The 57671-nt window shown below is 75.4% G+C and carries 39 protein-coding genes and 3 pseudogenes (1 of these 42 running past the window's edge); 14 read left to right on the top strand and 28 right to left on the bottom strand.

Going from position 1 to position 57671, the window contains the following annotated elements; all coding sequences use genetic code 11:
- On the bottom strand, positions 1 to 820 hold the start of the coding sequence (locus ACZ45Q_RS30890) for a class I adenylate-forming enzyme family protein (protein WP_468267393.1). Its footprint begins 887 nt before the window's first position; the window shows 820 of its 1707 coding nt (coding positions 1–820); the start codon lies at positions 818 to 820; the stop codon falls past the left edge of the window.
- 456 nt (positions 821 to 1276) lie between these two features.
- Here ACZ45Q_RS30890 and ACZ45Q_RS30885 point away from each other — a divergent pair, with 456 nt between their 5' ends.
- Together ACZ45Q_RS30885 and ACZ45Q_RS30880 are read left to right on the top strand one after the other, a co-directional pair.
- Positions 1277 to 2353 carry a serine hydrolase domain-containing protein gene (locus tag ACZ45Q_RS30885; RefSeq protein ID WP_468267391.1) on the top strand — a complete coding sequence of 359 codons (1077 nt, stop codon included), beginning with the start codon at positions 1277 to 1279 and terminating at the stop codon, positions 2351 to 2353.
- 10 nt (positions 2354 to 2363) lie between these two features.
- Positions 2364 to 3155: an SDR family NAD(P)-dependent oxidoreductase gene (locus tag ACZ45Q_RS30880; RefSeq protein WP_468267389.1), complete on the top strand. Its 792-nt coding sequence runs from the start codon at positions 2364 to 2366 to the stop codon at positions 3153 to 3155.
- 95 nt (positions 3156 to 3250) lie between these two features.
- Here ACZ45Q_RS30880 and ACZ45Q_RS30875 read toward each other — a convergent pair whose 3' ends face one another.
- Positions 3251 to 4192 carry a class I SAM-dependent methyltransferase gene (locus tag ACZ45Q_RS30875; protein ID WP_468267387.1) on the bottom strand — a complete coding sequence of 314 codons (942 nt, stop codon included), beginning with the start codon at positions 4190 to 4192 and terminating at the stop codon, positions 3251 to 3253.
- A 148-nt stretch (positions 4193 to 4340) separates the two neighbouring features.
- On the opposite strand from ACZ45Q_RS30875, the gene ACZ45Q_RS30870 reads away from it, so the two are divergent.
- Genes ACZ45Q_RS30870 through ACZ45Q_RS30860 form a run of 3 tightly spaced genes read left to right on the top strand, consistent with a single transcriptional unit; the run spans position 4341 to position 6530 of the window.
- On the top strand, positions 4341 to 4775 hold the full coding sequence (locus tag ACZ45Q_RS30870) for a SnoaL/DnrD family polyketide biosynthesis methyl ester cyclase (protein ID WP_468267385.1): 435 nt from the start codon (positions 4341 to 4343) through the stop codon (positions 4773 to 4775).
- Entirely contained in the window at positions 4745 to 5617 is an 873-nt protein-coding gene (locus ACZ45Q_RS30865; protein ID WP_468267383.1) for an NAD(P)H-binding protein, read from the top strand. Before ACZ45Q_RS30870 ends, ACZ45Q_RS30865 begins: the two co-directional genes overlap by 31 nt.
- A 19-nt stretch (positions 5618 to 5636) precedes the next feature.
- On the top strand, positions 5637 to 6530 hold the full coding sequence (locus ACZ45Q_RS30860) for an NmrA/HSCARG family protein (protein ID WP_468267381.1): 894 nt from the start codon (positions 5637 to 5639) through the stop codon (positions 6528 to 6530).
- Positions 6531 to 6609: 79 nt separating this feature from the next.
- On the opposite strand, the gene ACZ45Q_RS30855 is transcribed toward ACZ45Q_RS30860, so the two are convergent.
- The 8 genes from ACZ45Q_RS30855 to ACZ45Q_RS30820 all read right to left on the bottom strand — a co-directional run bounded on the left by ACZ45Q_RS30855 (position 6610) and on the right by ACZ45Q_RS30820 (position 16025).
- Positions 6610 to 7059 (bottom strand): ester cyclase, encoded by a 450-nt coding sequence (locus tag ACZ45Q_RS30855; RefSeq protein WP_468267379.1) that lies wholly within the window; start codon positions 7057 to 7059, stop codon positions 6610 to 6612.
- Between the two features lie 16 nt (positions 7060 to 7075).
- Entirely contained in the window at positions 7076 to 8122 is a 1047-nt protein-coding gene (locus tag ACZ45Q_RS30850) for a zinc-binding dehydrogenase (protein ID WP_468267377.1), read from the bottom strand.
- Entirely contained in the window at positions 8119 to 8982 is an 864-nt protein-coding gene (locus tag ACZ45Q_RS30845; RefSeq protein WP_468267375.1) for an NAD(P)H-binding protein, read from the bottom strand. Before ACZ45Q_RS30845 ends, ACZ45Q_RS30850 begins: the two co-directional genes overlap by 4 nt.
- Positions 8983 to 9123: 141 nt before the next feature.
- Positions 9124 to 9498 carry an ectoine synthase gene (locus ACZ45Q_RS30840; protein WP_468267373.1) on the bottom strand — a complete coding sequence of 125 codons (375 nt, stop codon included), beginning with the start codon at positions 9496 to 9498 and terminating at the stop codon, positions 9124 to 9126.
- 59 nt (positions 9499 to 9557) lie between these two features.
- The gene (locus tag ACZ45Q_RS30835) at positions 9558 to 10583 is read right to left on the bottom strand and encodes an anthranilate phosphoribosyltransferase (protein ID WP_468267371.1); all 1026 of its coding nucleotides are present in this window, start codon (positions 10581 to 10583) and stop codon (positions 9558 to 9560) included.
- A 2-nt stretch (positions 10584 to 10585) separates the two neighbouring features.
- The gene (locus ACZ45Q_RS30830; RefSeq protein ID WP_468267369.1) at positions 10586 to 10849 is read right to left on the bottom strand and encodes a phosphopantetheine-binding protein; all 264 of its coding nucleotides are present in this window, start codon (positions 10847 to 10849) and stop codon (positions 10586 to 10588) included.
- Between the two features lie 767 nt (positions 10850 to 11616).
- Positions 11617 to 12972 (bottom strand): SWIM zinc finger family protein, encoded by a 1356-nt coding sequence (locus tag ACZ45Q_RS30825; RefSeq protein ID WP_468267367.1) that lies wholly within the window; start codon positions 12970 to 12972, stop codon positions 11617 to 11619.
- Positions 12969 to 16025 carry a DEAD/DEAH box helicase gene (locus tag ACZ45Q_RS30820; protein ID WP_468267365.1) on the bottom strand — a complete coding sequence of 1019 codons (3057 nt, stop codon included), beginning with the start codon at positions 16023 to 16025 and terminating at the stop codon, positions 12969 to 12971. Before ACZ45Q_RS30820 ends, ACZ45Q_RS30825 begins: the two co-directional genes overlap by 4 nt.
- 359 nt (positions 16026 to 16384) lie before the next feature.
- Here ACZ45Q_RS30820 and rfbB point away from each other — a divergent pair, with 359 nt between their 5' ends.
- On the top strand, positions 16385 to 17374 hold the full coding sequence (rfbB, locus tag ACZ45Q_RS30815) for a dTDP-glucose 4,6-dehydratase (RefSeq protein WP_468267362.1): 990 nt from the start codon (positions 16385 to 16387) through the stop codon (positions 17372 to 17374).
- On the opposite strand, the gene ACZ45Q_RS30810 is transcribed toward rfbB, so the two are convergent.
- On the bottom strand, positions 17266 to 18372 hold the full coding sequence (locus ACZ45Q_RS30810) for a Gfo/Idh/MocA family protein (RefSeq protein ID WP_468267360.1): 1107 nt from the start codon (positions 18370 to 18372) through the stop codon (positions 17266 to 17268). The two genes, rfbB and ACZ45Q_RS30810, sit on opposite strands and share 109 nt — an antisense overlap.
- Before the next feature lie 225 nt (positions 18373 to 18597).
- On the opposite strand from ACZ45Q_RS30810, the gene ACZ45Q_RS30805 reads away from it, so the two are divergent.
- Positions 18598 to 20001, top strand: a complete 1404-nt coding sequence (locus ACZ45Q_RS30805) for an NDP-hexose 2,3-dehydratase family protein (RefSeq protein ID WP_468267358.1) — start codon at positions 18598 to 18600, stop codon at positions 19999 to 20001.
- A 75-nt stretch (positions 20002 to 20076) separates the two neighbouring features.
- Here ACZ45Q_RS30805 and ACZ45Q_RS30800 read toward each other — a convergent pair whose 3' ends face one another.
- Together ACZ45Q_RS30800 and ACZ45Q_RS30795 are read right to left on the bottom strand one after the other, a co-directional pair.
- Positions 20077 to 20736: a dTDP-4-dehydrorhamnose 3,5-epimerase family protein gene (locus ACZ45Q_RS30800; RefSeq protein WP_468267356.1), complete on the bottom strand. Its 660-nt coding sequence runs from the start codon at positions 20734 to 20736 to the stop codon at positions 20077 to 20079.
- A gap of 20 nt (positions 20737 to 20756) precedes the next feature.
- Positions 20757 to 21824 (bottom strand): glucose-1-phosphate thymidylyltransferase, encoded by a 1068-nt coding sequence (locus tag ACZ45Q_RS30795; protein WP_468267354.1) that lies wholly within the window; start codon positions 21822 to 21824, stop codon positions 20757 to 20759.
- A gap of 181 nt (positions 21825 to 22005) precedes the next feature.
- Between ACZ45Q_RS30795 and ACZ45Q_RS30790 the strand changes: the two genes are divergently transcribed.
- Positions 22006 to 22797, top strand: coding sequence for an SDR family NAD(P)-dependent oxidoreductase (locus ACZ45Q_RS30790; protein ID WP_468267352.1), 792 nt, complete (start codon positions 22006 to 22008; stop codon positions 22795 to 22797).
- Between the two features lie 67 nt (positions 22798 to 22864).
- Here ACZ45Q_RS30790 and rsgA read toward each other — a convergent pair whose 3' ends face one another.
- Genes rsgA through ACZ45Q_RS30775 form a run of 3 tightly spaced genes read right to left on the bottom strand, consistent with a single transcriptional unit; the run spans position 22865 to position 26108 of the window.
- Positions 22865 to 23941, bottom strand: a complete 1077-nt coding sequence (rsgA, locus tag ACZ45Q_RS30785; RefSeq protein WP_468267350.1) for a ribosome small subunit-dependent GTPase A — start codon at positions 23939 to 23941, stop codon at positions 22865 to 22867.
- The gene (locus tag ACZ45Q_RS30780) at positions 23938 to 24273 is read right to left on the bottom strand and encodes a hypothetical protein (protein WP_468267348.1); all 336 of its coding nucleotides are present in this window, start codon (positions 24271 to 24273) and stop codon (positions 23938 to 23940) included. The genes rsgA and ACZ45Q_RS30780 overlap by 4 nt, the downstream gene beginning before the upstream one ends.
- Complete coding sequence (locus ACZ45Q_RS30775) at positions 24270 to 26108, bottom strand: S9 family peptidase (RefSeq protein WP_468267346.1); 1839 nt, start codon at positions 26106 to 26108, stop codon at positions 24270 to 24272. The genes ACZ45Q_RS30780 and ACZ45Q_RS30775 overlap by 4 nt, the downstream gene beginning before the upstream one ends.
- A 150-nt stretch (positions 26109 to 26258) precedes the next feature.
- Between ACZ45Q_RS30775 and ACZ45Q_RS30770 the strand changes: the two genes are divergently transcribed.
- Positions 26259 to 27851, top strand: a complete 1593-nt coding sequence (locus ACZ45Q_RS30770; protein WP_468267344.1) for an NAD(P)-binding domain-containing protein — start codon at positions 26259 to 26261, stop codon at positions 27849 to 27851.
- A gap of 39 nt (positions 27852 to 27890) precedes the next feature.
- Positions 27891 to 28631 (top strand): 2OG-Fe dioxygenase family protein, encoded by a 741-nt coding sequence (locus ACZ45Q_RS30765; protein WP_468267342.1) that lies wholly within the window; start codon positions 27891 to 27893, stop codon positions 28629 to 28631.
- Here ACZ45Q_RS30765 and ACZ45Q_RS30760 read toward each other — a convergent pair.
- From ACZ45Q_RS30760 to ACZ45Q_RS30705, 12 genes and pseudogenes are all read right to left on the bottom strand, one after another.
- On the bottom strand, positions 28613 to 30031 hold the full coding sequence (locus ACZ45Q_RS30760) for a cation:proton antiporter (RefSeq protein ID WP_468267340.1): 1419 nt from the start codon (positions 30029 to 30031) through the stop codon (positions 28613 to 28615). The two genes, ACZ45Q_RS30765 and ACZ45Q_RS30760, sit on opposite strands and share 19 nt — an antisense overlap.
- Position 30032: 1 nt before the next feature.
- A complete protein-coding gene (locus ACZ45Q_RS30755; protein ID WP_468267338.1) occupies positions 30033 to 33191 on the bottom strand; it encodes an amino acid adenylation domain-containing protein in 3159 nt (1052 codons plus the stop codon).
- Positions 33188 to 39562 (bottom strand): amino acid adenylation domain-containing protein, encoded by a 6375-nt coding sequence (locus tag ACZ45Q_RS30750; protein WP_468267336.1) that lies wholly within the window; start codon positions 39560 to 39562, stop codon positions 33188 to 33190. The genes ACZ45Q_RS30755 and ACZ45Q_RS30750 overlap by 4 nt, the downstream gene beginning before the upstream one ends.
- Positions 39559 to 41415 (bottom strand): annotated as a pseudogene (locus ACZ45Q_RS30745) (condensation domain-containing protein); the annotation flags it as partial. The gene ACZ45Q_RS30750 and the pseudogene ACZ45Q_RS30745, both read right to left, overlap by 4 nt.
- Before the next feature lie 21 nt (positions 41416 to 41436).
- Positions 41437 to 42573, bottom strand: a pseudogene (locus ACZ45Q_RS30740) (amino acid adenylation domain-containing protein); the annotation flags it as partial.
- Between the two features lie 132 nt (positions 42574 to 42705).
- Positions 42706 to 46395: pseudogene (locus tag ACZ45Q_RS30735) on the bottom strand (amino acid adenylation domain-containing protein); the annotation flags it as partial.
- Positions 46396 to 46624: 229 nt separating this feature from the next.
- Positions 46625 to 47713, bottom strand: coding sequence for a hypothetical protein (locus tag ACZ45Q_RS30730; protein WP_468267334.1), 1089 nt, complete (start codon positions 47711 to 47713; stop codon positions 46625 to 46627).
- 76 nt (positions 47714 to 47789) lie between these two features.
- Entirely contained in the window at positions 47790 to 47927 is a 138-nt protein-coding gene (locus ACZ45Q_RS30725; protein WP_468267332.1) for a hypothetical protein, read from the bottom strand.
- 138 nt (positions 47928 to 48065) lie between these two features.
- Positions 48066 to 48272, bottom strand: a complete 207-nt coding sequence (locus ACZ45Q_RS30720; protein WP_468267330.1) for a hypothetical protein — start codon at positions 48270 to 48272, stop codon at positions 48066 to 48068.
- Positions 48269 to 49063: a hypothetical protein gene (locus ACZ45Q_RS30715; protein ID WP_468267328.1), complete on the bottom strand. Its 795-nt coding sequence runs from the start codon at positions 49061 to 49063 to the stop codon at positions 48269 to 48271. Before ACZ45Q_RS30715 ends, ACZ45Q_RS30720 begins: the two co-directional genes overlap by 4 nt.
- Positions 49060 to 50670 (bottom strand): amino acid adenylation domain-containing protein, encoded by a 1611-nt coding sequence (locus ACZ45Q_RS30710; RefSeq protein WP_468267326.1) that lies wholly within the window; start codon positions 50668 to 50670, stop codon positions 49060 to 49062. Before ACZ45Q_RS30710 ends, ACZ45Q_RS30715 begins: the two co-directional genes overlap by 4 nt.
- Positions 50667 to 52538 (bottom strand): B12-binding domain-containing radical SAM protein, encoded by a 1872-nt coding sequence (locus ACZ45Q_RS30705; protein ID WP_468267324.1) that lies wholly within the window; start codon positions 52536 to 52538, stop codon positions 50667 to 50669. The genes ACZ45Q_RS30710 and ACZ45Q_RS30705 overlap by 4 nt, the downstream gene beginning before the upstream one ends.
- Positions 52539 to 52793: 255 nt before the next feature.
- On the opposite strand from ACZ45Q_RS30705, the gene gntD reads away from it, so the two are divergent.
- The 4 genes from gntD (at position 52794) to ACZ45Q_RS30685 (ending at position 57490) form a co-directional block, all read left to right on the top strand.
- Complete coding sequence (gene gntD, locus ACZ45Q_RS30700; RefSeq protein ID WP_468267322.1) at positions 52794 to 53879, top strand: guanitoxin biosynthesis L-enduracididine beta-hydroxylase GntD; 1086 nt, start codon at positions 52794 to 52796, stop codon at positions 53877 to 53879.
- 65 nt (positions 53880 to 53944) lie between these two features.
- Positions 53945 to 55264: an MFS transporter gene (locus ACZ45Q_RS30695; protein ID WP_468267320.1), complete on the top strand. Its 1320-nt coding sequence runs from the start codon at positions 53945 to 53947 to the stop codon at positions 55262 to 55264.
- Positions 55261 to 56928 (top strand): MBL fold metallo-hydrolase, encoded by a 1668-nt coding sequence (locus ACZ45Q_RS30690; protein WP_468267318.1) that lies wholly within the window; start codon positions 55261 to 55263, stop codon positions 56926 to 56928. Before ACZ45Q_RS30695 ends, ACZ45Q_RS30690 begins: the two co-directional genes overlap by 4 nt.
- Positions 56929 to 57031: 103 nt before the next feature.
- The gene (locus ACZ45Q_RS30685; protein WP_468267316.1) at positions 57032 to 57490 is read left to right on the top strand and encodes a nuclear transport factor 2 family protein; all 459 of its coding nucleotides are present in this window, start codon (positions 57032 to 57034) and stop codon (positions 57488 to 57490) included.
- Positions 57491 to 57671 lie beyond the last annotated feature (181 nt).

The raw sequence follows: 57671 nt of genomic DNA, 5'->3' as shown, positions 1-57671 counted from the left end.
GGCAGAGCACCTGGTGGGCTCCGGCGTACACCGCCGAGTTGAGGTGCATGGTGTGGAACAGCGGCAGGTGGTTGAGGGTGACGGCGTCGGGGCCGAGCCGGTGCGCGTGGGCGATCTGGGCGGCGTTGGCGACGAGGTTGCGGTGGGTGAGGCGGACGCCCTTGGGCCGGCCGGTGGTACCGGTGGTGAACTGGAGGCAGACCACGGCGTCGACGTCGGCGGGTCCGTCGCCGAGCCCGAACGGCTCCTCGGGCACCGACCGCAGTGCGGCGCCGAGCGGCACGGCGTCGGCGGGGACCACGCCGTCGTCGGCGTCGGTGACGACGACGGTGCGCAGGGCCGGCAGCCGGTCGCTCAGCTTCGTCAGGCGCTCGGCGAGCGCGGTGGGCACCAGGGCGGCCTCGACGCGGGCGGCGGTGAACACGTGGTGCAGCGCGGCCTCGGACAGCAGGGGGTTGACCAGGGCGACGGTGCAGCCGGCCCGGGCGGTGCCGTAGTAGGCGGCCGGGAAGACGGCGTCGAGGGCGCCGGCCACGGCGACGGTGGCACCGCGTCCCACGGTGCGCCGCAGGTGGTGGGCGATGCGGTCGGCGTCGGCGTCGAGTCCGGCGAAGGTGACGGTGCGCGTGGGGGTGGCGGTGGCGGTGGCTGCGGCGGTGCCGGCGGCTGCGGCGGTCACGGTGCCGGCTGCGGTGGCGGCGGTGACGGTGCCGGCGGCGGCAGGGCCGGCTGTGGTGACGGCGTGGCCGTCGGGGTCGCGGGCGGCGGCGGCGCGCAGCAGTCCGTCCAGGGGCAGTTCCGGATACGTGAAGCCCGGCACGGCGTCCTCCTCCTCGGAACCGACCGTCCCCTCCGTCGGGATCGGCGAACACCCCTCACGCTCCGCACGCACGCTCGAAACCCCGTCGAGACCAACTCGAGCCCGCCCGCGCGTCCCCTCGACCCGACGCCCGTTTCCTCGCCCCCGCCGCCCCTACCCGTCCCGTCCCTGGGGGCTGCGCCCCCAGACCCCCCTTTTCGGGCCTGAACGGCCTCGTCCTCAAACGCCGGACGGGCTGGTAAGTCAGCCCCTCTGGGGGTGCCCCCCTCCGGGGGAGTTTGAGGAGCGGGGGTCCGGGGGCGGAGCCCCCGGGGGACGGGAATGGGTAGGGGCGGCGGGGGCGAAAGACGTCGCCTCGGCGGGGGTGCGCTCCAGTGGCGCGCGGGTGGGGCTCGATCGCGGCGCGCCAGCGTGCTGGCGGAAGGTAGTGAACCGGGACGATGGGAGCCCCCCGACATGACGCAGACGACGATCGACCGGCCGGAGGTCTCGGCCCTCCAGCAGGCCGTGCAGAAAGCCGCTGACCGGCTCGTCGAGGCCGGCGCCGCGGGCGTGCAGTTCCGGGTGACCCGCGACGGCGACTCGTTCGTGGTGACCTCCGGTGTCGCCGAGCTGGGCACCGACCGCCCGGTCCCGGCCGACGGCCGCTTCCGCATCTCCTGCATCACCAAGCCGTTCGTCGCCGTGGTCGTCCTCCAGCTGGTCGCCGAGGGGAAGATCGACCTGGACCGCACGGTGGAGAGCTACCTGCCGGGCCTGCTCCCCTACGGCGACAAGATCACCATCCGCAATCTGATGCAGCACACCAGCGGCCTGTACAACTACATGGACTCGTTCCAGAAGCCGGGCGACCGCTTCCTGCGCGACCGCTACAAGCACTACGAGCCGGAGGACCTGATCGCCATCGCGGCGGCCAAGCCGCTGGAGTTCGAGCCGGGCAGCAAGTTCGCCTACTGCAACACGAACTACTTCATCATCGGCCTGCTCATCAAGAAGGTCACCGGCCGCGGCTACCGCGAGGAGATCACCGAGCGGGTCCTCCAGCCGCTGGAGCTGACCGAGACCGTCCTGCCCGGCGACGACCCGAACATCCCGGGCCCGCACGCCCGCGGCTACATGGAGATCGGCGGCGAGCCGGTCGACGTGACGCTGATGAACCCCTCCGAGGCGGGCTGCGCCGGCGAGATCATCTCCACCACGAAGGATCTCGACACGTTCTTCACCGCGCTGTTCGACGGCAAGCTGCTGAACGAGCCGGAGTTCACGGAGATGACCACCCCGCTGCCGCCGGAGATGATCGAGAACCTGCCGATGGGCATCGGCTACGGCCTGGGCATCATGAAGCTGGAGAACGACAAGGACCTGGACCTGTGGGGGCACGGCGCCGGCATCCCCGGCTACGCCACCTTCGCGGCCACCACCCGCGATCTGAGCGCCCGCGTGCAGCTGTCGTTCACCATCGGTGACAAGGACTTCGGCCCGGAGGCCGAGCAGGCCGTCATCCGCGGCGTCAACACCGCGCTGTGCTCCTGAGGAAGAATTCATGACCGACACGGTGAGGAATTCGGCGCAGGATGCGACTCCGGATTCCGTACGGAAAGCGGTGGTGGTGACCGGCGGCGGCACCGGAATCGGCGCCGCGACGGCCCGCGCGTTCGCCGACGACGGCGCCCACGTCCTCATTGTCGGGCGCAGCGAGGCGACGCTGAAGGAAACCGCCGAGGGGAACGACCGGATCCGGTTCCTGGCGGCCGACATTCACGATCACGACGCGCCCGACGCCATCGTGAAGAAGGCGCTCGCGGAATTCGGCCGGATCGACGTCCTGGTCAACAACGCGGCCGTCACCGGGTTCGCCACGCTGGACGCCCTGGAGCGGGAGTCGGTGCGGGCCCAGCTCGGCACGAACCTGCTCGCCCCGGTCTTCCTCACCCAGCGTGCGCTGGACGCGCTGGAGGCCACGAAGGGCGTGGTCGTCAACGTCTCCTCGGCCGGTTCGCTGGGCCGCCGGGCCTGGCCGGAGAACTCCGTCTACGGCATGGCCAAGGTGGCGCTGGACTTCCTGACCCGCACCTGGGCCGTGGAGCTGGCGCCGCGCGGCATCCGCTCGGTCGGCATCGCCCCCGGTGTCGTCGACACCGGTGTCGGGGTGCGCGCGGGCATGCCGCCGGAGGCATACGAGGCGTTCCTCGCCGAGATGGCGCAGCGGATTCCGGCCGGCAGGGTCGGCCGGCCGGAGGACATCGCCTGGTGGATCGTGCAGCTGACGCGGCCCGAGGCCGCGTACGCCAACGGCACGGTCCTGGCGGTGGACGGTGCTCTGTCCGTGACGTGAGGGCCGGGCGGCACATGGGAAAGGCCCCCGGGCGACGGTGCCCGGGGGCCTTTCGCGGTGCCCGTTCCCCGGCGCCGTCGAGGCCGGGGCGGTGTTCAGCGGGCGACGGTCGCGGTGACGTAGCGGACGGGGACGTCGATGTGGATGACGCCGTCGTCGCCGCGCAGCGCGTCCAGCCCCTCGGTCAGGCGGGTGCGCAGGGCCGCGGCCTCGTCCTCGGGCAGGTGCTGCCACAGCAGGCGCATGCCCTGGGTGTGCGACCAGGTGACCCAGTCGGCGCCCGACACGGCGGTCATGTCCACGCTCTCGTCGGTGATCTCCACGTCCCGGAACCCGGCCGTGTGCAGGGCCGCGGTGAGGTCGGCGGGGTCCTCCAGCCAGGAGTGCAGCTGCTCCCGCAGCCGCTCCGGGTGCCAGGCGGCCGGCAGGTGCTCCAGCAGCGACAGCGGGATCCAGCGGGTGAACAGCGGCGGCAGGAACGGGAAGGTGTGGCGGGTGAACACCGGGCTGGTGAAGGCGATCCGGCCGCCGTCGCGCAGCAGCCGGGCGTAGCGGGCGAGCGCGCCGCGGGCGTCCGGCAGGAAGATGACGCTGTAGCTGCCCACGACGAGGTCGAAGGAGCGCTCGGGCAGGTCGGGGTGCTCGCCGTCCATGACGCGCAGGTCGACGTTGCCGATGCCCTGGCGTTCGACCTCGCGCCCGGCCTGCTCGATCATCGCCTCGGCGATGTCGATGCCGAGGGCGGAGCCGTCCGGGCCGAGCAGGCGGGCGGCCGGCAGCAGCGTGGCGCCGAGGCCGCAGCCGACGTCGAGCAGGCGCTGTCCGGGGCGCGGCGCGGCCCGCTCCACGAGGCGCCGGCCCATCGGGGTGAAGAACTCCACCCCCAGCCGGTCGTACGTCGCCGCCGCCCCGTTGAAGGCGGCGGTGACTTTCGTCTTGTAGATGTCGGTGGCGGTGTCGGTGTCGGTGGCGGTGTCCACGGTCAGCTCCGGGTCCTCGTCGGGGTGGTGCGGGAAAACGCGAGGTGCACCCGCCATGATCCGGCGGTGCTTTCGGGAACCGCTAAAAGCCGCGTAGAGGCGGCCTCGACCACCGATATCGGCCGCTTGCCCGCCGTTTTTCGCCACCGCAGACTGACGGCCAGTGTCCCGGCGTCCTGGACCGACATCCGTGGAGGGGAATTCGATGAGCAGTCAGATAGACGCGGTACGCCGCATGGTGCAGGCGTACAACACCGGAAACACCGAGGACGTGGCCGAGTACATCCATCCGGAATACCTCAACCCGGCGACGCTGGAGCACATGGACCTGCGCGGTCCGGATTCCTTCGCGATGGCCGTGAAGTGGCTGCGGATGACGTTCTCCGAGGAGGCGCACCTGGAGGAGGTGAAGATCGAGGAGCGCGGCGACTGGGTGCGCGCCTACCTCGTTCTGTACGGCCGTCACGTCGGGAACCTCGTCGGGATGGCGCCGACCGGCCGCCGCTTCTCCGGTGAGCAGATCCACCTGATCCGGTTCGTCGACGGCAAGATCCGCGACCACCGCGACTGGCCCGAGTACCAGAGCACCTACCGCCAGCTCGGCTCCCCGTGGCCGGAGCCGAACGGCTGGAGGGACTGACGATGATCCTCGTCACCGGAGCGACCGGCAAGGTGGGCCGGGAGGCCGTGGAGCAGCTGGTGGCCCTCGGCCGCGAGGTGCGGGCGCTCAGCCGCAGGCCCGAGGAGGCCGGTCTGCCCGAGGGCGTGGAGGTCGTCGCGGGCAGCCCCGCCGACCCCGCCTCGCTGGCCGCCGCCTTCGAGGGCGTCGCCCAAGCGCTGGTCGTGCTGTCCGGCGATGTGGCCGGCGAGGCCCGCAACGTGGCGAAGGCCGCCGCGGACGCGGACGTGGAGCACATCGTGTTCCTGTCGTCGGCGAGCGTGCTGCACCCGCTGCCGCACGGCATCAAGGAGGAGCACCGGGCCGCGGAGGAGGCGATCACCGCTTCGGGGGTGGCCACCACGTTCCTGCGCCCGGGCCCGTTCCACGCCAACACCTCGTGGTGGATCAAGACGGTCCGGGAGAACTCCGCGGTCCGCGACTGGATCGGCAACAACCCGGGCGCCCCGGTCGACGAGTACGACATCGCCTCCTCGGCGGTGGCCGCGCTCACCGGGGACGGGCACCGCGGCAAGGCCTACGTGCTCACCGGGCCGGAGGTGCTCACCTCCGAGGAGCAGGCCCGCATCCTCGGTGAGGTGCTCGGGCGGGAGCTGGAGTTCTCCGTGGCCCCGCAGGAGGAGGTCGTGGAGGTCTTCGCCGGCATCACCGGTGACCGTCCGGCCGCGGTCACCAACGTGGCCGCCCTGCACAGCCCCGAGGTGCCGTGGGCGCGTCCCACGCCCGCCGTCCGGGACCTCACGGGCCGCGACCCGCGCCCGTACCGTCAGTGGGCCGTCGCCAACGCGGCCCTGTTCGGCTGAGCCCCGGGAGGCGCAGGAGATGACGAACGACACGCACACGAACGGCGCCGCCGACGGCACCGTCCTGGTGCTCGGCGCGACCGGCCAGCAGGGCGGCGCCACCGCCCGCGAGCTGGTGCGGCGGGGCCGGCCCACGGCGGCCCTGGTGCGCGACCCGGAGTCGGAGAAGGCCCGTGCGCTCGCGGAGCTGGGCGTGCGCCTGGTCCGCGGCGACATGGACGACGAGGCGTCGCTGCGGGCGGCGATGGAGGGTGTGCACGGGGTGTTCTCCGTGCAGAACTTCATGACGCCCAAGGGCCTGGGCGGCGAGGTGCGCCAGGGCCGGGCGGTCGCCCGGGCGGCGAAGGCCACCGGCGTGGCCCACGTGGTCTACAGCTCGGTGGGCGGCGCCGAACGGAACAGCGGTGTGCCGCACTTCGACTCCAAGCGGCACATCGAGCGGTATCTGGACGAGCTGGGCGTGCCGAACACGGTGCTGCGCCCGACGTTCTTCATGGACAACTTCGCCGCGCACGGCCCGCAGAACGTCGACGGGACGCTGGTGGTGCAGCTGGGCCTGAAGCCGGACACCCGCGTGCAGTTCATCGCCGTGGACGACATCGGCTTCTTCGCGGCCCAGGCCTTCGACCGGCCCGGGGAGTACCTCGGCCGGGCCCTGGAGCTGGCCGGCGACGAGCTGACGGCGACGGAGGTGGCGGCGGCGTTCGCGGAGCGCACGGGGCTGCCGGCGCGGTTCGAGGAACTGCCGCTGGACATGGTCGCGGGCAACCCGTACATCCCCAACGCCCCCGAGATCGCCCTGATGTTCGAGTGGTTCCAGGACCACGGCTACCAGGCCGACATCGAGGCGCTCCGCCGGGAACACCCGGGGCTCCAGTCGTTCGCGACGTACCTGAAGGGCATCGAGGTCTGACGCCCGGCGCGGAGAGACGGAGGAGGGCCGGGACCGCGGTGGCGGTCCCGGCCCTCCTCGCGTGCCGGCCCGGCGGCGGTCAGCCGCCGAGCACGCTCTGGTCGACGAAGCCCAGTTCCTTGAGCATCGGCAGGTAGTTGAACACGTCGTAGTGCTCGATGATCCGGCCGTCGTCGTCGAAGCGCAGTTCCTCGAGCATGAACCAGCGGACCTTCTTGCCGGTCGGGGCCTTGCCGAAGAAGTCGCCCAGGTGCGTGGCCGTCACGGAGATGCGCAGGATGACCCGGTCGCCCTCGGACACGGCGCTCTTGACGTCCAGGTGGAGGTCGGGGAAGGCGGCGAGGCCGCCGCGCATCGCGCCGATCATCTGCTCGGTGTCGACCTCGCGGTCCTCGGAGAAGTGCCGGATGTCCGGGGACCAGTGCGCGATGACGCCGTCCACGTCCCAGCGGTTCCAGGCGGCGGCGCAGTCGAGGGCGATCTGCTTGTTGCGCTCCTGCACGGTGGTGTCGTTGAGCGTTGCGGTCATGTCGGGGGTCTCTTCCTTACCGGTGCGAGGGGATCAGGACGTGCTTGCCGACGGTGGTGCCGTCCAGCAGGGCGCGCAGGGCGGCCGGCGCCTCGTCCAGGCGGTGCCGGCCCGCGATCTCCGGTCGCAGCACGCCCTCGTCGGCCAGCCGGTACAGGGCGGCCAGGTCGGCCGTGAAGTTCTCGCCGGGCTTGACGTAGTACATGGTCTGCCGGCGGCCCCGGGTGAGCCCGAGCTTGCGGGCGAACCAGCGGGCGACCGTGCGGCGCAGCGCGGGCACGTGCGGGCGGAACCACTGTCCGGGCTGGTAGCCGGCGACGGAGGAGTCGTAGGAGACGAGTGTGCCGCCGTCGGCGAGCAGGTCCCAGCCGACGTCGAGGCCGCGCCCGCCGATGTGGTCGAAGACGGCCTGCACGCCCTGCGGGGCCAGCTCGCGCACCGCGCCCGCGAAGTCGGGCAGCCGGTAGTCGACGGGCTCGGCGCCCAGCGCCCGTACCGCCTGGTGCTTGGCGGGCGAGGCGGTGCCGATGACCCGCAGCCCGTGGTGGACGGCGAGCTGGGTGAGCAGGGTGCCCACGCCGCCGCTGGCGCCGTGCACCAGAACGGTGTCGCCGGGCTCCAGGGAGGCCAGGCGGTGCAGCATCTGGTAGGCGGTGACGCCGTTGGTGATCAGGGAGACGGCGATGGCCGCGTCGAGGTGCTCGGGGGCCTCGGCGAGGTGCTTCGCGGGCAGTTCGACGTACTCCTGCCAGGCGCCCTGGCGGGGCATGGCGGCGACCCGGTCGCCGGGGCGCAGGCCGGTGACGCCGGGGCCGGTCTCGACGACGCGCCCGACGAGGTCGTAGCCGGGCACGAACGGGAACTTGGGCGGGAAGGGGTGCAGGTGCTGGAGCATCTGCACCTCGGCGAAGGAGACGCCGGCGGCCTCCACGCGGACCACGACCTTGCCGGGCCGGGCCGTGGGCCGGGTGTCCCGGGCGGTGGCGACGTGCTTCTCGGGCTCGCCGCTGCCGGTCATGGTGACCCGCGTGTTGGCGAGGGAGACTGCGGAGTGGACGGTCATACGGCAGCCACAGCCTCGGTGGTGCGGGCGAAGTCCGCGGCGTGGTCGGCGGCCCACTGCGCGAAGGTGCGCGCGGGGCGGCCGGTGACCCTCTCCACGGTGTCGACCGGGACTGGCGGGTTGTCGATCGCGTCGGCGAGGTAGCCCAGGACCATCTCGACGACCGGCGGCGGCATGAACCGGCCCATCTGCTCGCGGGCCTGGTCGGGGGTGATCTCCTCGAAGGCGATCGGGCTGCCGACGGCCTCGGCGATCTGCCGCACCTGGTCGGCCTGGGTGACGGCCTCCGGTCCGGTCAGGACGTACGCCTGCCCGGCGTGCCCGTCCTCGACGAGCGCGGTCACGGCCACGGCGGCGACGTCCGCCTCGTGGATCAGCACCCGCGGGGCGTTGCCGTAGGGGGTGCGGACGACCCCCTCGGTGCGGATCGAGTGCCCCCACTTCCACAGGATGTTGGTGGCGAACTCGTCCGGGCGGACGAACGTGTGGTCGATGCCGGACTCCGCCACGGCCTGCTCCACGGTGCGGTGGTGTTCGCCGCTGTGGTTGTCGCCGGAGGTGTCCAGCACGGACGAGGAGGAGAGCACGACGATGCGGCGCACGCCGGCCTCCTTCGCCAGCGCGACGACCTCGCGGGCCGTGTCGGGCACCGGGAAGAGGTACAGCTTCTCCACTCCTTCGAGGGCCGCCGTCAGCGTCCGCGGCTGCTCCAGGTCGCCCTCGAACACCTCGACGCCCGCCGGGAGTCCGGCGGTCGCCGGGTTGCGGGTCAGCGCCCGCACCTGGGCGCCGGCGGCCACGAGTCCGTCGACCACGTGGCGGCCGACCGCTCCGGTCGCTCCTGTCACGAGAACTGTCATGCCTGCTCCACCTGTGTCGGATTCCCGGCCGGTCGCCGAGGGGGGTTTCGAAGTCGCTCGAGTGCTTGCCAGGCTGTGGGCGCCCGCTGGAGGGCACGTGGAGAGCCGCTGGACGGTGTGCCCTCCGGCGGATGCGTCCGGTCAGTAGTGCGAGTACTCGGCGGAGTCGAGGTCGTGGGTCTCGTCGCCGCGCAGTGCCGGGGTGAACATGCACACCAGGCGCAGGTCCTCGTGCGGGGACGCCACCAGCCAGTGGGCGTCGTGCTGGTCGAGGGCGTACAGCGTGCCGGGCGTGATGGGGTGCGAGACGCCGTCGCCGTCGACGACCTCGCCGCTGCCCTCGATGCAGTAGCAGCTCTCCAGGTGGTTGCGGTACTCCAGGCGGGACTTGGTGCCCGCGCGCACGATGGTGTCCGTGACGGTGTAGCCGACGCCGTCGGCCTCGGTGAGGAAACGGCGGCTGAGGCCGTTGCCCCACTCGACACAGGTGACGTCTTCCAGCTTGCGGACGATCATGCTTCGTCTCCTTCCATACGGTGTTGCCGGCGCACGGGCGCGTGGGGCGGGGCGTGGGCTCAGGCGGCGACCGCGGCGCGGGTGCGCAGCCGGTCCACCAGGGCCAGGGCGGAGCCGTCGCCGAGGGCGGCGCGGGCCGCACGGACGGCCTCGTGCCAGTCGCCGGTGACCCGGGCGGCGACGGCCAGGGCGGCGGCGTTGAGGCACACGGTGTCCTCGGCGGCGGGGTGTCCCTCGCCCGCCAGCAGCGCCCGGAAGCCGGCGACGGGGTCGGTGCCGGGGGCGAGGTCGGCGAGGGTTCCGCGGCGCAGCCCGAAGACGGCCGGGGCGAGGAGGAAGTCGTCCTCGGTGCCGTCCTCGTAGGTGCGCACGAGGTTGGGGGTGAAGCCGAGCAGTTCGTCGGCGCCGGCGTCGTTGGTGCACAGCCACACCGTGCGGCCGGTGCGGCGGGAGGTGTGTTGGGCGGCCTGGCGCGCCCCGGTGACCAGCCGGGCGTCGGAGACGCCGGTGAGCTGGGCGTCGGCCGGCACGTCGGCGAGGAACGGGCCGAAGGCGTTGACGAACCGGCCCAGCGGCCGGAAGTCCAGCGGCAGCACACCGCGGGCGAGCAGCGCGATCTCGGCGGGGTAGACGTAGGGGCCGGTGAACGCCAGACCGCAGCGCTCGAGCGTGTCGTGGGTCTCCTCGTGGGAGGAGGTCAGCGGGATGCCGAGGCGGTGCAGCAGGTCGACGGAGCCCAGTCGGGAGGTGTAGGCGCGCGAGCCGCTCTTGACGACCGGGGTGCCCGCCGCCGCGGCGACGAACGCGGCGGCGGTGGAGAGGTTGAGGGTGGGCGGGCCGCCGCCGGTGCCGACGATGTTCACGGCGCCGGTGAACCGCGCGCCCCCCGGCCGCCGCTCGGCGAGCGAGTCCAGCAGGGCGGCCAGGGTGACGCGGTCGGGCGTGAGGGTGGACAGCGACGCGAGCAGTGCCGCGCTCTCGCCCCGGCGCAGCCGGCCGTCGTGGAGGTCGTCCCACAGGGAACGGAACTCCTCGCGCTCCACGGGCCGGTCGCGGGCGATCAGCGCGGTGACGGCGCCGTGCATGGTTACGCGGCCTCGGCGGCGGCGCCGGACGCGGCGGCGACGAACTCCTCGATGGCGGCGACCGAACGGAACGACTCGGGCGCCAGGTCGACTTCGTCGGTGTTGATGCCGTACCGGTCCTCCAGCCAGGCGATCACCTTCAGCAGCCCGAGGCTGTCGATGACTCCGCTCTCCAGCAGGTCGTAGTGGTCGTCGAGCTGCGCCGCGGGCACGTCCGGCAGGAACTCCTCGACGAGGAACGCCTTGATGGCCTGGGCGTTGGGCATGTCGGTTCTCCTTGGTGAGGCGGTCGTGCACGCCACGGTCGCGGCCGGGCGGCCGGCGTGAGGGCGACGGCCGTGCGCTCCTTCGCGCGTGCGCCGCGGGTCCCGGCGCCGGCGGCCGGACCCGGCAGCCGCGCCTGTGGACGGACGGCTCCAGCCCACGCCCTCCTGGCCTTCGATGCTGGACGCCGGGGCTGGAGCCCGGTTCGAGCCCCGCTGCACCCACCCTCGTGCCCCCACCCGCCGCCACCGGCGCGGCACCGGGCGGGGGCAGGGGGCGCAGGCGAAGGGGGCCGGGGGCGCAGGGGGCAGGGGGGCAGGGGCCCTGACGCCGGCACGGCGGCGCCGGGTCCGGCACGGGCGGGCAGAGCCGGCCCCGCCCGGCGCCCGGCCGGCAGGGGCCGACCCCGACCCCGACTCGCCCGGCGCCCGGCAGGCAGAGCCGGCCCCGACCCCGACTCGGGCAAGGACGGGGCCGGGCGCGGTGCGGACGGAGGCCGGGCGCGGTGCGGACCAAGGGCCGGGCGCGGTGCGGGCCAAGGGCCGGGCGCGGTGCGGACCAAAGGCCGGGCGCGGTGCGGACCAAAGGCCGGGCGCGGTGCGGACCAAAGGCCGGGCGCGGTGCGGGCCGAGGGGGCCGGTACGGGAGCCCGGCCCCGCGGGCCGGAACCGGGCGCGGGGGCCGGAACCGGGCGCGGGGGCCGGAACCGGGCGCGGGGGCCGGAACCGGGCGCGGGGGCCGGGTCGGGATCGGGCGGTGGCCCGGGGTGTCAGGCGGGGTTCGGCTCGTCGTCGGCGGGGTCGGTGGTGGTGAGGTCGGCGAGGGCCTCGGCGGGGTCGGTGGTGGGGGTGCCGGCGGGCCACCAGGCGGCGTCCCGCTCCCGGTAGGGGTACCAGCGGCCGTCGCGGCCCAGGCGCAGCTGGAGGCCGCGGCCGGTCAGCGTCCAGTGGTTGCCGTCGACGGCGACGGGGGGCAGCTCCTCGTCCTCCCAGCCCGCGGCCAGCGCCGTGCGGGCCTGCGCGGTCTGCTGCTCGGACGGGGTCCAGGACCGCTCCAGGACCTCCAGCGCGGCCCGGCCGCCGGTGCGCCACGCCGCGGCGGCCCGGTCCAGCTCCGCGGGCCGCTCGCAGCCGGCGCGCAGCCGGTCCGCGACGCGCGGGTCGGGGTGGGTGGCCGCCAGGCGCACGGTGTCCTGCCACGCGTCGAGCGGCGCGGGCGGCGCGGCGCCGAACCCGTGCAGATGGGCCAGGAGTTCGCGGGCGCGCAGGGCGGCGTCGGCGGCGAGCCGGTCCAGCGGGTCGGCCTCGATGCCGGTGAGCGGCTCGTCGGGCACGGCGGGCGGCTCGGGCAGCGGCGGCAGGGCGGGCAGCGCGGCGGCGGGGCGGGCGTAGGCGGCGCGCTGGTGGGCGTGGGCGTCGGGGGTGTCCAGGGCGTCGGGGGCCCCGTCCGCACCGTCGCCGCCGTCGTCCGCCTCGGCCTCCTCGTCGTACTCCCCCTCGTCTTCCTCGTACTCGTCCTCGTCCTCGTCGTCGCCGGCCATCGCCCGCAGCAGCAGGACCGACTTCAGTTCCTCCGCCGCCTCACCGGTGCTCCGGCCGCGGATCAGCGGCAGCAGCCACGGGTCCTCGTCGAGCAGCCAGGACAGCTGGTAGCTCAGCGCGGTGGCGTGCGGGCAGGGGTGGTCGAGGGCGTCGCAGTCGCAGTCCGCGTCGAGGTCGCCGTAGCCGGGCAGCATCCGCACCCGGGCGTCCTCGACGGCCTCCAGCAGGTCCTCGGGCAGCTCCCCGGCGAGCACCGCCTCGGTCTCGGCGGGCCGGTCGGCGGTCTTCTCCCAGAGCAGGTCCCACTCGTCGGCGTCCAGCTCCGTCAGCGTCAGCTGCGTGGTGTACGTCTCCTCACCGCCGTACACCTCCGCGGCGACCCGCCCGGGGCTGACCGTGATCGGGCCGATCCGGCCGCTGCGGGCGAAGGTCCGTCCCTTCTTCAGCGGCTCCTCCTCCGGCCAGACGTCCTCCACGGCCGCCACCCACGCCCTGGCCCAGAAGGACTGGCCACGGGCCCGGCCGCCCCGGCGCGCCGCGAAGGCGGGGAAGCCCCGCGCGCCGCTGTCCTGTGCCCCGCTCATGCCATGCTCCTCAGTTCCACCAGGTTGGCCAGCTCGTCGTTGGTCAGCTCGGTCAGGGCCTGCTCGCCGGAGCCGAGGACCGCGTCGGCCAGTTCCTTCTTCGCCTCCAGCAGCGCCGCGATACGGTCCTCGATGGTGCCCTCGGCGATCATCCGGTGCACCTGCACGGGCTTGGTCTGGCCGATGCGGTAGGCGCGGTCGGTGGCCTGGGCCTCCACCGCCGGGTTCCACCAGCGGTCGTAGTGGACGACGTGGTCGGCGCGGGTGAGGTTCAGGCCGGTGCCGGCCGCCTTCAGCGACAGCAGGAAGACCGGGAACTCGCCGTCCTGGAAGCGCCGCACCATCTCCTCCCGCTTGGCCACCGGCGTGCCGCCGTGCAGCAGCAGGGCGGGGGTGCCGCGTTCGCGCAGGTGGCGTTCGAGGAGCCGGGCCATCGCGACGTACTGGGTGAACACCAGGGCCGCGCCGCCCTCGGCGGTGATGGTGCCGAGGAGTTCGTCGAGCAGGTCCAGTTTCCCGGAGCGGCCCCTGAGCGGGGCGTCGTCCTCCTTGAGGAACTGCGCGGGGTGGTTGCAGATCTGCTTCAGGCCGGTGAGCAGCTTCAGCACCAGGCCGCTGCGGGCGATGCCGCCGTCGCTGGCGCGGATCTCGGCCATCACCGCCTCGACCTGCTTGCGGTACAGGGACTCCTGCTCGCCGGTGAGCGCGACCGGCCGGTCCGTCTCGGTCTTGGGCGGCAGCTCGGGCGCGATGCCCGGGTCGGTCTTGCGGCGGCGCAGCAGGAACGGCCGGACGAGGTCGGCGAGGAGCCGGGCGGTGTGCTGCTCCCCGTCCCCCTCCGCGGCCAGGGTCCGTTCGGCCTCGATGGGCGCGATCCAGCGCTTGCGGAACCGGCCGTGGGTGCCGAGCAGTCCGGGCGTGGTCCAGTCGAGGACCGCCCACAGCTCGGAGAGGTTGTTCTCCACCGGGGTGCCGGTCAGCGCGATGCGGGCACGGGCGCCGATCAGCCGCAGCGCCTTCGCGGTGGAGGAGTGCGGGTTCTTCACGTGCTGGGCCTCGTCGGCCACGACCAGGCCCCAGGGGTGGGCGCCGAGCCGTTCGGCGTCCAGCCGCATGGTGCCGTACGTGGTGAGCACGAAGCCCTCGTCGGCGCCGTCGAGGGTTCGGCCCGGGCCGTGGTAGCGGTAGACGGGGGTGCCCGGCGCGAAACGGCCCACCTCGCGTTCCCAGTTGCCGAGCAGCGAGGCCGGGCACACCACCAGGGTGGGTCCGCGGTCCTCCGCCCGCTCCTGGCGCAGCAGGTGCAGGGAGATCAGCTGGATCGTCTTGCCCAGGCCCATGTCGTCGGCGAGGCAGCCGCCGAGGCCGAGTGCGGTCATGCGGTCCATCCAGCGCAGGCCGCGCAGCTGGTAGTCGCGCAGGGTGGCGGTCAGCGCGGCGGGCTGCGCCACCGGCTCGGTGCCGCCGTCGGGGTCGGCGAGGGCGCGGCGCAGGGCGAGCAGCCACTCGCTGGGCGCCACCCGCACCCGTTCCCCGCCGATCTCGGTGTGGCCGGTGAGGGCGACGGCGAGTGCCTCGATCGCGGTGAGCGGCGGCAGTTCGCGTTCGCGGGCCTTGCGGGCGATGTCGGCGCCGACCAGGACCCAGCGGTCCCGCAGCCGGACCACGGCCCGGCCCTCGGCGACGGCCGCCGCCTCCTCGTCGGTGAGCGGCTCGCCGTCGAGTTCGATGCGCCAGCGCAGGTCGACGGTGCCGTCGCCGCCGAAGAAGGAGCGCAGGTCGGCGGGCGGCACCCGGTCGGCGCCGGCCACGGCACGGGCCGTGAGCGCCCCGCCGGCCGCCTCGGGCCAGGTGACGTCGATGCCGTGCCCGGCCAGCCGGCCCGCCGCCCCGCCGAGCAGCTCGCGCAGCTCCTGGTCGGTGAGGTCGAGGGCGCCGGGCACGGGCAGCAGCCGGTCGAGGGGCTCCCAGACGCCGGACGCGCGGCGCACGGCGAGCACCATGTCGGCCTGGGCACGCGGCCCGAGGGCGTGGTCGGCGCGGGCGAACAGCTCGTCGGCGTCGAGGGCGAGGGTGGGGTCGGCCAGGCTGTGGGCGCGGGGCACCAGGCGCGGCACGGGCGGGGCGTCCTGCCCGGCGCCGGCGCCGTCCTGGGGCTCCGCGCCGGCCTGGGCGGCGGCGAGTTCGACGCGCAGGGACATCCGGACGCCGGAGTCCAGCCCGGCGGAGATCTCCTCGGCCCAGGCGCGCAGTTGGGGCACGTGCTGGGGTTCGGCCGCGGCGAACGCCGCCCGCCCCGTGGCGCGTTCGGCGGCGGGGGTGCGCGGCAGGGTGTCGGCGACCGCGTCGAGGAAGGCCCGCACCAGCGCGGCGGGGTCGGCGCCGGGCACGGCGATCGCCTCGCCGGGCGCGACGTCGGCCAGGTCTCGCATCCGGGCGATGTCGTCGGCGTCGAACGGCCCGGCCCGCCAGGTGTCGTAGCCGCCCGGGGAGACGCCGGGCAGCAGCCGCTCCCGGGCGATCACCTGGAGTCCGAGGGCGAGCACGGCGCCCCAGTAGGCGGCGGCGCGGTGCGGCGGGCCGCCGCGGCCGTCTCCGTGCGGGCCGGCGTCACCGTCACCGGTGCTGGGCAGGGCGCCACGCGTGCCGCCGGCGCCGCCGGTGCCGCCCGTGCCGTCACCGTCGCCCGCGCCCCGCAGGCCGCCGCGCCCGCCGTCACCGTCGGCGTCGGCGATGACCGCGCCGGCGGCAACGGTCGCTGCGGTGCCGGCGGTGGCAGCGGCAGCGGTCGGGGACGTGCGGCGGGCCAGGAGCAGGACGGGCAGGGCGTGGGGCAGCGGCAGGCGCAGGACGGGCAGGGTCCGCACCGTCACGCCGTCGCCGTCCGGGACCACCAGGTCCGCCTCGCCGGGCTCGCCGCCCGGCACCCGCGGCGGTGGGTCACCGGACGGGTCCCAGAAGGCGATCCGACCCGTGCGGGCCGGGTCACCCGGTTCGAACACGGCCGCGCACCGCGCCAGCGGCGCCGCCTGCTCCGGCGTCATCCACTCCATGCGTCCCGACTCTCTCTCCCCTGGTCCCGGCCCGCCGCCGCACGTCGGGCGGCACCGGCGGATGCGGATACACCCCCGCCGATGATCCCCCATGCCGGGCACGGGGCGCCGGACTGCCGCTCGAGGACGGCTCGAAGACGTGCGCCGGGCGCCGCGCCGTCGACCGTTCCTCGAGCCGCTTTCAGCACAATCTCGCCTGCCGCGGCAGCCCGCCCGTCCCGGCCTACCGCGGCAGCCCGCCCGTCCCGGCCTACCGCGGCAGCCCGCCCCGTCTCCGGCACGCCTGCCGGAGCGGCGACCCGGCTCCGGACCCGGCTCCCCCGCCCCGGGACATCCCGACGCCCCTGCCTGGAGATGAGATGACGACCACCCGCATCCTGGTGACCGGCGGCGCCGGCTTCATCGGCTCCCACTACGTGCGCACCCTGCTCGGCCCCGACGGCGATCCGGACGTGACCGTCACGGTCCTGGACAAGCTGACGTACGCGGGCAATCCCGCCAACCTCGACCCGGTGCGCCCCGACGCCCGGTTCACGTTCGTGCACGGGGACATCTGCGACGCCGCGCTGGTCGACCGGCTGGTGGCGCGGCACGACCAGATCGTGCACTTCGCCGCCGAGTCGCACGTGGACCGCTCCATCCACCGGGCCGGGGACTTCGTGCGCACCAACGTCGGCGGCACCCAGACGCTGCTGGACGCGGCCGTACGGCACGCGCCGACGACGTTCGTGCACATCTCCACCGACGAGGTCTACGGCTCGATCGCCTCGGGTTCCTGGCCCGAGACCCACCCGCTCGCGCCGAACTCCCCGTACTCGGCGGCCAAGGCGGCCAGTGACCTGATCGCGCTCGCCCACCACCGCACCCACGGCCTGGACGTGCGGGTGACCCGCTGCTCGAACAACTACGGGCCCTACCAGTTCCCGGAGAAGATCATCCCGCTGTTCGTCACCCGGCTGCTGGACGGGGGCCGGGTGCCGCTGTACGGCGACGGCGGCAACGTCCGCGACTGGCTGCACGTCGACGACCACGTGCGCGGCATCGAGCTGGTCCGCACCCAGGGCACGCCCGGCGAGGTCTACAACATCGGCGGCGGCACCGAGCTGACCAACCGGGAGCTGACCGGCCTGCTGCTGGAGGCCTGCGGCGCCGACTGGTCGCGCGTGGACCACGTCGCCGACCGCAAGGGCCACGACCGGCGCTACTCGGTCGACTGCCGCAAGATCACCGAGCAGCTGGGCTACCGGCCGCGCAAGGACTTCGCGGCGGGGCTGGCCGAGACCGTGGCCTGGTACCGGGACAACCGCCGCTGGTGGGAGCCGTCGGCCGTGTTGCCGGCCGCGGCCTGAGCGGTGCCGCGCGAGGGGGCCGGGCCGTCCGCCGCCGCGCGGATCGCATGCAGCAGATCGGCCTGCGCGAGTACTTCGGCCTCGTCACCGGCGGTGGTCTCCCCCGAGCGCACCGCCGCGGCGAAGGCTTTCAGCACGGCCGTCACCTGGTCCTCGGCGGGCAGCCGCAGCGTACGGCTGCCCCGCTCCCCCTCGACGACGAGCGTGGGGCGGTGGTCGGCGGGCGGGGTGAAGGCCCGGTCGACGGTGATCCGGCCCCGGCTGCCCCACACCTCGTAGCGCGAACGGTAGGCGTGGTCCATGCCGAAGGCGAGCTGTGCGGTGACGCCGTCGGCGCGGCGCAGCAGCGCGGCGCCCGCGGTCTCCACGCGGTGTCCCGCGCCCGTGGACAGCACCGCGCCGGCCACGGACAGGCCGGTGCCCAGCAGGTGGACGGCGGCCCGCACCGGGTACAGGCCGATGTCGGCCAGGGCGCCGCCGCCGAGCGCCGGGTCGTAGCGGATGTCGTCGCCGGCCGGTGCCGGGACGGTGAACTGGGCGTGCAGGGTGCGCGGTTCGCCGATCTCGCCCTCGGCGATCAGTCTGCGGACGACGGCGTGCTGCCCGTGGTGGACGAACATCACGTTCTCGCGGAGCACCAGGCCCCGGCGGCGGGCCCCGGCGAGCAGGGCGCGGGTCTGGGCCGGGTCGCAGGTCAGCGGCTTCTCGGCCAGTACGTGCTTGCCGGCGGCGAGGGCGGCGGCCACCCACTCGGCGTGCAGCGCGGCGGGCAGCGGGACGTACACGGCGTCCACGGCCGGGTCGCGCAGCAGCGCGGCGTAGCCGGTGACGGGGCGGGCGCCGTGGCGGGCGGCGGTGTCGGCGGCCCGGGCGGCCGACCGGGAGGCGACGGCGGTGAGTTCGACGCCGTCGGCGGCGGCCAGGGCGGGCAGCACCCGCCGGCGGGCGATGCCGGCGCAGCCGAGCACCCCGAACCTGAGCGGTCGCCCGGCGGTCACCGGTGCCTCCCGGACGCGGGGCCCACGGCCCGTACCGCGGTGTGTCGCACACGCATGGCGCCTCCAGTCTCTTGCGCGGGGCTTTGAGCCTGGTCGGGGAGGATCGACCCCCAGTCGAGGAGGGATCGAGAGGGCTCGGCGAGATTGCCGGGTGCGTGACCGTGCCCCCGGGCCGGCGCGCCGTTTCCCCCCTCGCTCACGCCCCGACCGGCAGGAGTTGGAGCCATGTTCTCCGACACGACGGAGTTCCACCGGTGGTTCGCCCAGCGGTGCCAGGCACACGCGTACAAGGTCACCAGGACCCCCCTCGACCGGCTGGACGGCTGGTCGCTGGAGGAGGGGACGGGTGATCTGGTGCACCGCAGCGGGCGGTTCTTCTCCGTGCGGGGCCTCGACGTCCGCGGGTCGGGCCGGGGGGTGGACGGCTGGCAGCAGCCCATCATCGTGCAGCCCGAGCACGGGGTCCTCGGCATCCTGGTCAAGGAGTTCGACGGCGTCCCGCACTGCCTGCTCCAGGCCAAGATGGAGCCGGGCAACGTCAACCTGGTGCAGCTCTCGCCGACCGTGCAGGCCACCAAGAGCAACTACATGCGGGTGCACGGCGGGCGGCCGGTGCCGTATCTGGAGCACTTCGTCGCGCCGCGCGGCGGGCGGGTGCTGTTCGACGCCCTCCAGTCGGAACAGGCGTCCTGGTTCCTCGCCAAGCGCAACCGCAACATGATCGTGCAGACCGACGAGGAGGTGCCCGTCCACGAGGACTTCTGCTGGCTGACCTTCGACCAGATCGCGGAGCTGCTCCAGAGCGACGACCTGGTGAACATGGACACCCGGACCGTGCTGTCCGGTGCGGCGGGGCTGCGCCGCCCGCCCGCACCGGACGGTGACCCCTTCGCGGCGGCGCTCGCCGCGTCCTGGCGGCCCGGCGGCCGGGCGTTGAACGACACGGCCGCGCTGCTGAGCTGGTTCACCGAGGCCAAGGACCGCTGCACCCTGGAGCGGCGGCTGATCCCGCTGGCCGCCACCGAGCGCTGGTCGCTGCGCGACGGGGTGATCGCCCATGACGACGGGCGGCACTTCACCGTGCTCGGCGTGCGGGTGGAGGCGTCCAACCGGGAGGTCACCGGCTGGTCGCAGCCGATGTTCGCGCCCAGCAGCCGGGGGGTGATCGCGTTCCTGGCCCGCCGGGTGGAGGGTGTGCTGCACCTGCTGGTGCAGGCCCGCATCGAGACCGGGGCGCTGGACCGGATCGAGATGGCGCCCACCGTGCAGTGCCAGCCCGCCGACTACACCGCGGGTGTGCTCGGCGCGCCGCTGCCCGGCCCCCGGCCGCCGTTCCTGGACGAGGTGCTGGGCGCGGCCCCGGAGCGGATCCGCTACGACGCGTTGCAGTCCGAGGAGGGCGGGCGCTTCCACCACGCCAGCAGCCGCTACATGATCGTCGAGGTGGGCGAGGACTTCCCGCTGGACGTCCCGCCGGACTACACGTGGATGACGCTGCGTCAGCTCATCGACTTCGTCCGGCACGGCAGCCAGCTGAACGTGGAGGCCCGCAGCCTGCTGACCCTGCTGGGCTTCCTGCCGTCCCGCCCGGCCGCCGCGCGCACCCCGCTCTCGGCGTCGGCCGTCTGAGCCGGGGCCGCCCGACGGGAACCGCCCGGCGGGGGCCGGCCGGTCCGGGCGGGTCGCCGGGGCCGGCCGGCCGGATCAGGCGTGGACCGCCGCGGCGAGGCCGGCGCAGTCCTCGTAGCGCGGCAGGAGCCCGGCCGTCCGCGCCTCCGCGAGCGTGGGGGCGGCGGCGTCCCGGTCCGAGAGGGTGAAGTCGGCGCCGGACGGCCACGGCAGCCCCAGCACGGGGTCGAGCGGATGCAGCGCCTGCTCCAGCTCGGCCCGGTACGGCGTCGACACCAGGTACGACATCACGGTGTCGTCCTCCAGGGCGAGGAAGGCGTGCCCCACCCCGTCGGGCAGGTACACCGAGCGGAACGACTCCGTGTCCAGCTCCACGGTGTCCCACCGGCCGAACGTGGGCGAGCCGAGCCTGAGGTCCACCACCACGTCCCGGGCCCGGCCGTGCGCACAGTGCACGAACTTGGCCTGGCCGGGCGGGGTGGTGGTGAAGTGCACCCCGCGCAGCACGCCCCGGGCGGAGCGGGTGTGGTTCGTCTGCACCACCGTCGGGCCGTGGCCCACGGCCGCCGTGAACGCCTCCTCCTGGAGCGGGGAGACGAACACGCCGCGCCGGTCGCGGTGGACCCGCGGGGTGAACACGTAGGCGCCGGCGACCGCCAGCTCCCGTACCGTCGCGGTGGGCGTGGAGAACGTCCGCGGGATCGGCGTGCCCGGCAGGGACGTCGGCTTCTTCATCGGGAACCTCCGGGGGTCGGTCAGGAGAAGATCTGCACCTTGCTGTGGTCGCCGAGGATCAGCCGGTGGGCCCTGGGGGTGTGCGGCGCGGGGGTCACCGTGACGTTGCGGCCGATGAGGGAGGCCTGCACGCGGCGCACGCCGTCGAGCCGGGAGTCCTGGAGCACGATGGAGAACTCGATCTCGCTGTCCTCGATCCGGCAGTTCTCCGCGATGGAGGTGTACGGCCCCACGTAGGAGCCGCTGATCACGCTGCCGGCGCCGATCACGGCGGGGCCGACGATGCGTGAGCCGCGCACCTCCGCGCCGGCCTCGATGCGGACCCGGCCGACGAGTTCGCTGCCGGCGTCGACGGTGCCCTCGACGCCCGCCCCGATGCCGTCCAGCACCGAGCGGTTGGCCTCCAGCATGTCGGCGACGTTCCCGGTGTCCTTCCAGTAGCCGCTGACGGTGGTCGAGCGGACGTCGTGCCGGGTGTCGATGAGCCACTGGATGGCGTCGGTGATCTCCAGCTCGCCGCGGGCGGAGGGGCGGATGGCCCGTACGGCCTCGTGCACGGCGGCCGTGAACAGGTAGACGCCGACGAGCGCGAGGTCGCTCTTGGGCTTGGCCGGCTTCTCCTCCAGCCCCACCACGCGTCCGGCGGTGTCGAGTTCGGCGACCCCGAAGGCGGTCGGGTCCGACACCCGGGTGAGCAGGATCTGCGCGTCGGGCCGCTCGGCGGTGAACTCCTCCACCAGCGGGGCGATGCCGCCGACCAGGAAGTTGTCGCCGAGGTACATCACGAAGTCGTCGTCGCCGAGGAAGTCCCGGGCGATGAGCACCGCGTGGGAGAGCCCGAGGGGCGCGTGCTGCGGCAGGTAGGTCACGTCGAGGCCGAAGCGGGAGCCGTCGCCGACGGCGGCGCGGATCTCGTCGGCGGTGTCCCCCACCACCACGCCGACCTCGGTGATCTTGGCTTCGGCGATGGCTTCCAGGACGTAGTAGAGGACGGGTTTGTTCGCCACCGGCACCAGCTGCTTGGGCGAGGTGTGGGTGAAGGGGCGCAGGCGGGTGCCGGCACCTCCGGACAGGACCAGTGCCTTCATGGTCCGAACGGTAGGCAGCCGCGCTCAAATCCGGCTGGGGACCCGATCGCGCCGGGGCGGACGTGCCGTACAGGTCCGCTCCACGTGCGGCCCCCGGCGGCGGCCGGGGTGGCACAGTCACCTCTCGGCGGGCCAGGAGACTCCCCGCCGCGTGCGCGTGGTCACGATGTGAGGAGAGGGCATGACCGAGAGGGACGGCAACCAGCGGATCGCGCTCGTGACGGGCGGCACCAGCGGCATCGGTCTGGAGATCGTGCGGCGGCTGGCCGGCGCGGGGACGCCGGTGCACCTGTGCGGGCGCCAGGAGGAGACCGTGAACGGCACGGTGAAGGAGCTGGCCGACGAGGGCCTGCCGGTCACCGGCTCGGTGTGCGACGTCCGCGACCCCGAGCAGATCCGGGAGCTGGTGCGCACGGTGGTCGACGAGCACGGCCCGGTGCGGATCCTGGTGAACAACGCCGGCCGCAACGGCGGCGGCGTCACCGCCGAGCTGGACGACGAGCTGTGGACGGACGTCATCGAGACCAACCTGACCAGTGTCTTCCGTGTGACCAAGGAGGTGCTCACGGCGGGCGGCATGCGCGAGGCCGGGTACGGGCGGATCATCAACATCGCCTCCACGGGCGGCAAGCAGGGCGTGGTGCTCGCCGCGCCGTACTCGGCGTCCAAGCACGGCGTGGTGGGCTTCTCCAAGGCGCTCGGCCTGGAGCTGGCGAAGACCGGCATCACCGTCAACGCCGTCTGCCCGGGCTTCGTGGAGACGCCGATGGCGCAGCGGGTGCGCGAGGGGTACGCCGCCGCGTGGGGGGTCACGGAGCAGGAGGCCTTCGACCGGATCACCACCCGGGTGCCGATGGGCCGCTACGTGACCGTCCGTGAGGTCGCGGCGATGGTCGAGTACCTGGTCGGCGACGACGCGCAGGCCGTGACCGCGCAGGCGCTGAACGTGTGCGGCGGCCTCGGCAACTACTGAGACCGTGCGAGGCTCCCCCCGGTGCCCAGGGGCCGGGGGGAGCCTCGTGTGTCCGCGGGCGGGACCGTCAGCGGTGGGGGCGCTTCTTCAGGGCCCGGGCCCTGGCGCGGACGCGCTGCTTGTCCTGCGCCCGGGCCTGCGCGTCCTGGCGGAGTTCGAGCATGCGCTGCTCGCGGCGGAGCTTGTGCCAGTTGCCGAGGCGGCCCTCGTCCAGGGCGCCGTCGCCGACGGCGGCGCGCACCGCGCAGCCCGGCTCGGCGCCGTGCGTGCAGTCCCGGAAGCGGCACTCGCCGGTGAGTTCCTCGATGTCGCTGAAGGCGCGGTCGATGCCCTCGTCGGCGTCCCACACGGCGAGCCCGCGCATTCCGGGGGTGTCGATGAGCAGCCCGCCGTCGGGCAGCCGGACCAGTTCCCGGTGGGTGGTGGTGTGGCGGCCCTTGAAGTCGCCGCGCACCTCCTGCGTGGACAGCTTTTCGTCGCCGCTGAGCCGGTTGACCAGGGTGGACTTGCCGACGCCGGAGAGGCCGACCAGGGCGACGGTGCGGCCGGGACCGGCGTAGGGGGCGAGGTCGCCGAGGCCGTCGCCGGTGTGCGAGGAGATGGTGTGCACCGGCGTGCCGGGGGCGATGCCGCGCACCTCGTCGGCGGCGGCCTCGGGGTCGGGGTGCAGGTCGGCCTTGCTGAGCACGACGACGGGCTGGGCACCGCTCTGCCAGGCCACGGCGAGATAGCGCTCGACGCGGCGCAGCCGCTGGTCCCCGGTGAGCGCGACGACGACGAAGACGGTGTCGACGTTGGCGGCGACGATCTGCGCCTCGGTCCGGGCGCCGGCCGTGCCGCGGACGAACGCGGAGTGGCGGGGCAGGATGTCCTCGACCCGGTCGTCCACGACGGCGACCCAGTCGCCGGTGGCGAGTCCGGGGCCGCCGCGGCGGTCCGTCTCGGGCCGGAACACGCGCGGCGCCGGGGTGGCGCGTACGGTGCCGTCGGCGAGGAGCACGGTGCAGGCGCCGCGGTCGACCTGGCCGACGCGGCCCGGCCGGGCGCCGGGGAAGGCGTCCTCGTAGCCGCCGTCGGCCCAGGCCTCGGCCAGCTCCGGCCGCCAGCCCAGCGGTTCGAGGTCGGTGAAGTCGGTGAGGGTCAACGGGCGTTCTCCTGCTCGGCGGTGGCGACGGGGACGGCCCCGGCGGCGGGGACGGTGACGGCGGCGGGGACGGCGTCGGCCTCGGCGGCCGGCTCGGACCGGGCCTGGGCCTTCGCGTCGGCCCCGGACCCGGCCCCGGCCTTCGCCTCGGCCTCCCGGCCGGTGGCCGGGGTGCGCCGGGCGGGGTCCGTGCCCGGCGCGGGCCTGCCCTCGCAGCCGCAGCCTCCCCGCTGCACCGTGAACCGGCGGCGCGGGGCGCCCTGAGGACTCGGCGCGCCCTGTGCGCCCTGGGCGCCCCGGGCACTCTCCGCGCTCTGCGTGTTCTCGCTCATGCTCCCGCTTTCCTGTCGGGCGGCCGGGTGCCGACCCGGCTGCGGACGAAGGTGATCTGCGTGGTGATCGACTCGGCGCCGCGACCGGTGTGCGCGCTGCGGTGCCCCATCGCGCGGTAGTGGACCTCGACGTCGGCGCCCCGGCGGCGCAGCGCGGCGACGTAGTTCTCCACCTGCCGGGGCGGGCAGCGCGGGTCGTGTTCGGCGGCCAGGACCAGCAGCGGTGCGCGCACCGCGTCCGCGTAGGTGAGCGGGGACGCGGCGGCGTACTTGCCGGGGACTTCGGCGGGGCTGCCGCCGAACATGGCGCGGTCGACCCAGCGCAGCCCCTCGAACTCCTCCTCGTAGGCGGCGGCGTAGTCGCCGACCGGGTTCTCGGCGACTCCGCAGGCCCACAGCGCCGGCTGGGTGCCGAGGCCGAGCAGGACGAGGTAGCCGCCCCAGGAGCCACCGGCCAGGACGCAGCGCCCCGGGTCGACCAGTCCGTCGGCGACGAGGCGGGCGCGGACGGCGGCGACGTCGGCGAGTTCGGTGTGGCCGACGGCGGCGCGGTGGGCGAGCCGCCAGGCACGGCCGTGGTCGCCGGAGCCGCGGTAGTTGACGCGTACGACGGTGTAGCCGGCGTCGTTCCAGGCGGCGGCCTCGGGCAGGTAGGCGTCGCCGTCGGCGGCGTGCGGGCCGCCGTGCAGCAGGAACACCGCGGGGTGGGCGGTGCCGTCGGGCCGCCGCTCGCCCTGTCCGGTGGGGGCGCTGACGTAGGCGGGCACCGCCCCGCCGGGGCCGTCGGCGTACAGGGCGCGCACCGGCGGGGCGGGGCGCACCGCGCGGGGTACGGACAGGAGTTCGGCGCCGCTGTCGTCGTACAGGACGGGCGGGGTGGCCGCGGCGGAGAACGTGTACCAGTGGCCGCCGTCGGGGCGGGCGGCGACCTCGTGGACGGTGCCGGGCGGGGTGGGCAGGAGGGTGGTGCGGCCGTCGGCGAGGGTGTGCCGCAGCAGCCGGCTGCGGCCCTGGTGGCGGTGGTGGAGCAGCAGCGCGCGGCCGTCCGGGTAGAACTGTGCGCGCACCTCGCCCGTCAGGCCGGTGGCGATCTCCCGGACCTCGCCGGTGCGCGGGTCCCACAGCAGCGGCGCGCGGACACCGTGGCGTTCGTGAGTGGCGAGGATCTCGTGGCCGCCGGGCCGGAAGGGGCTGCCGAAGGGCGCGACCTCGATGCCGCTCGTGGGCCAGTCGCCGAGGTCGGCGACGGTCGTGCCGTCGAGGGTGGTCACCCGCAGGGCGGGCCGCTGCGGGTCGCCGCGCTCGGCGTGCACGTACAGCACGAGCGTCTCGTCGTCGCTGATGCCGCCGACGTACAGCGGGCGGCTGCTCAGCCGCAGCGGTTCGGCCGCGGTGGCGCCGGGCCGCATCGCGTACAGGCCGTATCCGCCGGCGGGTTCGCCGACGCCGGCCACGGCGAGCCCGGACCGGCCGAGGGCGAGTCCTTCGGGGGTGCCGCCCGGCATGCCGGGCAGCGCGGGGACGGCGGGGCCGCCGCGCAGCGGGGAGCGGACCCAGTGGCCGCGCTCGGCCCCGTCGTCGTCCCGGTACCACCACAGCCGCCGGCCGCGGGGGTCGACCAGGCCGAGTTCCACACCGTGGGGCGCGTCGGTGAGCTGGCGGAAGGCGCCGGTGGGGAGGTCCCACACATAGAACTGCGCGGTGCCGCTCGCATTGCCGCGCACCGCGCACAGCGCCGGTCGCTCGCGGCCCCAGACGGGGAGCCCGACCGAGGGCACCGCGCAGCGGTCCGCCGGGCTCGACTCCGCTTCGAGTACCGCGCTGTACAAAGTCACCACGCCAGTGTGTGGAAAGAGGATCGAGTCCGGCAAGAGCCTCGACGGAGTATCGCTGGAGCGGAGTCGCACGGTCTTTCGAGACACCGCTCCCGGAACTCCCCCTGCCCTTCTCCGTGATTCTCCTCGACGAACTCGGAGGGTTTTCACATGGGTGATGCGGCAGCAACGACGTCGTCGTCCCAGGACGTTCTCGACTATGTGGTGGTGGGTGGCGGACCGGCCGGTCTGCAACTCGCCTACTTTCTGCACCGGCAGGGCCGTTCGTACCGGCTGCTGGAGGCGGGCGACGATGTCGGCACGTTCTTCACGCGGTATCCGCGGCACCGCCGGCTGATTTCCAACAACAAGGTGCACACCGGTTTCGACGACCCGGACAAGCGGCTGCGCTGGGACTGGAACTCCCTGCTGAGCGACGACCCGGAACTGGTGTTCACGCGTTATTCGCAGGACTACTTCCCGAAGGCCGACGACCTCGTGCGCTATCTGCGCGACTTCCGGGAGCGGCACGGGCTCGCCGTCACCACCGGGGCGCGCGTCGAGCGGATCACGCGCGCCCAGGAGCCGTCCGGCGCGAGCCTGTTCACGCTCCGGGACGAGGCGGGGCGCACGTGGCGGGCGCGCCGGGTGGTGGTAGCCACCGGCTTCCACGTGCCGTTCGTCCCGCCCGGCGTCCCGGGCATCGAGCACGCCGAGAAGTACACCGAGATCTCCACCGATCCCGCGGACTACGCCGGTCAGCGGGTGCTGGTGGTGGGCAAGGGCAATTCCGGGTTCGAGACCGCGGAGAACATCTTCCAGCACACCGCGTCGACCCATATGCTCAGTCCTCACCCGGTGCGTCTGGCCTGGACCACGCACCATGTGAGCGACCTCCGTGCGGTCTACAACAACACGCTGGACTCCTACCAGCTGAAGATGCAGAACACCATTCTCGACGGGGCGCTGGAATCCATCGAGAAACTGGCGGACGGCAAGCTCCGGGTCGATTTCCGCTACAGCCACGCACGCGGGCAGCAGTGGACGCTCGACGTCGACCGGGTGGTGCTGTGCACCGGGTTCCGTCCGGACTTCTCCATATTCGGCGAGGGGGCCGTTCCGCAGACCGTGCGCGAGGGTCGTTTTCCGGCCCTGACCAGCGCCTGGGAATCGGTCAACGTGCCCGATCTGTTTTTCTCCGGGACGCTGATGCAGGCCCGCGACTACAAGCGGTCCTTCTCGGGTTTCATCCACGGGTTCCGCTACAACATCCGCTTTCTCGCCGACTACTTCGCCGAGCGCTACCACGGCGAGCCGGCACCCTGGCAGGCGCTGGAGCGCACTCCGGAGGCCCTGGTGGAGCGCATCGCCCGGCGCGCCGTGGACGCCTCGTCGGTCTTCCAGCTGCCGGGCTTCCTCGGTGACGTCTACGCGCTGGACGGGCCGGACGGCACCGCGTCGGCGCGGACGGACGTGCCCGTGGAGTTCGCCCTGGAGGCGCCCTGGGCGGCGGACCGCCCGCTGCTGGTCATGACGCTGGAGTACGGCAAGCTGCCGCCCGGCGCGGACCCCTTCGACGTGGAGCGCGACCCGGCGGACGGTTCGACCAGCCAGTTCATCCACCCCGTCCTGCGCCTGTACCGCGGCGGCGAACTGCTCGACACCCACCACATCCCGGAGGACCTGGAGAACGAGTGGGACAAGGAGATGTACCTCAAGCCGGCCCGGGAGGCGGTCGGCCGCATGCTGGAGCGCCTGCGCTGACGGGCCGGGCGCCGGGAGAAGGGGAACACCGTGCAGCCTGTGATCGACCAAGGCCGGTCCGCGGACCTGGGCGTGGATGCCGACATCGCCGGTGAGGTGCGCCGCCGGGGCTACCTGACGGTGCCCGGCAGCGCCTTCCACACCGGCGCCTGGGCGGCGGACCTGGCCCGGCTGCGGGCCGCGTACGAGGAGCTGGAGCCGGACGCGTATCTCGCCGACGGCGGCGCGTACCGGTTCCGCCGCCATGTCCGCTACCGCCGCCCGGCGGGCCGCCGGGCGCTGCTGGCCGAGCCGCCGGGTCCGTACGTGCAGAGCGCCGAGGTCAATCCGTTCGCGGGCGGGGTGCCGCGGTACTTCGCCCCGGCCCCGCCCGAGGTGCGGGACAACCCGTTCCTGCACGCCCTGCTGCTGCGCAGCCTGCGGGAGTTCGGACGGGGGCTCGGTCCGTGCGACTGGGAGGTGGACGTCCACCTGGTGCGGATCCGGGCGCTGGCCGACGAGGCCGGCCTGCCCTCACCGGAGGGGGTGCACCGCGACGGCTTCGAGTTCATCTCGCTGCATCTGATGGACCGGCGCCGGGTGCTGGGCGGGCGCAGCATCATCTGCGCGGCCGACGGCACACCCCTGGAGGAGCCGCTGCTGGCGGACCCGATGGACTCGCTGTACGCCGACGACCGCCGGATCCTGCACGGCACCGAGCCGGTGCGGCTGGACCCGGCGGCGGACGGGCCCGAGGGTCACCGGGACATGCTGCTCACCAGCTACCGGCGCGTGGCCTGAGCCACGGCCGCCGCCACCGGCGCGGGCGCCGGCTCCGGCGCCCGCCCGGACGCCGGAGCCGGTCCGGACGCCGGTGCCCGCACGGGTGCCGGCTCCGGGAGGGGCGCCGGTGCGGGCGCGTCCGGGCCCTCGGTGCCCCGGCGCTGGATCCACTCGTACAGCGGGGTCGCGGCGAGCGTGGTGATGATCGTCATCAGCGCGAGCACCGTGTACAGCTCGACGGTGATCAGGCCCGCGTCGCGTCCGATGTTCAGCAGGATCAGCTCCATCAGGCCCCGGGCGTTCATCAGCGAGCCCAGCGAGGCGGCGTCGCGCCAGCTGCTGCCGGTGGCCCGCCAGGCGAGGGTGCACGCGCCGCCCTTGACCGCGACGGCCACCACGAGGACGAGCAGCAGGGTGGTGAGGACCGCCGGGTCGAAGACGACGTCCAGCCGGGTGTTGAGGCCGGAGTACACGAAGAACAGCGGCAGCAGCACACAGGCCGTGACGGGTTCCAGGCGGCCGGCGACGGAGTCGGCGAACGCGCCGCGCGGCATGGCGGCACCGAGCACGAAGGCGCCGAACACCGAGTAGACGCCCACCCATTCGGTGAAGGTCGCGCACACCAGCAGCACCACGACGACCGCGCCGAGCGCCTCGGGCCGCGCCCCGCCCGGGCCCGTGCTCCAGCGGGCCAGACGGTCCCCGGCCAACCGCTTGACGGCGAGCAGCACGACGACGTACGCGGCGCTGCCGCCCAGGGCGAGCAGGGCGACGACCGGGTCGCCCTGGGCGGCGGCGACCACCACGGCGAGCAGGATCCAGGCGGCGGCGTCGTCGACGGCGGCGCAGGCCAGGGCCACCGTGCCCACCGTGGTGCGGGTCATGCCGCGCTCGTGGATGATGCGGGCCAGCATCGGGAACGCGGTGATGCCGCAGGCCGCGCCGACGAACAGGGCGGCCTGCCAGGCGGCTACGCCGTCGGCGAACCACAGCTCGCCGCCGGCCAGGTACCAGCCGAGCGCTCCGCCGGCCGCGATCGGCGCGAGCACACCGGCCGCGGAGGCGACGGCGGACTGGCGGACGTGCCCGGCCAGGATGGAGTGGTCGAACTTCAGGCCGACCACGAACATGTAGAGGACCAGTCCGAGCTGGCCCGCGACGAAGAGCGTGGCGAGCGCGGGGTGCTGGATGTCGGTGCCGGTGCCGGGCACGGTCAGCACCCGCGGGAAGAGGTCGTCGAAGAGGGCGGGGAAGACGTGCCCGAGCAGGGTGGGTCCGAGCAGGAAGCCCGCCACCATGTCGGCGACGACCTGGGGCTGGCCCAGGCGGCGCAGCAGCAGTCCGGCGATCCGGCACACGGCGAGGACGGCGGCCAGCTGGAGGAAGAACAGCATGGTCAGTTCGTTGTTGGTGGGCATCTCACGAGCCTTCGCGGTCGGTGGCGACGCTCCAGTCGAAGCCGGTGAAGCCCGCGAGGACGGGCGGAGCGGGCCGGGCGGGGGCGTGCGGGGGGACGGAGCCGAGGGGAAGCGGTTCGCCGGGGCGGGTACGGGCGAGCGCGGCGGCGTGCCGCAGCACCCTGCGGGACAGCTCGGCCGCGGTGGCGGGCTCGTACAGGTCCCGGTCGTACTGGAGGGTCAGGCACGTGCCGTGCCGGTCCCGGGCGAACTGGAAGGACAGGTCGAACAGTCCGTCGCGCAGCGGCACGGGGCCGCCGGTCAGCCGGAGCCCACCGGTGACGTCGATCTCGTCCCAGAGGGTGACCCAGACGTCGAAGAACGGTCCGCGGCCGGGCCTGCGCGGCGGGTCCAGGGCGCGCACGACCTCGTCGAAGGGCAGCGCGGCGTGTTCGAGGGCGCCGACGACCCGGTCGGCGAGGCCGTCCAGCAGCTGCCCGCAGGTCAGTCCGGGGCGGACCGGGGTGCGCAGGGCGACGGTGTTGACGCGGCAGCCGATGGTGCCGCCGGTGCGGTGGCTGACGGCGGTGCCCAGGCAGACGTCCGCCGCGCCGGTGGCGGTGTGCAGGGCGAGGGCGACGGCGCCGGCGAGCGGGGTGAACAGGGAGGTGCGCCGGGACCGTGCCAGCTCCTCGAGGGCCTCGGTGGTGTGCGTCCCCAGGCGTTCGCGGTGGACGGCGGTGCGGCGGCCGGGTCCGGGTGTGCGCGGGTGGTCCACGGGCAGCGGCACCGGCTCCGGGAACGGCATCAGCTCACCCGCCCAGTAGGCGAGTTCCCGGCCGCTCGGACGGGGGTCGGGGGTGTCGCCGGCGGGCGGCGGGGGCAGCGGGCGGCCCTGGGCCAGGGCGTCGTGGCAGGCGACCAGGTCGCGGGCGGCGATCTCCAGGGACAGCTGGTCGGCGACGGTGTGGTGGAAGACCAGCAGCAGATGGCAGTCGCCGGGGGTGCGGATCAGGGTCACGCGCAGCAGCGGGCCGCGCGCGAGGTCGAACGGCTCGTGGCTCAGGCGTTCCACGAGCGCGTCCCGGGCGGCGGCGTCGGCGGCGGTCTCGACGGCGAGCGGGACGGGTCCGGTACGCAGCCGGGGCACCGGTTCGCCGCGCCGCTCGCCGAACGTGGTGCGCACCGCGGGGTGCCGGTTCTGGAGGGCGGTCACCGCCCGGGCCAGCGCCTGCGGTTGGAGGGTTCCGGTGCAGCGCAGCAGCAGCGGCACGTGGTAGGCGGTGTCGTGCTCCCCGCGCAGCTGCTGTTCGAGCCACAGCCGCCGCTGCACCGGGGAGGCGGCGGGCTCGGCCGGCGACGCGGTGGGCGGCTCGGCGGCGGGCCGGGTGGAGAGGCGGGCGGCGAGGGCGGCGGGCGTGGGCGCCTCGAAGAGGTCGCGCACGGTGACGGGGACGCCGAGGCGGGCGGTGGCGGCCTGGGCCAGCGAGGCCGCCCGGAGGCTGGTGCCGCCGAGCTGGAAGAAGTCGTCGGTGTCGGTGGCGCCGCGGCCGAGCGCCACGCCGAACAGCTCGCGCAGCGCCGGCCTCAGGGCCGCGCCGGCCGCCGCTTCGGCCGCCGCCCCGGCCGTGGCCGGGGGTGCCCCGGCCAGGCCGCGGCGGGCCAGTTCCCGACGGTCGATCTTGCCGTTGGGCGTCTCGGGCAACCGGTCGCAGACGGCGACGGCCGCGGGCACCATGTAGTACGGCAGCCGCTGGGCCAGCCGGTCGCGCCAGTCGCCGGGCAGGCCCGCGCCGCGGGTCACGACGTGGGCCACCAGCAGCGGTTCGGGGGTGCCGTCCGGTACCACGACGGCCGCGGCGGCGATCCCCGGCAGCGCGGCCAGGGCGGCCTCCACCTCCCCCGGTTCGATGCGGAAGCCGCGGATCTTGACCTGCCGGTCGGCCCGGCCGCGGAAGTCGAGCGTGCCGTCGGGACGGTGGCTGACGAGGTCGCCGGTGCGGTAGAGGCGGGCGCCGGGGCGCGGGTCGCCGGGGTCGGCGACGAAGCGCTCCGCGTCCAGCTCCGGCCGGCCCACGTAGCCGCGGCCGACGCCCGCGCCGCCGATGTACAGCTCGCCCACCACGCCGGGTCCCACGGGCCGGCCCTGGTCGTCGCGCACGTGGTACCGCAGGTTGGCCATGGGCCGCCCCACGGTGGGCGGTTCGCCCGGGGTGCCGGGCGGGCAGCGGTGCCAGGACTGGAAGACGGTGGCCTCGGTCGGCCCGTACACGTAGTACAGCTCGCGGGTGCCGGTCACGGCCCAGCGGTCCACGAGTGCCTGGCAGAACGCCTCACCGCCGGTCACCACGGTGCGCACGCCGGGGAAGTCGGCGGGGTCCAGCTGGGCGAGGAGCGCGGCGAGCAGGAAGACGGTGTCCGCCTCGCGGTCGCGGACCAGGCCGGCCAGTGCCTCGGCGGAGGCGACCGGCGCGTCGAAGGGGACGACGGCGGCGCCCGCCCACAGGGCGGCGAAGATCTCCCACACCGACACGTCGAAGCCCGGGCCGGAGAACTGCAGGACACGGCGCCCCGGCCCGAGCCCGAACGGTTCGGCCGTCGCCGCGAGGAGGTTGACCAGGCCGTGGTGTTCGATGCCCACGCCCTTGGGGCGGCCGGTGGAACCGGAGGTGTGGATGACGTAGGCCAGGTCGCGGGCGGTGGCGGGGCCGCGGTCCGGCGGTGACTGGGGCCGCGCCGCGAGGAGTTCGTCGAGGTCCAGCAGGACGTTCCGGCCGGCCGGGACCCGTCCCGCCAGGTCCCGGGTGGTGACGGTCAGTTCGCCGGGGACGTCCTCGGCGATCTGGGCGAGCCGGGCCGGCGGGTAGCCCGGGTCGAGCGGCAGATAGGCGGCGCCGCAGCGCAGTACGGCCAGCAGCGCGACGACCAGTTCGGCCGAGCGGGGCAGGCAGACCCGGACCACGCCGCCGGGGGCCGCCCCGTGCGCGGCCAGCCGCCCGGCGAGCGCGTCGGCCGCGCGGTGCAGGGCGGCGTGGGTGAGGGTGCGGTCGCGGCCGATCACGGCCGGGTGTTCCGTCCAGCGGGCCGACCGTGCGCGCAGCAGGTCGGCGAGGTTTCCCTCGGGCACCTTCGCCGCGGTGTCGTTGAGTTGTCGCAGCACCTCGGACCAGTCGGCGTTCACGCTCCCTCCCCCGGCTGCGGTGCCGGGCGCCAGGGGGCGTCCGGGGTGTGCAGGAGGTCGTTCAGGGCGCGGCCGAAGCGGTCGACGAGGGCGGCGGCGGTCCGGGGGTCGAAGAGTTCGGCCTTGTAGGTGAGGACGCCCTCGACGTCGTCGGGGCCGGCCCGCAGCGACCAGACGAGGTCGAAGGCGGTGGCGGTCGGGCGCTGCGCCGCCGCCTCGCCGTCGGGCGTGAACAGGCCGCCTGGCCGGGCGGGCGCCGCGTCCTGGGCGACGACGAGGACCTGGCCGAGCCGGGCCCGGTCGATGCCGTACTCCCGTTCGGCGAGATCGCCGAGGGCGGCGAGATGGGCCTCGGGCCGGGTGTGCGCGGTCAGCAGCGCACCGGCGACGCGTCCGGCGAGCGCCCGGTGGCTGGGGGCGCCGGCGGTGTCGACGCGCAGCAGGCCGGTGGTGGTGAGCGGGCCGACGACGTCGGCGAGCCCGGGCCGGTCGCGGGTGCTGAGCACGGTGGCGAGCCACACCTCGTCCCGGCCCCCGGTGTCCTGCCCGAGCGCGGCGGTCAGGGCGGACAGCGCGGCGGCGAACGGGGTGAGGCCCGCGGCGCGGGCGAAGGCCGCCGCCCCGGGGGCGGGCAGCGTGAACGGCAGCTCGGCCGGGATCAGCGCGGTGCGCACCAGCCGGGGCCGGTCGTACGGCAGCCGCAGCTCGGGCGGGCCGGCCGCGAGGGCCCGCCGCCACTCGTCGAGGGTGGCGGCGTCGGGGGTCCGGGTCCGCTCCCAGCGGGCCACGTCGGCCAGCCGCAGCCTGCCGGGGGTCTCGTCTGCGGGGCGCCGGCCGGCGGCGAACGCGGTGTAGGCCTCCTCCACCTGGCCGACCAGCAGTTCCATGGAACGACCGTCGACGGCGATGTGGTGGACCGCCAGCAGCAGCACGTGCGCGTCGTCGGCGAGCCGCACCAGACGGCACCGCAGGAGCAGGCCGGCCGCCAGGTCGAAGGGTTCGCCGGCGTGCCGCTGGGCGAGGTCGCGCAGCGCCGTGGCCCGGTCGGCCTCCGCCAGGGTGCTCAGGTCCTCCTCCTGCCAGGCGATCCGCGGGACGGGCAGCGGATGCCAGCGGGGCTCCGGGCCGTCGGTCACCAGGCGGCCGCTGAGCGCGTCGTGCCGGGCGGCCGTGTGCTCGACGGCCTCGCGCAGCGCGTGGGGGTCGACGGGTCCGGTGCGCAGCGCCTCCAGCACGGCGAACGCGGCCTGGGGGGCGCCGTCCCGCAGCGCCCGCCAGATCTGCCGCTGCTCGTCGGTCAGCGGGGCCGGTCCGGCGTCCGGGCCGGAAACCGGACCGGTGGCCGCCGGGCCCGCGACCGGCCCGGTGTCGCCCTCGGCGCCGAGGGGGGCGCCGGGGCCGGCGGGGTCCGGGGCGGCGCGGGTGAGCGCCTCGGCGATGGCGGCGGGCGTGCGCAGGTCGAAGACGAGCCGGGGCGACACCTCGGTGCCCAGGGCGGCGCGCAGCCGCCCGGCGACCGCGATGGCGTCGAGGGAGGCACCGCCCAGCTCGAAGAAGTCGTCGTCGGGCCCGGCGGCCTCCGGCAGCCCCAGACACTCGGCGACGGCCCGCCCGACGGCCGCGACGGTGCCGGCGGCGTCCCGCGGTCCGCCTCCGGCCGCGGGGCCGCCGTACGGGCCGGTGGCGGTGCCGCTGCTGGTGTCCGGGGCGGCGGTGCCCGCACCGGTGGCGGTGCCCGCACCGGGGGCAGTGCCCGTGCCCGCGGGGGTGCCCGTCCCGGCGAGGGCGCCCGTGCCGGCGGCGGTACCCGCGTCGGTGGCGGTGCCCGTCCCGGTGCCGGTGCCCGTCTCCGTGCCCGTGGCAATCTCGATGGCGTCCGGGACCCATGCGGCCGGCAGCGCCCGTCGTACGAACGCGCGCAGGGCCGCGGCGGACACGGACCGGCCGGCGCGGAGCCCGACCCGCACCCGGCCGGGGGCGGTGGTCTCGGCCGTGGCGACGTCGGGGTGTTCGCACAGCCGCAGTTCGGTGTCGGCCCAGGCGGCCGGGCGGCCGGCCGGGCCGCGCGGGACGAGGCCGCCGTCCTCCCGGCGCACCGCCGCGAGCCCGGTGGGCCCCTCGGCGGTGTGCAGTTCGCCGGGCACACCGACGGGGACCGGGCGCCCGGCGGCGTCCAGCAGCCGGCCGGGGCCGGGGGCCGGGGTACCGGCCCCGGGGGGCGGGGAGGCGGCCTCCAGGCGGGCCAGTTCGGCCGTCTCGGCGGCGGGCAGCGGGGTGTCGGCCAGGCTGCGGGACGGGTCCTGCGCGGCCCGGACGAGCAGATCGGCCCAGTGGTCGAGCAGGCGCCGCACGCGGGACGCGCTGAACAGCACGGTGTCGTACTCGGCGACGAGGGCCAGCCGGTCGCCCGAGTTGTCCAGGTGGAAGCTGAGCTCGAACTCGCTGGCGTCGTCGCTGAACGGCTCGCGCCGCACGGTGAGCCCGGGCCCCGCGTCGAACTCCTCGCCGGTGCCCGCCGCGCCCGGCTCGTCCACCGTGAACATCACGGTGAACAGCGGGGTCCGCCCGCCGTCGCGGGCGCCGGGCAGCTCCTCGACGAGCCGGTCGAAGGGATGCCCGCGGTGCGCCAGGGCACCGGCGACGGCGGACCGCACCCGCCGCGCGGCCTCGGTGAACGCGGCCTCGGGCGGCAGCTCGGCGGTGAGGACGACGGTGTTGAGGTAGGGCCCCAGCACGTCGGCGTCGCCCGGGTGGTCGCGGCCGGTGACCGGCGTGCCGACGAGCAGGCGGGGCTCTCCGGTGAACCGCTGGAGCAGCCAGCCGAGCGATGCCAGGCCCACGGTGAAGACGCTGGTGCCCAGTTCCCGGGCGAGGGCGCGCACCCGGCTCCCCGCCTCGGCGGGCAGCCGCACGGTGTGCACGCCGCCGGGTCCCGCGGGTGCGCCGCGCTCGCCGTCGGCGGGGAGCAGGGGGTACGGCAGCGGGGCGGCCAGCCGCTCGTGCCAGTACGCGCGGTCCGCCGCGCCCTCGGGCGAGGCCGTACGGGCCGCCTCGCGCGCGATGTGGTCGGTGTAGCGGCCGGCGGCGGGCGGGGGCGGGGGCGTGCCCTCGCGGTGTGCGCGGACCCGGGTCAGGAGGCGGCGTACGAGGGCGGCGGCGGAGGTGCCGTCGCAGACGATGTGGTGGACGGTCAGGACGAGGACGGAGCTGGTCGGCGAGAGCGTCAGCAGGGCCGCCCGCAGGGGCGGCTCGTGCTCCAGGTCGAAGTGGCGCCCGGCGAGCCTGCGCACGGTGTCGGCGACGCGCTCCGGGCTCGGGTCGTGCTCCAGGGGTACGACGGTCAGCGGTGGCCGGTCGCCGGGCACGAAGCGCTGGCGCGGCTCGCCGTCGCGCACGAGGAAGCGGGCGCGCAGCAGTTCGTGGCCGGCGGCCTCGTCGGCCAGGGCCCGGGCGACCTCGTCGGGGTGCAGGGCGCCGTCCACGCGCAGGACGTCGGTGAGGTGGTGGACCGTGGCGCCGGGGCCGCCGAGCCGGGCGAGGGTCCACAGCCGGCGCTGGGCGGCGGACAGCGGGTGGTCGGCGGGCGCGCCGGCGTCCTCGCCGGGGGAGCCGTCCGCCGTGGCCGTGGCGTCGGCGGCGGCGCCGCGGCGGTGCAGCGCGGCGCAGACCTCGGCGACCGTGGGGCCGTCGAAGAGTTCGTCGATCTCCAGGAGCAGGCCGTGTCGCTCCTGGAGGGCGCCGACCAGGTCGACGGCGAGCAGGCTGTGCCCGCCGAGCCCGAAGAAGCTGTCGTCGGGGCCGACCCGGTCCACTCCGAGGATCTCCCGGAACAGCCCGGAGACGGTCTCCTCCAACACCGGCCCCGGACCGCCGTCCGCCTGCTGCGCCCGCTCCCCCTCCGCCTGCCGCCCCGCCGCGCCGGCCCCGGCCCCGGGCCGCGAACCGACGAAGGCCGAAGAGCCGGCCCCGGACGGGGAGCCGGCCGCGGGCGAGGAACCGGCGAAGGGACCGTGATCCGCACCGGACGGGGAGCCGGCCGCGGGCCGGGAATCAGCCCCGGGCCGGGAAGCGGCCGCAGGCGGGAATCCGGCCTCGGCTGCGGAGTCGGCGGCGGACGGGGAGTCGACCGCAAGCCCCGCACCGGCCCCGACCTGCGGACCGGCCCCGGCCTGCGGACCGACCGCAGGCCGGGAAACGGCGTCGGGCCGGGAATCGGCCCCGGGCCGGGAAACCGCCGCGGCTGCGCGGTCGGCCAGTGCGCGGCGGTCGGCCTTGCCGTTGGTGGTGAGCGGAACGGTGTCCAGCGGCAGGATGCGGTCCGGCACCAGGGGCGCGGGCAGGGTGTCCGCGGCGGCGGCCCGGACGCGCGCCGGGTCGGCGGCGGCCGGTCCGGTGACCCAGGCGACGAGCGAGGGCTGCCCGTCGGGCCCGCCGACGACCACGGCGACGGCGCCGGTGACGCCCTCGACGCGTGCCAGATGGGCCTCCACGTCGCCGAGTTCGACCCGGTTGCCGCGGATCTTGACCTGGTCGTCGGCGCGTCCCAGGTACTGAAGCGTGCCGTCGCCCTGCCACCAGGCGCGGTCACCGGTGCGGTAGCGGCGCCCGCCCGGTGCGGCGGGGTCGGTCACGAAGGCGGCCGCGGTGGCCTCGGGCCGGCCGAGGTAGCCGTCGGCGAGGCCGGGACCGGCGAGCTGGATCTCGCCGGGGAAGCCGGGCGGCACGGGACGCCCCGCCGCATCGAGCACGGACACCGCCGTGTTGCTCAGGGGCCGGCCCACGGGGGTGCCGTACAGGGGGTGCTCGGGGTAGTCGAAGGCGGTGGCGCCCACGGAGTTCTCGGTGGGGCCGTACTCGTTGACGAGCCGTACGCCGGGCATCAGCCGGCGGTGCCGGGCGACGAGCCCGGCCGGCATGGCCTCGCCCGCGACGGTGACCACGCGCAGGGTGCCGGCCGCGGCGAGCGCGTCGGCGACGCTCCGGTACAGGCTCGGCACGAGGGTGACGTGGGTGGCGCCGTGGCGCTCGGCGAGCGTGCGCAGATGGGCTCCGTCCAGCCGCCGGTGGCCGTCGACCAGCACCAGCCGCCCGCCCGCGCCGAGCACCGAGAACACGTCGGAGACGGAGCTGTCGAAGGACAGCGCGGGGATCTGGAGCAGGCAGGTGGCCGGGGACAGCGCGTGGTACTCGCCCTTCCAGGCCAGGTAGCCGCAGATGGCCGAGTGCCGTACGACGACGCCCTTGGGCCGGCCGGTGGAGCCGGAGGTGTGGATGACGTACGCCGGGTCCCCGGGCCGGGGCGGGGCCGGGTCGGGTCCCTCGGGCCCGCCGGGCGCGGCCAGTTCGGCGGCGGACAGCAGCGGGGTGCCGGTGGCGTCCGCCAGGTCACGGGCGAGCGGGAGGTGGGCGGGCTCGGCGATCAGGGCCGTCGCCCCGACGTCGGTGAGGATGCCGGCGAGGCGCCGCGCGGGCTGGGCCGGGTCCAGCGGGACGTAGGCGGCGCCGGAGCGGACCGTGCCGAGCAGGGCGCTGAGCGCGTGCCGGCCCTTGCCGGTCAGCAGTGCCACGCGGGTGCCGGGGCCCGCCCCGTGCTCCAGGTGCAGTCGGCGGGCGGTGCGCAGGGACTCGGCCCGCAGCTCGTCGTGGCCGAGGGCGGTGCCGTCGGCGGTGACGACGGCGGTGCCGGTGCCGCCCGCGCGGGCGCCGCGCTCCAGCCGCTCGACGAGGGTGCCGGGGGTGGCCGGCGGGTGGAAGCCGCCGTGCCCGAAGGCGTGGACGGTGTTCCGGTCGGCGGCCGACAGCAGGGTCAGGTCCGCGAGGGGGCGGCCCGGTTCGGCCAGCTGGGCCAGAAGGTGGTCCACGGTCCGCAGGAAGCTTTCGGCGAACCAGGGTTCGATGCTGTCGGTGTCGAACTCGGCCCGCAGCAGGCCGGCGTCGGCGTCGAGCGCGATCCGCAGTCGGACGCCGCCGTCCGCCGCGTCGGCGGGGCCCGCGCCGGGCGCGTCCCGGACGGCGGCGGCGAGGTCGGCGAGGAGGCCGCCGACGGTGTGCGCGGCGGCCGGGCCGGGGCGTACGGCGGCGGGCCCGCCGGGGCCGTCGAGGACGACGGCGGTCCGCCCGGCGTCCTCGGCCGCGCCGGCGGCCAGCGCCACCGCGGCACCCAGCAGCGCGAGCCGGTCCGCACCGCCCGCGGGCTCCGCCCGGTCCGCCGCGGCCAGGGCCGAGCGGGCCGGTCCGGTCAGCGGCAGGCTCCGCCCGGCCCGCCCGGGGCTGCGGGGCGTGGTCAGGCGGGGCCGGAGTCCGGTGACCGCCGCGTGCACGGCGGCTCGTGGCGCGGCGGTCGTGGGCGGGGTCACGGGCTGGGCGGTCATGGCCGTACGCTCCCTGCTGTTCCGGCGTGGCTGGTGGGGTGCCACCGGGCGTGCTCGGCGAGGGCGTCCACGACGTCGTCGAGCAGGGCGGCGGCGGTGTCCGGGGTGAACAGCGCCGGGTCGTGGACGAGTTCGAGACGCAGTCGACCGTCGCGGGCGGTGGCGTAGATCCGCAGGTCGTCGGTGAGCGGCGGCCGGGCGGGCGGGATGTCGAGGAACTCCCAGCCGTCGGTGGTCCGCTGCGAGGCCTCCCAGCTGAGCCCGGCGTCGTACACGGGGCGCCGGCCCCGCGGCGGGCGGTCGACCAGCTCGGTGACCGTGATGTCGTACGGGAACCGCGCGTGCTCGTAGGCCTCCAGGAGCCGGTCGCGGACCTGGGCGAGGAGCGCGCCGGGGCCGGCGGCGGCGCCGGGTGCGAGCCGCAGCGGCAGTGCGTTGACGAAGCAGCCGACCACGCCGGCGAGTTGGGTGCGGTCGCGGGGGGCGGCGGGGCTGCCGATCACGATCTCGTCCTGGCCGCTGTGCCGGTGCAGCACCCGTGCCCAGGCCGCGAGCAGCGCCATGAACGGGGTGGCGCCGGGCACGGTGCGCGCGGCGGCGTCGACCAGGCCGGTGCCGACCGTGCGGGCGACCAGTCCGCCGTCGCCGCGCGCGGGCGCGGGCGGGCGGGGTGCGGCGCAGCGCAGGTCGAGACGGGGCAGCGGCCCGGCCAGCGTGCGCCGCCAGTACGCGCGGTCCGCGGCGGCCTCGGGACCGGTGAGCCAGGCGGCCTCCTGCGCGGTCCACTCCCGGTACTGGGGTGCGGGCGGGGCGTCCTGCCAGGGGGTGCGGCCCGCGGCCAGTTCGTCGTGGGCGTGCAGCAGGTCGGCGACGACGAGGTCGACGCTGTCGCCGTCGTACACGATGTGGTGGGCGGTGACGACGAGGACGTCGCCGCCCGGGGCGCCGCGCAGCAGCCGCACCTCGAACAGGGGGCCGCCGGCGAGGTCGAAGACGGTCTGCTGGGCGGCGCGCACCTCGGCGGTGAGGGCGTCGGCGCCGTGCCGGGGGTCCAGGTCGACGACGCGCAGCGGCGGGCCGCCGGGCAGCCGGTCCAGGACGATCTGCCGCGCGCTGCCGTCGACGACGGCGACCCGGCTGCGCAGCACCTCGTGGCGGTCGGCGAGCGCGGCGACGGCCCCGCGCAGCGCCTCCGGGTGGAGGGTGCGGCCGGTGCGCAGGGCGTCGCTGATGTTGAGGGCGGTCGGCACGGTGCTGGAGCGGGCCGCGGACCAGATCCGGCGCTGGGCCCGCGACAGCGGCAGCACCGGGCCGTCGAGCGGGGCGGCGTCGGCGGCGGGTCCGGCGGCGCCGGGCGCGGCGGTGGCCAGGTGGGCGGCCATCGCCCGGACGGTCTGGTGCCGGAAGACGGCGCGCAGCGGGACCCGGACGCCGAACTCGTCCTGGAGGCCGACCGCGATCCGGGCCGCGGTCAGGCTGTGGCCGCCCAGGGCGAACAGGTCGGCGTCGGGGTCGGTGACCGGCCGGCCGAGCGCCTCCTCCCACACGCGGGCGACCCGCCGCTCCCGCGGGCCGAGACCGGCGGCACCGCTGCCGTCCCGCTCGCCGGGACCGGCCGGGCCGGGGTCGGGCAGGGCGCGCCGGTCGAGCTTGCCGTTCGGCCCGAGCGGCAGCTCGGCGATCGGGAGGTAGCGGTCGGGGACCATCGCGGCGGGCAGCCGCTCGGCCAGGAAGGCGCGCAGGGCGGGCGGATCGCAGCGGCCCACCACGTAGGCGACGAGCGCGGGTTCGCCGGCCGGGCCCGGCCGGGCGGCGACGGCGCAGCGGCGCACGTCGGGGTGTTCGGCGAGGACGACGGCCACCTCCCCGGGTTCGACGCGCTGTCCGCGGATCTTGACCTGGTCGTCGATGCGGCCGAGGAAGGCTAGGTTGCCGTCGGGCCGGCGCACGGCCAGGTCGCCGGTGCGGTACATGCGCCGGCCGGGGCGGACGGGGTTGGGCACGAAGCGGGTGGCGGTGAGGGCGGGGTTGTTGAGGTAGCCGCGGGCCAGGCCGGCGCCGGAGACGCACAGTTCGCCGGGGACGCCGAACGGGGCGAGGTCGCCGTAGGGGTCGAGGACGTCGACGGTCTTGTTGGCGATGGGGTGGCCGATGAGCACGTCGGCGCCGGGATCGGTGATGCGGTGGACGGTGGTCCAGACGCTGTCCTCCGTGGGGCCGTACTCGTTGTAGAGCACGGTGGAGGGGAGCAGGCGGGCGTGGCGGGCGGCGAGTTCCTCGGGCAGCCGCTCGCCGACCAGCACGATCTGGCGGACGGAGCGGAGCCGGTCGGCGCAGCGTTCGAGCAGCAGCTGGTACAGGCTCGGCACCATCATGATGTGCGTGACGGCGTTGCGGTGGATCTCCTCCGCGACATGGGCGACGTCCAGCAGCCGGTCCTTGGCCAGGACGACGACGCGGGTGCCCGCGATCAGGGCGGAGAAGACGTCGTTGACGCCGCTGTCGGAGTGCAGCGGCGGCACCTGGAGGACGGCCGCGCCCTCGTCGAAGCCGTAGTAGCCGGCCCGGTAGTGGACGGTGTTGACGATGCCGCGGTGTTCCACCATGACGCCCTTGGGGCGGCCGGTGGAGCCGGAGGTGTAGATGATGTAGGCGAGGTCGCGGGGCCCGGCGCGGCGGGCGGCGGCCGGTGCGGTGGGCGGCGTGGGGTGCCCGGTGCGCGGGTCGAGGACGGGGACGCGGGCCGCGGCGGTGGCGCGGGCGTGGTGGGCGCCGTCGGCGAGGACGGCGACGGCGCCGCTGTCGGCGAGGGCGTAGGCGAGGCGGTCGGCGGGCTGCTCGGGGTCGAGCGGCAGGAACGCCGCGCCGGTCTTCAGCACGGCGAGCGCGGCGACGACCATCCACTCGGTGCGCTCCGTCACCACGGCGACGAGCCGCCCGGGCGCCGGGTCGGCGGCGGTGCGCAGCCGTGCGGCCACCTGCTCGGCCAGGGCGTCGAGTTCGGCGAAGGTGAGGGTGGTGGCGCCGTGCACGACGGCGGGCCGGTCGGGGGTCCGGGCGGTCTGCCGCTCGACGAGGTCGAGCAGGGTGGCGTCCTCGGGGAAGGGGGCCGCGGTGTCGTTGACGTCGTGCAGCAGTTCCCGGCGCTCGTCGGCGGGCAGCACCGGGGCGCGGCGCACGGGGGCGTCGGGGTCGGCGAGCAGCCCGGTCAGCAGGGTGCGCAGCCGTTCGCCGATGCGGGCGGCGGTGGCGCGGTCGAAGAGGTCGTCGGTGTAGCCGATCCACAGTTCGCCGGGGCGCTGGCCGGTGGGCTCCAGGAAGCTGAAGGCGAGGTCGAAGTCGCTGACGGGCGGGTCGAGTTCGATGTGCCGCACGGCGGGCCCGGCGCTGTCCCCGGTGACGGTGGTGCCGGACAGGGCGGTCTCCACCAGGACGTCGAACACCGGGTTGCGGCCGGCCTCGCGGGGCAGCCCCAGGTCCTCGACTAGCCGCTCGAAGGGGTACTCGGCGTGGGCCAGGGCCTCCTGGGCGGTGGTGCGTACGGCGGCCAGCAGCTCGCGGAAGGAGCGTTCGGCGTCGACCGGGGTGCGCAGCACGACCGTGTTGGCGAACAGCCCGACGGTCTCGGCGGCGCGGCGGTCGTGGCGGCCGGCGTCGATGGTGCCGAGCAGGGCGTCGCGCTCGCCGCACAGCCGCAGCAGCAGCACCCGGACGGCGGCGACGACGCCCATGAACGGAGTGGCGGCGGCGTCCCGGCACAGCGCGGCGAGCGCGTCGGTGAGGTCGGTGGGCAGCGTCAGCCGGACCTTGCCGCCCGCGGAGCTGCGCGTGGCGGACCGGCGCCGGTCGGTGGGCAGTTCCAGGGGCTCGGGCGGGTCGGCGAGCTGCCGGGTCCAGTAGGCGCGGTGCGCCTGGCCGCGCGGCCCGGCCAGGCGCTCGGCGAGCGCGTGGGTGTGCTCGGCGTACTGGGGGGCGGGCGGCGGCACGGGGGCGTCGGGGCGCAGCGAGTCGGCGAGGTCGCGCAGCAGCACCGCGTAGGACCAGCCGTCGCACACCACGTGGTGGATGGTGCACAGCAGGGTGCCGCCGTCCCGGTCGGGCAGCCAGTGCATGCGGGTGAGCGGGCCGTGGGCCAGGTCGAAGCGCCAGGCGCACTCGCGGGTGTAGGCGGCCCGCAGGGCGTCGTCGGGGTCGGTGCCGGCGGGGACCGGCTCCACGGTCAGCACCCCGGAGGGGGCGGGCAGCACGATCTGCTCCAGCCCGTGCGGGCCCTCGCGCAGCACGGTGCGCAGCGCCTCGTGCCGGGCCACCAGGTCGTCGACGCGGGCGGCGAGCAGGCCGGTGTCGACGGGGCCGTCGATGCGGTAGGCCTCGACCATGGTGTACGGCGGCAGCGGGGAGTCGTCGAGGCGGTCCAGCAGCCACATGCGGCGCTGGGCGTTGGTGGCGGGCAGCGGTCCGGCGCGGTGCGCGGCGGGCTCGGCCAGGGGTGCGGGGGCCCGGTCGCGGGGCCGGGCGCCGCGCTCGCGCAGGACGGCGGTGAGGGCGGCCGGGGTGCGCCGGTCGAGGACGTCGTGGACGGTGAGCGCGTCCGGCCGGCCGGTCGCCTCGCAGACGGTGCCGACCAGCTGGACCGCGCCGAGGCTGTGCCCGTCGGTGGCGAAGAAGTCGTCGTCGCCGGTGCGTGGCGGCTGTCCGAACACCTCGCTCCAGGCGGCGGCGACGAGCGCGCCGAGCGGGTCGGCCGGCTGCCAGCGGGGGCCGTCGTGCGCGGCCGGCAGGGCGAGCAGGGCACGCCGGTCGATCTTGCCGTGCGGGGTCAGGGGGAGGGAGTCCAGGCGGTGCAGGGTGGCCGGACGCATGTGCGCGGGCAGGTCGGCGCGCAGAGCGGCGGCGAGGTCCTCGGGCGTGGTGGTGCCGGTGTACCAGGCGTGCAGGGTGGTCTGCCCGTCGTCCGTGCGGGGGACGACGACCGCCTCGGTGACCCCGTGGTGGCGTACGAGGGTCTGCTCGACCTCTCCGGTCTCGACGCGGTTGCCGAAGATCTGGACCTGGCCGTCGCCGCGGCCGAGGAACTCCAGTTCGCCGTCGGGGCCCCAGCGGCCGAGGTCGCCGGTGCGGAAGACGGGGGCGTCGCCGGTGTGCGGGCAGGTGGTGAAGCGGGCCGCGGTGGCCTCCGGGTCGCGGTCGTAGCCGGCCGCGACGCCGGGTCCGGCGACGAGGATCTCGCCGGTGACGCCGGCCGGGGCGAGTTCTCCGGTGGGGGTGACGACGAGGACGCCGTAGCCGGGCGAGGGGCGGCCGATGGGCACCCGGTCCAGGCGCTGGGCCGTCTCTCCGGGCCGGATGAACATGGTGGCGTCGATGGTGGCCTCGCTCGGCCCGTACAGGTTGGCGAAGGTGCCGACGCTGAGCCGGCCCGCCGTGCGCGGCAGCAGTCCGCGCGGGATCGTGTCGCCGCCGAGCAGCAGGTGGCGCAGCGGGAGTGCGGCGCCGTCGGGCAGTCCGCGCAGCAGGGCGGAGAGCAGGCCGGGGACGCAGTTGACGAGGGTGACCTCGCCGTCGCGGACGCGCTGCCACAGGCCGGCCGGGTCGATGCGGTCGGGGGCGCCGACGGCGACGAGGGTGCCGCCGGAGAGCAGGGTGGCGAAGATCTGGAAGGTGGTGGCGTCGGAGGTGATCGCGGAGAGCAGCGCGGTGCGGGTCGCGGCGTCGATGCCCAGTTCCTCCGCGCCGGTGCGCACCTTGTGGGCGAGCTGGTCGTGGCGCAGCGCGACCGGGCGGGGCGTTCCGGTGGAGCCGGAGGTGAACAGGACGGTGGCGTCGTCGGCCGGTCCGGGGGCGGCGGGGCACACCGTGCCGGGGGCGCGGCGCAGTTCGCCGAGGTCGAGCACGGGGGCGCCCAGGGCGTCCGCGCCGGGGTGCCCGGCGGTGGCGCACAGCACGGCGCGGCTGCCGCTGACCCGGGTGAGCAGGGCGAGGCGGGCGGCGGGGTGGCCGGGGTCGAGCGGCACGTAGGCGGCGCCGGTGCGCAGGACGGCGAGGAACGCCACGACGAGTGAGGCCCCGCGGTCGGCGAGCACGGCGACGCGGTCGCCGGGCCCGATGCCGTGCCGCCCGGCGAGCGCGCCCGCCACCCGCTCGGCCTCGTCGGCCAGCGCGCGGTAGGTCAGGGTGCGGCCCTCGCCGGTGACGGCGAGGGCGTCCGGGGTCCGGCGGGCCTGTTCGGCCACGAGGCCGGTGAGGGTGGCCGGGGCGAAGGAGGCCGGGGCGGGCAGTTCGGCGAGGAGGGTCAGTTCGGCCCGCTGGTCGGCGCCGAGGACGTCGATGTCCCGTACCGCCTGGTGCGGGTCGGCGGCGAGGGCCGCCAGCACGGCGGCGACGCAGCGCGGCAGCGCGCGGGCCAGACCGGAGGAGCCCTCGGCGGTCAGCCGCAGCTCGTCGGGCCCGTCCTGTACGGCGGTCAGCAGGGCCCCGGCCGGGCCGGCGGGCCGGCGGCCTTGGTGCAGGGCCGGGCAGACGACGGCGAGTTGCTCCAGGACGGCGGGGTCGGCGGCGCCGGTGGCCGTCAGCCGGTCGGCGAGTGCGGCGCGCCGGGGCCAGGGGTCGGCCGCGGCGGTGGCCAGTTCGGTGTGCAGGGCCTGAACGAAGGCGGTGGCGGGGGCGTCCGGGTCGAGCGGGGCGAGCAGCGCGAACTCGGCGCCGTCGGCGGCCCGTTCCCCGAAGGCCGGGCACACCACGGGCACCCGGTTCGACCCGCCGAGCCCGGCCACCACGATCCGGGCGGCGGCCACGACCAGCAGCAGCAGCCCTTCGGGGGCCCCGCCGGTCATGGCGTGCAGGGCACGGGCGGCTCCGGCGGGCACGCGTGCCCAGGGGGCGCCGTCCGGGGCCGGTGCCCCCGGCGCGGGCGCCGGTGCGGTGGCGGCCCCGGCGTCGTGCGGGGCGGGGCCGGGGCCCGTGGCCGGGGTGAGCAGCGGCTCGGTGTCCGCGTGGGTCAGCCGGGCCGGCCAGGGGGTTCCACCGTCGTGCAGCACCTGCGCTTCCTCCTCGTGGCGTGGGTCAGGCGGCGGCCGGTGACAGCGCGTGGCCCGCGGTCAGGCCGAGCGCCGGGAACAGTTCGACGTCGCGGCCGTCGACGCCGCGCATGACGACGTCGATGGCCGTGCTCATCAGGTCGACGTGGAACTGGGTGAAGGTGCCCAGGCCCAGGCCGAGGTGGACGCCGGGGTGCCGTTCGTTGGCGAAGTAGTTGCCGGGCAGCAGCGGCGTGCAGGCGGCGTTGGTGCCGAAGCCGATCTCGTGGAGCTTGGCGTAGCGGTCGTCGTGGGCGAGCAGGCGCTCGAGCCCCTCGGCGAACCGGGTGGCGCCGGGGCGGGCCGGGCGTACGGCGGTGATCCGGCCGTCGGTGACGGTGATGACGGCGGGCTCGTCGGCCATCGCCGCCAGGTCCTGGTAGACGCGCTCGGTCTCGGCGAGGCTCGTCTCGTGACCGCCGCGGTGCACGATGGGCGCGCCCTGGAGGGTGATGTCGCCGTCGAGGCTGAAGTGGGTGTGGTCCTCGAACTCGCCGGAGGCGTTGACGAGGGAGCTGAGTTCGCCGGTGGGCAGCACGACCTGCTGGCCGGGCTGGAGCGGCCCGTGCAGCGAGAACCAGTGCTCGGAGTACTGGTGGCGGAAGACCGCCTCGGTGCCGAACTCGTGGCCGAGGAAGAGCATGTCGTCGGCCCGGTCGAGCAGCGTGAGGAAGGTTTCCTCGATCTCCAGTTCGCGCTCGTAGTCGACCTCGGAGACGATGCGGACGCTGCCGGCCAGGGTCTCCTCGGAGAACGGCGCGGAGAAGCTGGAGAACGCGCCGAGCCGCATGCCGCGCAGGTCCTCGTCGTCGAAGTGGACGAACTCGTCGTCCGCGATCCACAGCACCGAGCCCCGCTTGCCCGCGGCACGCAGCGCGGCCATCTCGGCGATGAGCCCCTGGCGGGAGTCCGGGCCGGTCCACGCGAACTCCTGGACGGGCACGGTGGTGCCGGTGGCGACCTGGAGCCCCGCGCGCACGCCGGGCGAGGTGACGAGGAGGAACACGTCCCCGAGGTCACCGCCGAACACCTTGCGGAACTGCTCGGGATCGATCATGACGCGCTGTGCGGACATCGCGGAACCTCTCTTCGACGACGACGTGCCGGGGTGCGGGCGGAACGGTCACCGCCCGCACCCCGGAGAGATCGGCTCAGCCCTGGAGCCGGTCGTACTTGCCGTACTTGCTGATGCGCGAGCTGATCGACGGCTTGGGCGCGGCCGGCTTGGTGGCCTGGGCGGCCTCGACGGGCTGCTGGGCGGCCTGCACGTCCATGGTCTTCCGGGTCATCTCGACTCCTGGTCGTCTCGGGGTTGAGTACCGCTCCCACCTGCGGCGGGACCGGGTGGTGCGCCGGCGTCCGTCAGGGACGGCGCCGGGGTCTCGGGGTGCGCGGAGGCGGCGGTGCCGGCTCGCGCGGGGGAAGGGTCACTGTCCCGCCGGGGCCGCGGGTGCCGGTGCGGTCAGGCGGCGCAGCGCGGCCGGGTCGCCGCCCAGCGCGCTCAGCCTCTCCGGGTCGGGGCCGGCCGCGAGGCGGGCGGCGGCCCCGCGGGCGATCTCCACGGCGGTCTCGACCAGCCGGCCCCCCAGACTGACGGGGAACAGGGTGGTGCCCAGGGTCTGGCTGGTGATCACGTGTGGTCTCCCTCCGGGTCGGCGGGGCGTTCGACGGCGGCCAGGGCGACGGCCAGGACGGCCCGCCCGGCGTCCCGGGTCCGCGGTTGCTCCCCCAGGTGTTCGGCGAGGGCGGCGAGGCCCCGTGCGGAGCGGCGGCGCCGCTCTTCGGGCAGCCGGTCCAGCTCGGCGGCGAGCCACCGGCTGTGCGGTTCCGTCAGCACCAGCCGGTCCCCGTCCTCGGTGAGCTGGAGCGCGGCCCGGCCGACGAGCGGCGGGGCGCCGCCGGTGACGGCTTCCAGCACGGGCGAGAGCTGGGCGGCGGTCTGCATCAGCTGGGCGGACGCCGTCGCGCCGCCGGAGACCTGCTGGAGCCGCACACTGACGTTGAGCAGCAGGACCACGGCCGCGCGCAGCCGTTCGGCGTCGGGGACGCGGCACAGCTCCTCGTACAGCGGCAGCAGTCCGGCCGGATCGAGGGCCACGGTGACGTCGTCGCCGTCGGCGCCGTCGGCGTCATCGGCCTCGTCGGTGGCATCGGCGTCGTCGGTGTCGCGTTCGACGACGATCCAGCCGGGGACGGCGGTGGGGTGCAGCGGGTCGGCCGTGGCGGCGGCGAGGGCGTCCGCGAAGGCGGTGAGCCCGTCGGCCGCGGCGGTGTGCCCGGACTCGGCCAGGGCGTGGGCGAACTCGCGCACGGCGTCCGTCCGCGGGTCCGGACGGGCGTCCGCGCCGGCCGGGGTGGCCGTCGCGGTGTCCGGTGCCGCCGGGCTCGTCCGTGTCGTCGTCGGTGTCGGGGTCATCGGGGTCACGCGTCGCTCCTCACCGTCGGTGCGGTGCCCGTCCGTACGGTTCCGGCCAGGGCGGAAAGATCGATCTTGTCGTTGGCGGTGCGGGGCAGCCGCTCGTGGAACTCCACCCGCGCGGGCACCAGCGCCGCGGGGAGCCGGGTGCCGAGCTCGGCGCGGAGGGCGCCGGAGCGGCCGGCCGGGTCCGCGGGCGGGGACCGCAGCACCACGTGGGCCACCAGCCGGGAGCGGGTCCCCTCGCCGTGCACGGTGACCGCGGCGGCGGTGACGCCCGCGCACTCGGCGAGCGCGGCCTCCACCTCGCCGGGTTCGACGCGGACCCCGGAGATCTTGACCTGGCGGTCGGACCGCCCGTGGTAGACGAGCAGCCCGTCGGCGCCCTCGGTGACCAGGTCGCCGGTGCGGAACGCCCGGGTGCCGTCGGGCAGTTCGACGAAGGCCCGTCCGGTGCCCTCCGGGTCGCCCCGGTAGCCGTCCGCGAGGCAGGGGCCGGTGACGAGCAGTTCGCCTCTCCGCCCCGGCGGCAGCGGGCGCAGCCGCTCGTCGACGACCAGGGCGCGGCGTCCGGCGAGGGCGCGGCCGATGGGCAGTGCCTCGCCGCCGGGCAGCCGGCCGGCCTCCCGGGGCACCTCGTACAGGGTGGAGGTGACGACGCCCTCGGTGGGGCCGTAGGCGTTGAGCAGCCGCACCGCGCCGAGCGGCGAGGCGAGCCAGCGCCGGGCGGTGGCCGGGGCCGCCGCCTCGCCGCCGGTCAGCACGCAGCGCAGCGAGGGCGGCGGGAGCAGGCCCTGCGGGGTCTCCGCCTCGGTCTCGGCCTCGGCGGTGAGCAGGGTCCAGTAGGCGGTGGGCAGCTGCCACATGGTGACGCCGTGCCGGCGGGTGACCGCCAGCAGGTCGCGCAGCGACCACAGTCCGTCGCCGCGCAGCACCACCCGGCCGCCGGCGAGCAGGGTCGGCCAGATCTCCTCCAGTGCCACGTCGAACCCGGGGGAGGCGAACTGAAGCACCACGGACGTCTCGTCCAGCCCGTAGGCCGCGCGGGCGGCCTCGCAGTGCCGGGCGAAGGCGCCGTGCGCGATCTGCACGCCCTTGGGCGTTCCGGTGGAGCCGGAGGTGAACAGTACGTAGGCGGGGTCGTCGTCGGCCACCGCGACCGCCGGGTACGGCGGGCCGGGGGGCGGCGCGTCGTCCGGGTCGCGGGTGTCGGCGGCCGGGGCGTCCGGGCCGGCCGCGACCACCGCCGCCGCGCCCAGCTCGCGGGCCCAGTGGTCCGCCCGCCGCGGTGACACCACCACGGCCAGGCGGGCACCGGCCACCCGCATGGCGCGCCGTACCCGGGCGGGGGGCTGGGCGTCGTCCAGGGGGGAGCAGACCAGTCCGGCGGCTTGCAGGGCCAGCAGGGCGGTGACGAATCCGGGGGTGCTGGAGGCGATCAGGGCCACGGTGTCGCCGGGTCGGGCGCCGCGCCGGGCGAGCCGGGCGGCCAGGTCGCGGGCCTCGGCGGCGAGGCGGCCGTAGCTGAGAGCGGGCTGACGGGCGTCGGCCGGTGCCACCGCGGTGCGCCCGGGGTGGGCGGCGGCACGCTCCAGCAGCCGCCGGGCCGCGGTCACCGCATCCTCGCCGCGGGCGCCTCGAACCGGGCGATGTGCACCCCCGGCTTCAGACCGGCGGACGGGTCGTCGAAGTACGCCGTCCAGTCGTGGCCGAACAGCTCGACGCGGGTGTCGGTGTCGGCGACGGTGAAGACCTGGGCCTGCTGGTAGCGGAGCAGTTCCGCGAGGCGGTCGTCGGCCTTGACGCCCACGGCCTCCAGGTGGGCGCGCAGTTCGCGGTAGAAGCGGTCGATCTCGTTCTGGACGTACGCCCAGCACCATTCGTAGATCAGCCAGGACTCCTTGCCCGGCACCCAGGACTCCAGGCGTTCCATCATGTCCGGCTGGGAGGCGACCTTGCCCTCGTTGGGGATCGCCGGGGACCGCAGGTAGTCCCACAGCAGGGCGCGGGCCCGGTCGACGGCCTCGCCGAGGACGGTGGAGGAGTCGCGCATCGCCGCGTCGGCGAGCGAGCGGTAGAAGTCCTCGTAGCTCAGCAGGCCCTCGGTGTGCAGGTAGACCGCCAGCTGCCGGGTCAGGCCGCGGTTGTGCATCGACTGGAGCACCGCACCGAACAGGTACATGTCCACCCAGTCCTGGCGGGTCATCGTGCTGTGCTCGACGACGACCTCGACCTGTTCGACGTCGTCGGGCAGATAGGTGCGGACGATGGTCCCCAGGGCGTACTTCTCCCGGTGCTCGGCGCTGCCCATCTCGGAGTTGGGCAGCAGACAGCACTCGTAGATCATGATGTCGTCCTGGACGCCCATCTCCAGGATGCGGCACAGGCCGCGGGCGAAGGACTCGGGTGTCTCGTGCGGCAGTCCGAGGATGACCTCGGTGTAGGCCTCGACGCCCTCCTCCTTGAAGCGGGCGGCGAGCTTCTCGTAGTTCTTGGCGGGCATGTTGGAGCGTTTGATCTGCTCCAGCACGCCGGGGGTGCCGGTCTGCATGGCGAGGATGGCGCCGTTGGACATGCCGGCCTTCACGAACTTGGAGCTGATCTGGACGATCCGGTCGCTGGCGTTCTTGGCGTAGCTGGTGACGAACTTGCCGGGGAACCCGCTCTGTTCGTGGTTGCGTACGAGGTGCTCGGCGAGGGCCACGTCCCGCGGCAAAATGCCGAAGTTGGCGTCGCAGCACAGCACGGCCGCGACCTCCTGGCGGGTGAAGTAGTCGATCTCGGCGTGCAGCCGTTCCTCGTCGAACTTGCGCACCTTCGACAGGGTGTTGGAGCCCCAGTCGCAGAAGGTGCAGCTGTAGGGGCAGCCGCGGTTGGTCTCCCACAGCACGGTCGGCAGGTGGCCGGCGGCCCGGGCGGCGTCGAACGAGGCGTCCATCAGGCCGCTCAGCCAGGGGCTCGGCACGTCGATGTCACGGGGCAGCTGGCCGCCGAGCGGGTTGCGCCGCACGGTGCCGTCGGGCGCGCGCCAGCTCAGCGAGGGCACGGCGGCGAAGTCGGGTTCCTCGGCGAGCAGCGCCCGCAGCAGTTCGGCGAACGGGACCTCGCCCTCCTTGTGGACGGCGAAGTCGACGTAGGGGTGTTCGGCGAGGAAGGCGGTGGCGTCGTCGGGGACGTGCGGGCCGCCGACGACGGTGACCACCTCGGGGAAGCGCTCCTTCACCGCACGGCAGGCCGCCATGTTCTTGTTGAAGTTCCACAGGTAGCAGGACATGGCGAAGACCGCCGGGTCCGTCATGCGGTCCGCCGGGTCGGCCGCGTGCTCGGGCAGGAAGAACGGCTCCTCGAAGGAGTAGGCCGCGGCGATGTCCTGCTGGGTCTCGGCGTAGGCGCGCAGCGCGCCCCAGACGACCGGGAGGTACGCGGAGCGGCTGAAGACCGACATGTAGATGCGGCGCTTCAGCCGGGTCGTCGTCGCCGTCATGCTCACCACCGTGTGAGTCGGACCCCCAAACGTGCCGGGAGCGGTGCCGAATGAATGCGTCCATGTCAGCGTGGCGCCGTGCAGTCCGGGTGGAGCGGCCCTCGAGCGGACGGGAAGTCCCGGTCGAGCGGGGTGGCAGTGGCCGGGAAGCGATGGCCCCCACACGTTCTTGAGCGGGCCTTGAGCGGGTGCGTGCCAAGGTGGACCGCCAGGCGTGTCCCGACGCCTCCCCACCCGTCACCGCCAGGAGCGTCCATGCAGACGTTGGCACCACCACAGCCCACCGAAGCGTCCGCCGGCAGACCTCTCGCCGCGACGCTCCCCCGTATCGAACTGCTGCCCGGCGACGCCCGGGCCGTGGCCGCGCTGGCCCGTGAGTACGTCCGGGCCGGCAGCTCGCTGAGCGCCGACCGGGCGCTCAGGCTGGCCGCGCTGATGGCCCACGAGCTGCCCCGGCCGCTGCGCCGCGCCCTCGTCGACTACCGGCTCACCGGCCGGCCGCACGCCGGTTTCGTGATCACCGGGCTGCCGGTCGACGAGGCCGCGCTCGGCCCGACCCCGACCAGGTACCAGGAGCGCCCCGACCGGCCCGAACTGCACCGCGCCGAGGCGGTGCTGATGCTGGTGGGCTCGCTGCTCGGCGAGCCGTTCGCCTTCCGCAGCCAGCAGGACGGCCGGCTGGTGCTCGACCTGTTCCCGGTGGCCGGGCACGAGAACCAGCAGCTCGGCTCGGGCTCGCACACCGCGCTGGACTGGCACACCGAGGACGCCTTCCACCCGCTGCGCGCGGACTGGATGATGCTGCTCGGCCTGCGCAACCACGACCGGGTGGCCACGACGTTCGCGGCGCTGGACGACCTGCGCCTCGCGCCGGCGGTCCGCCGGGTGCTGTTCGAGAAGCGGTTCCACATCCTGCCCGACGAGTCGCACACCCAGGCCTTCAACCAGGCCACCGGTGCCGACGGCGCCGACGACGCGGGGCGGTTCGCGCGGATCGGCACGATGGCCACCCGCCCGGAGCCGGTGGCGCTGCTGGAGGGCGACCCCCGCTCCCCGTGGCTGCGGGTCGACCCGCCGTTCATGCGGGCGCAGGACGGCGACCCGGAGGCGGCCGACGCCCTCCGGGCGCTGCTGGCGGCCGTCCAGGAGCAGCTGACCGACGTCCGCATCGGACCGGGCGACCTGTTCGTGCTGGACAACAAGCGTGCCGTGCACGGCCGCCGGCCCTTCACGCCCCGCTACGACGGGACGGACCGCTGGCTCAAGCGCCTCAACCTCACCGCCGATCTGCGGCGCAGCGCGGGCCGGCGCACCGGCCGGCACGGCCGTGCCGTCGTCTGATGCCCCCGACGGGGCCGGACCTGTCCTGACACCCCCCACCCCGGTTCCCGAAAGGATCCCTGGCCTTGGCAACTGAACCCAATCTGATCCGGCGGCATGCCGCCTTCCGCCGGTTCTGGCTGGCCCGCGCCGTGTCCCTGGTCGGCGACGGCGCGGCGATGATCGCCCTGGTGCTGCTGGTCAGCCGGGAGAACAACGCGGGGACCGCGGTGTCGCTGATCCTGCTCGCCGAGTCCGTGCCGCGGTTCTTCGGGCCGCTGGCGGGCGCCCTCGCCGACCGGGTCGGCGTGCGCCGGCTGCTGATCGTCACGGAAGTGGTCCAGGCCGTGGTCTTCGGCGTGATCATCCTGGCCCGGCCGGGACTGGTGGCGCTGGTGGCCCTGGTGGTGGTGGCGGCGTCCGCGTCGACCGTGTTCTCCGCCGCCGGGCGCACCGTCGTACCGCGGCTGGTCGACGAGCCGGACCTGATGCCGGCCAACGCCTGGCTGGGGACGGCCTTCAACCTCCAGGCCGCGGTCGGGCCGGTGCTCGGCGGTCTGCTGTGCGCCTGGGCCGGGCCACGCGGAGCACTGCTGCTGAACACGGCGACCTTCGTGGTGTCCGCGCTGCTGCTGACCCGCATCCCGGCGCTGCCGGCGCTGCGCTCGGGTGAGCAGGCCGGGATGAAGGGGCTGTTCTCCGACACCGCCGAGGGGCTGCGGCACGTACGGAACAACCGCGTGGCGCGGGCCATCGTGCTGCTGCTCCTGCTCGGCCTGTTCTTCGGCTCGCTGGACAACCTGGCGCTGGTCTTCCTCGCCGAACGCGCCCTGGACACCGGTGAGTTCGGTTTCGGTGTGCTGTCGGCGTCGTTCGGCGTGGCGATGGTGGCCTCCTCGCTGTGGCTGGTGCGCGCCGCGGAACACCGCTCACCGTCCTGGGTGTTCCTGTTCGGCTGGTTCTTCACCGGGCTCGGCCTGCTGCTGACGGCGGCGGCCCCGGTGCTGTACGCGGCCGTGGCGATGCAGGTGATCGCCGGTCTGGGCAACGGTGTCGCCAACGTGGGCGAGGAGACCCTGTTGCAGAAGGCGGTCCCCGTGGAGGTGCTGGGCCGGGTGGGCGGCACCCTGTCGTCGGCCGCGTTCCTCGGCAGCACGCTGGGGTATCTGGGCGGTGGCTTCCTCAGCCCCGACACCCATCCCCGGCTGGCCTTCATCGTCGCCGGAGCCGGCATCTTCCTGACCCTCGCGGTGTGCGCGCCGGGCGTGCTGGCGGCGCGGTCCGCGACGCCCGCGGCCGGGCCGGCTCCGGGCGGCACCGGGTCCGCACCGCCGTCCGCCGCCGAGAAGCCGTCCGCCGCCGAGAAGGAGCCGGGCGCCGAGAAGGAGCTGGGAGCCACGCCATGAGCACGACGGACAACCCGCACAGCACGCACGGCAGGAGCGGCACGAGCGGCACGGCCGGGGTGGTGAAGCGCTATCTGAGCCCGTCCGTGGTGCCGCAGCCGCTGCTGCACCGCTGGTACGCCTGGTGCCATCTGGTCCCGCCGCAGACCGCGGCGCTCAACCTGAACTACCGCTATCTGCCGATGCTGCGCAGCTATCTGCGGGCCCCGCAGGTGCACGCGTCCGCGCTGGCCAACCCGGCGCGCTACGGCGGCCCCTTCCTCTCGCCGTACGGCGGCACGCCCGAGGACGTGCGGGAGCTGCTGGCCGCCACCGAGCGGGACGCCACCGGCCTGCTGCGCCTCGCCGAGGACATCCGCGCCGCGCAGCTGCTGCTCACCGAGGAGGCGGACGGCCGCCCCATGGAGTCCCTGTACGCCCGGGTGCCCGAGGGGCTGCGCGGACTGGTGGAGCTGGTGTACGACACCGCCGACCGGCCCCGCCTGCGGTTCTTCGAGGCGCTGGGCTACCGGGCCGCGGAGGCCTGGCAGGCCGGGCAGTCGGTGTGCCTGCTGCCGCGGCCCGATGCGGAGCAGCCGTTCACGTTCGGCAGCCCGGTCCTCGCGCACCCGTCCCGGGTGGATCTGCCGGTGCCGTTCGCCGACCCTCGGCTGGACGACCTGTACGCCGCCGCGCGGGTGCCCGCCGACCCGGTGGAGCTGGCCGAGCGGCTGCTCGGCCCGGACCCGGCCGAGGGCGCCGCCGAGACGTTCGCGTCGCTGTTCACCGACCGGGCGCCCGCCCCGCACTCCCCCGTCGCCGAGGGCACCGTACGGATGCGGTACTTCGGCCACGCCACGGTGCTCCTCGAGTCGCCGGCGGCGTCCGTGCTGCTCGATCCGCTGCCGCACTACGCGGACGACGGCCACGACCACTTCACCTTCGCCGATCTGCCGGAGCGGCTCGACGCGGTGGTCCTCAGCCACCTGCACTGCGACCACGTCTCGGTGGAGGCGCTGCTCCAGCTGCGCCACCGGGTGGACACGGTGGTCGTGCCGCGGGCCGGCGGCGGTTCGCTGGAGGACCCCAGCCCGAAGCTGCTGCTGCGGGCGCTCGGCTTCCGGCGGGTGGTCGAGCTGGGCGAGCTGGAGTCCGCCGACGTCGGGGAGGGCGCCGCCGTCACGCTGCTGCCGTTCCTCGGTGAGCACGGTGACCTGGACATCCGGGCGAAGGCGGTGCCGCTGGTCGAGATCGGCGGGCGGCGGGTGCTGTTCGCCACGGACGCCGTCGACACCGAGCCCGAGGTGTACCGCAGGGTGCGCGAGACGACCGGGCCGGTCGACACCGTGTTCATCGGCCTGGAGTGCGTGGGCGCGCCCATGTCGTGGCTGTACGGCCCGCTCCTGGAGCGCCCCACCGAGCGCGAGCACGACCAGGCGCGGCGGCTGAAGGGCTGCGACGCCGAGATGGCCGAGCGGCTGGTGCGCCGGTTCGGCGCGACGGAGGTGTTCATGTACGCGCTGGGCCTGGAACCGTGGGTCAGGCATCTGACGGGTTCGTCCTACGACCCGGACTCCGAGCAGATCCGCCAGACCGGCCTGCTGGAGGAACGCTGCCGGGCGGCGGGCATCGCGGCGGAACTGCTGTACGTGAAGGCCGAGCGGACCTGGCGGGCCCGCGCCTGACCCGCCGGGCCCCGCCCGGGCCCAGCCGGGCTCGACCCCGTTTCCACCCGGGCCGGGCAGAGTCGGGCGCTGTAGACGCCAGCCATGACCCCCGGGAGGACCCGTGACCAGCACCGCCGAGGTGAGCGCCGCGACGCTCGGCCTCACCGAGCTCTACCCTCGGATCCAGCAGTTCTACGCCGGTCAGGTACGCCACCTGGACGCCTTCCGGGCCGAGGAGTTCGCCGCCTCCTTCACCGAGGACGGCGTCTTCGACCACCGTCCGGGCACCGACCCGCTGGTGGGCCGGCAGGCGATCGCCGCGGCGGTGCGCGACTACCAGCGGTCCAAGCACGCCGCCGACCCGGTGCAGCGCCGGCACTGGTTCAACATGCTCCAGGTCTTCCCGCAGACCGACGGCACCGTGCGCACGGAGTACTACGCGCTGGTGCTGCACACCCGGCCCGGCACGCCGGAGCCGCAGGTCGGCCCGAGCTGCTTCGTCACCGACCTGCTGGACGTCCGGGGGGACGGCGAGGTGCTGACGAAGTTCCGGGTGGTCCGCCAGGACCACCTGGTCTGACGCGGGCCCGGCTCCCCGCACGCACACCGCCCGGGGCGGCGGCCCGTGAGGTCACGGGTCCGCCGCCCCGGGCGTCGTCGTGCGCCCCGCCCGGGGTCAGGCCAGGCAGCAGGGCAGCCCCCCGTGGTGCTCGATCATCTCGCCGAGCGCGGTCTGGAGGGTCTCGCCGGGCAGCGGGTCC

This window comes from Streptomyces sp. NPDC031049, assembly GCF_055571015.1.
Note: the sequence above shows the minus strand (reverse complement) of the source record. Positions and strands in the feature narration are given on the sequence as shown.

Bases quoted from the DNA above. Each gene is read 5' to 3' on its own strand.
- ACZ45Q_RS30800 (WP_468267356.1), bottom strand. From the start codon at position 20,736: ATGAAGAAGCCGACGTCCCTGCCGGGCACGCCGATCCCGCGGACGTTC.
- ACZ45Q_RS30860 (WP_468267381.1), top strand. From the start codon at position 5,637: ATGACGAACGACACGCACACGAACGGCGCCGCCGACGGCACCGTCCTG.
- ACZ45Q_RS30705 (WP_468267324.1), bottom strand. From the start codon at position 52,538: ATGACGGCGACGACGACCCGGCTGAAGCGCCGCATCTACATGTCGGTC.
- ACZ45Q_RS30830 (WP_468267369.1), bottom strand. From the start codon at position 10,849: ATGCCCAACGCCCAGGCCATCAAGGCGTTCCTCGTCGAGGAGTTCCTG.
- ACZ45Q_RS30805 (WP_468267358.1), top strand. From the start codon at position 18,598: ATGTTCTCCGACACGACGGAGTTCCACCGGTGGTTCGCCCAGCGGTGC.
- ACZ45Q_RS30770 (WP_468267344.1), top strand. From the start codon at position 26,259: ATGGGTGATGCGGCAGCAACGACGTCGTCGTCCCAGGACGTTCTCGAC.
- ACZ45Q_RS30725 (WP_468267332.1), bottom strand. From the start codon at position 47,927: ATGACCCGGAAGACCATGGACGTGCAGGCCGCCCAGCAGCCCGTCGAG.
- ACZ45Q_RS30850 (WP_468267377.1), bottom strand. From the start codon at position 8,122: ATGACCGTCCACTCCGCAGTCTCCCTCGCCAACACGCGGGTCACCATG.
- ACZ45Q_RS30835 (WP_468267371.1), bottom strand. From the start codon at position 10,583: ATGCACGGCGCCGTCACCGCGCTGATCGCCCGCGACCGGCCCGTGGAG.
- ACZ45Q_RS30870 (WP_468267385.1), top strand. From the start codon at position 4,341: ATGAGCAGTCAGATAGACGCGGTACGCCGCATGGTGCAGGCGTACAAC.
- ACZ45Q_RS30855 (WP_468267379.1), bottom strand. From the start codon at position 7,059: ATGACCGCAACGCTCAACGACACCACCGTGCAGGAGCGCAACAAGCAG.
- ACZ45Q_RS30825 (WP_468267367.1), bottom strand. From the start codon at position 12,972: ATGAGCGGGGCACAGGACAGCGGCGCGCGGGGCTTCCCCGCCTTCGCG.
- ACZ45Q_RS30840 (WP_468267373.1), bottom strand. From the start codon at position 9,498: ATGATCGTCCGCAAGCTGGAAGACGTCACCTGTGTCGAGTGGGGCAAC.
- ACZ45Q_RS30780 (WP_468267348.1), bottom strand. From the start codon at position 24,273: ATGAGCGAGAACACGCAGAGCGCGGAGAGTGCCCGGGGCGCCCAGGGC.
- ACZ45Q_RS30875 (WP_468267387.1), bottom strand. From the start codon at position 4,192: ATGGCGGGTGCACCTCGCGTTTTCCCGCACCACCCCGACGAGGACCCG.
- ACZ45Q_RS30760 (WP_468267340.1), bottom strand. From the start codon at position 30,031: ATGCCCACCAACAACGAACTGACCATGCTGTTCTTCCTCCAGCTGGCC.
- ACZ45Q_RS30845 (WP_468267375.1), bottom strand. From the start codon at position 8,982: ATGACAGTTCTCGTGACAGGAGCGACCGGAGCGGTCGGCCGCCACGTG.
- ACZ45Q_RS30790 (WP_468267352.1), top strand. From the start codon at position 22,006: ATGACCGAGAGGGACGGCAACCAGCGGATCGCGCTCGTGACGGGCGGC.
- gntD (WP_468267322.1), top strand. From the start codon at position 52,794: ATGCAGACGTTGGCACCACCACAGCCCACCGAAGCGTCCGCCGGCAGA.
- ACZ45Q_RS30880 (WP_468267389.1), top strand. From the start codon at position 2,364: ATGACCGACACGGTGAGGAATTCGGCGCAGGATGCGACTCCGGATTCC.
- ACZ45Q_RS30750 (WP_468267336.1), bottom strand. From the start codon at position 39,562: ATGACCGCCCAGCCCGTGACCCCGCCCACGACCGCCGCGCCACGAGCC.
- ACZ45Q_RS30730 (WP_468267334.1), bottom strand. From the start codon at position 47,713: ATGTCCGCACAGCGCGTCATGATCGATCCCGAGCAGTTCCGCAAGGTG.
- rfbB (WP_468267362.1), top strand. From the start codon at position 16,385: ATGACGACCACCCGCATCCTGGTGACCGGCGGCGCCGGCTTCATCGGC.
- ACZ45Q_RS30820 (WP_468267365.1), bottom strand. From the start codon at position 16,025: ATGGAGTGGATGACGCCGGAGCAGGCGGCGCCGCTGGCGCGGTGCGCG.
- ACZ45Q_RS30795 (WP_468267354.1), bottom strand. From the start codon at position 21,824: ATGAAGGCACTGGTCCTGTCCGGAGGTGCCGGCACCCGCCTGCGCCCC.
- ACZ45Q_RS30885 (WP_468267391.1), top strand. From the start codon at position 1,277: ATGACGCAGACGACGATCGACCGGCCGGAGGTCTCGGCCCTCCAGCAG.
- ACZ45Q_RS30690 (WP_468267318.1), top strand. From the start codon at position 55,261: ATGAGCACGACGGACAACCCGCACAGCACGCACGGCAGGAGCGGCACG.